Source organism: Halobacillus aidingensis, assembly GCF_900104185.1.
GTDB classification, from domain to species: domain Bacteria; phylum Bacillota; class Bacilli; order Bacillales; family Halobacillaceae; genus Halobacillus; species Halobacillus aidingensis.
The window spans coordinates 1-57,671 of record NZ_FNIZ01000010.1 but is presented as its reverse complement, the minus strand read 5'-3'; the positions used below and the strand labels follow the sequence as shown (position 1 = coordinate 57,671).

At 43.5% G+C, this 57,671-nt stretch carries 58 protein-coding genes, 1 other RNA gene and 2 other annotated features (1 of these 61 running past the window's edge); of the genes, 53 read left to right on the top strand and 6 right to left on the bottom strand.

Annotation, left to right across the window (positions count from 1 at the left end; translation table 11 throughout):
• The 24 genes from minC to yajC all read left to right on the top strand — a co-directional run.
• A protein-coding gene (gene minC / locus BLS23_RS11295; protein ID WP_089652662.1) for a septum site-determining protein MinC crosses the window boundary here: on the top strand, positions 1 to 178 show its 3' end. 509 nt of this gene lie to the left of the window's left edge; only the last 178 of its 687 coding nucleotides appear in the window; its start codon lies beyond the left edge, outside the window; it ends in the stop codon at positions 176 to 178.
• Positions 171 to 968, top strand: coding sequence for a septum site-determining protein MinD (minD, locus tag BLS23_RS11290; RefSeq protein ID WP_089652661.1), 798 nt, complete (start codon positions 171 to 173; stop codon positions 966 to 968). Before minC ends, minD begins: the two co-directional genes overlap by 8 nt.
• Before the next feature lie 108 nt (positions 969 to 1,076).
• Positions 1,077 to 1,844 carry a M23 family metallopeptidase gene (locus tag BLS23_RS11285; protein WP_089652660.1) on the top strand — a complete coding sequence of 256 codons (768 nt, stop codon included), beginning with the start codon at positions 1,077 to 1,079 and terminating at the stop codon, positions 1,842 to 1,844.
• Complete coding sequence (locus tag BLS23_RS11280) at positions 1,831 to 2,688, top strand: site-2 protease family protein (RefSeq protein WP_089652659.1); 858 nt, start codon at positions 1,831 to 1,833, stop codon at positions 2,686 to 2,688. Before BLS23_RS11285 ends, BLS23_RS11280 begins: the two co-directional genes overlap by 14 nt.
• Positions 2,689 to 2,699: 11 nt before the next feature.
• Positions 2,700 to 4,127 (top strand): ribonuclease E/G, encoded by a 1,428-nt coding sequence (locus tag BLS23_RS11275; protein ID WP_167356074.1) that lies wholly within the window; start codon positions 2,700 to 2,702, stop codon positions 4,125 to 4,127.
• A 36-nt stretch (positions 4,128 to 4,163) separates the two neighbouring features.
• Positions 4,164 to 4,236 (top strand) — a sequence feature (ribosomal protein L21 leader region).
• Between the two features lie 13 nt (positions 4,237 to 4,249).
• Positions 4,250 to 4,558, top strand: a complete 309-nt coding sequence (gene rplU / locus BLS23_RS11270) for a 50S ribosomal protein L21 (protein ID WP_089652657.1) — start codon at positions 4,250 to 4,252, stop codon at positions 4,556 to 4,558.
• Positions 4,559 to 4,570: 12 nt separating this feature from the next.
• Positions 4,571 to 4,900: a ribosomal-processing cysteine protease Prp gene (locus BLS23_RS11265; protein WP_089652656.1), complete on the top strand. Its 330-nt coding sequence runs from the start codon at positions 4,571 to 4,573 to the stop codon at positions 4,898 to 4,900.
• A 14-nt stretch (positions 4,901 to 4,914) separates the two neighbouring features.
• Positions 4,915 to 5,205 (top strand): 50S ribosomal protein L27, encoded by a 291-nt coding sequence (gene rpmA, locus BLS23_RS11260; RefSeq protein WP_035509352.1) that lies wholly within the window; start codon positions 4,915 to 4,917, stop codon positions 5,203 to 5,205.
• Positions 5,206 to 5,651: 446 nt separating this feature from the next.
• Positions 5,652 to 6,167 carry a Spo0B domain-containing protein gene (locus BLS23_RS11255; RefSeq protein ID WP_089652655.1) on the top strand — a complete coding sequence of 172 codons (516 nt, stop codon included), beginning with the start codon at positions 5,652 to 5,654 and terminating at the stop codon, positions 6,165 to 6,167.
• Between the two features lie 14 nt (positions 6,168 to 6,181).
• Positions 6,182 to 7,465 (top strand): GTPase ObgE, encoded by a 1,284-nt coding sequence (obgE, locus tag BLS23_RS11250; RefSeq protein ID WP_089652654.1) that lies wholly within the window; start codon positions 6,182 to 6,184, stop codon positions 7,463 to 7,465.
• A 14-nt stretch (positions 7,466 to 7,479) separates the two neighbouring features.
• A complete protein-coding gene (locus tag BLS23_RS11245; RefSeq protein WP_089652653.1) occupies positions 7,480 to 7,929 on the top strand; it encodes an ACT domain-containing protein in 450 nt (149 codons plus the stop codon).
• A 14-nt stretch (positions 7,930 to 7,943) separates the two neighbouring features.
• Positions 7,944 to 8,810: a prephenate dehydratase gene (gene pheA, locus BLS23_RS11240; RefSeq protein ID WP_089652652.1), complete on the top strand. Its 867-nt coding sequence runs from the start codon at positions 7,944 to 7,946 to the stop codon at positions 8,808 to 8,810.
• A 177-nt stretch (positions 8,811 to 8,987) separates the two neighbouring features.
• Complete coding sequence (safA, locus tag BLS23_RS22205) at positions 8,988 to 10,055, top strand: SafA/ExsA family spore coat assembly protein (RefSeq protein WP_089652651.1); 1,068 nt, start codon at positions 8,988 to 8,990, stop codon at positions 10,053 to 10,055.
• On the top strand, positions 10,045 to 11,004 hold the full coding sequence (locus BLS23_RS11230; protein WP_089652650.1) for an aminoglycoside phosphotransferase family protein: 960 nt from the start codon (positions 10,045 to 10,047) through the stop codon (positions 11,002 to 11,004). Before safA ends, BLS23_RS11230 begins: the two co-directional genes overlap by 11 nt.
• Positions 11,005 to 11,039: 35 nt before the next feature.
• Entirely contained in the window at positions 11,040 to 11,777 is a 738-nt protein-coding gene (gene nadE, locus BLS23_RS11225; RefSeq protein WP_089652649.1) for an NAD(+) synthase, read from the top strand.
• 70 nt (positions 11,778 to 11,847) lie between these two features.
• On the top strand, positions 11,848 to 12,399 hold the full coding sequence (locus tag BLS23_RS11220) for a YhcN/YlaJ family sporulation lipoprotein (RefSeq protein WP_089652648.1): 552 nt from the start codon (positions 11,848 to 11,850) through the stop codon (positions 12,397 to 12,399).
• Between the two features lie 881 nt (positions 12,400 to 13,280).
• Positions 13,281 to 14,033 (top strand): YebC/PmpR family DNA-binding transcriptional regulator, encoded by a 753-nt coding sequence (locus BLS23_RS11215; RefSeq protein WP_089652647.1) that lies wholly within the window; start codon positions 13,281 to 13,283, stop codon positions 14,031 to 14,033.
• 80 nt (positions 14,034 to 14,113) lie between these two features.
• The gene (locus tag BLS23_RS11210) at positions 14,114 to 14,683 is read left to right on the top strand and encodes a BofC C-terminal domain-containing protein (RefSeq protein ID WP_089652646.1); all 570 of its coding nucleotides are present in this window, start codon (positions 14,114 to 14,116) and stop codon (positions 14,681 to 14,683) included.
• Between the two features lie 140 nt (positions 14,684 to 14,823).
• Positions 14,824 to 15,441, top strand: coding sequence for a Holliday junction branch migration protein RuvA (gene ruvA / locus BLS23_RS11205; protein ID WP_089652645.1), 618 nt, complete (start codon positions 14,824 to 14,826; stop codon positions 15,439 to 15,441).
• A gap of 18 nt (positions 15,442 to 15,459) precedes the next feature.
• A complete protein-coding gene (gene ruvB, locus BLS23_RS11200) occupies positions 15,460 to 16,461 on the top strand; it encodes a Holliday junction branch migration DNA helicase RuvB (protein ID WP_089652719.1) in 1,002 nt (333 codons plus the stop codon).
• Complete coding sequence (locus BLS23_RS11195; RefSeq protein WP_089652644.1) at positions 16,458 to 16,655, top strand: DUF2905 domain-containing protein; 198 nt, start codon at positions 16,458 to 16,460, stop codon at positions 16,653 to 16,655. The genes ruvB and BLS23_RS11195 overlap by 4 nt, the downstream gene beginning before the upstream one ends.
• Positions 16,656 to 16,684: 29 nt before the next feature.
• Entirely contained in the window at positions 16,685 to 17,710 is a 1,026-nt protein-coding gene (gene queA, locus BLS23_RS11190) for a tRNA preQ1(34) S-adenosylmethionine ribosyltransferase-isomerase QueA (RefSeq protein WP_089652643.1), read from the top strand.
• Positions 17,711 to 17,741: 31 nt separating this feature from the next.
• The gene (gene tgt, locus BLS23_RS11185) at positions 17,742 to 18,881 is read left to right on the top strand and encodes a tRNA guanosine(34) transglycosylase Tgt (protein WP_089652642.1); all 1,140 of its coding nucleotides are present in this window, start codon (positions 17,742 to 17,744) and stop codon (positions 18,879 to 18,881) included.
• A 15-nt stretch (positions 18,882 to 18,896) separates the two neighbouring features.
• Positions 18,897 to 19,154 carry a preprotein translocase subunit YajC gene (yajC, locus tag BLS23_RS11180; RefSeq protein ID WP_089652641.1) on the top strand — a complete coding sequence of 86 codons (258 nt, stop codon included), beginning with the start codon at positions 18,897 to 18,899 and terminating at the stop codon, positions 19,152 to 19,154.
• 48 nt (positions 19,155 to 19,202) lie between these two features.
• Here yajC and BLS23_RS11175 read toward each other — a convergent pair whose 3' ends face one another.
• Positions 19,203 to 19,586: a TIGR04086 family membrane protein gene (locus tag BLS23_RS11175; RefSeq protein WP_089652640.1), complete on the bottom strand. Its 384-nt coding sequence runs from the start codon at positions 19,584 to 19,586 to the stop codon at positions 19,203 to 19,205.
• Between the two features lie 125 nt (positions 19,587 to 19,711).
• Between BLS23_RS11175 and BLS23_RS11170 the strand changes: the two genes are divergently transcribed.
• Complete coding sequence (locus BLS23_RS11170; protein WP_089652639.1) at positions 19,712 to 20,998, top strand: ArsB/NhaD family transporter; 1,287 nt, start codon at positions 19,712 to 19,714, stop codon at positions 20,996 to 20,998.
• A 20-nt stretch (positions 20,999 to 21,018) separates the two neighbouring features.
• Positions 21,019 to 21,711, top strand: coding sequence for a DUF421 domain-containing protein (locus tag BLS23_RS11165; protein WP_089652638.1), 693 nt, complete (start codon positions 21,019 to 21,021; stop codon positions 21,709 to 21,711).
• 646 nt (positions 21,712 to 22,357) lie between these two features.
• Here the strand turns inward: BLS23_RS11165 and spoVB are convergent.
• The gene (gene spoVB / locus BLS23_RS11160; RefSeq protein WP_089652637.1) at positions 22,358 to 23,914 is read right to left on the bottom strand and encodes a stage V sporulation protein B; all 1,557 of its coding nucleotides are present in this window, start codon (positions 23,912 to 23,914) and stop codon (positions 22,358 to 22,360) included.
• A 113-nt stretch (positions 23,915 to 24,027) separates the two neighbouring features.
• Between spoVB and BLS23_RS11155 the strand changes: the two genes are divergently transcribed.
• The 7 genes from BLS23_RS11155 to dtd all read left to right on the top strand — a co-directional run bounded on the left by BLS23_RS11155 (position 24,028) and on the right by dtd (position 32,927).
• Positions 24,028 to 24,324, top strand: coding sequence for a post-transcriptional regulator (locus tag BLS23_RS11155; protein ID WP_089652636.1), 297 nt, complete (start codon positions 24,028 to 24,030; stop codon positions 24,322 to 24,324).
• A gap of 171 nt (positions 24,325 to 24,495) precedes the next feature.
• Positions 24,496 to 26,775, top strand: a complete 2,280-nt coding sequence (secDF, locus tag BLS23_RS11150; RefSeq protein ID WP_089652635.1) for a protein translocase subunit SecDF — start codon at positions 24,496 to 24,498, stop codon at positions 26,773 to 26,775.
• A 124-nt stretch (positions 26,776 to 26,899) separates the two neighbouring features.
• On the top strand, positions 26,900 to 27,232 hold the full coding sequence (locus BLS23_RS11145) for a LapA family protein (RefSeq protein ID WP_089652634.1): 333 nt from the start codon (positions 26,900 to 26,902) through the stop codon (positions 27,230 to 27,232).
• Positions 27,233 to 27,288: 56 nt separating this feature from the next.
• Positions 27,289 to 29,616, top strand: a complete 2,328-nt coding sequence (recJ, locus tag BLS23_RS11140; protein WP_089652633.1) for a single-stranded-DNA-specific exonuclease RecJ — start codon at positions 27,289 to 27,291, stop codon at positions 29,614 to 29,616.
• On the top strand, positions 29,606 to 30,118 hold the full coding sequence (locus BLS23_RS11135) for an adenine phosphoribosyltransferase (protein ID WP_035509302.1): 513 nt from the start codon (positions 29,606 to 29,608) through the stop codon (positions 30,116 to 30,118). Before recJ ends, BLS23_RS11135 begins: the two co-directional genes overlap by 11 nt.
• A gap of 137 nt (positions 30,119 to 30,255) precedes the next feature.
• Positions 30,256 to 32,460 (top strand): RelA/SpoT family protein, encoded by a 2,205-nt coding sequence (locus BLS23_RS11130; RefSeq protein ID WP_089652632.1) that lies wholly within the window; start codon positions 30,256 to 30,258, stop codon positions 32,458 to 32,460.
• A gap of 20 nt (positions 32,461 to 32,480) precedes the next feature.
• On the top strand, positions 32,481 to 32,927 hold the full coding sequence (gene dtd / locus BLS23_RS11125; protein WP_089652631.1) for a D-aminoacyl-tRNA deacylase: 447 nt from the start codon (positions 32,481 to 32,483) through the stop codon (positions 32,925 to 32,927).
• 71 nt (positions 32,928 to 32,998) lie between these two features.
• Here the strand turns inward: dtd and BLS23_RS11120 are convergent, their stop codons facing one another.
• Complete coding sequence (locus tag BLS23_RS11120) at positions 32,999 to 34,507, bottom strand: N-acetylmuramoyl-L-alanine amidase family protein (protein ID WP_167356073.1); 1,509 nt, start codon at positions 34,505 to 34,507, stop codon at positions 32,999 to 33,001.
• A gap of 160 nt (positions 34,508 to 34,667) precedes the next feature.
• Positions 34,668 to 34,884, top strand: a binding site (T-box leader).
• Positions 34,885 to 34,954: 70 nt separating this feature from the next.
• Here BLS23_RS11120 and hisS point away from each other — a divergent pair.
• The 3 genes from hisS to ssrS all read left to right on the top strand — a co-directional run bounded on the left by hisS (position 34,955) and on the right by ssrS (position 38,277).
• Entirely contained in the window at positions 34,955 to 36,235 is a 1,281-nt protein-coding gene (gene hisS / locus BLS23_RS11115; RefSeq protein WP_089652629.1) for a histidine--tRNA ligase, read from the top strand.
• 1 nt (position 36,236) lies between these two features.
• A complete protein-coding gene (gene aspS / locus BLS23_RS11110) occupies positions 36,237 to 38,018 on the top strand; it encodes an aspartate--tRNA ligase (protein ID WP_089652628.1) in 1,782 nt (593 codons plus the stop codon).
• Between the two features lie 66 nt (positions 38,019 to 38,084).
• Positions 38,085 to 38,277: non-coding RNA, 6S RNA (gene ssrS / locus BLS23_RS11105), on the top strand.
• Positions 38,278 to 38,450: 173 nt separating this feature from the next.
• Here the strand turns inward: ssrS and BLS23_RS11100 are convergent.
• A complete protein-coding gene (locus tag BLS23_RS11100; RefSeq protein WP_089652627.1) occupies positions 38,451 to 39,107 on the bottom strand; it encodes an RsfA family transcriptional regulator in 657 nt (218 codons plus the stop codon).
• Between the two features lie 83 nt (positions 39,108 to 39,190).
• On the bottom strand, positions 39,191 to 40,468 hold the full coding sequence (locus BLS23_RS11095) for a replication-associated recombination protein A (protein ID WP_089652626.1): 1,278 nt from the start codon (positions 40,466 to 40,468) through the stop codon (positions 39,191 to 39,193).
• 118 nt (positions 40,469 to 40,586) lie between these two features.
• Here BLS23_RS11095 and BLS23_RS11090 point away from each other — a divergent pair, with 118 nt between their 5' ends.
• The 17 genes from BLS23_RS11090 (at position 40,587) to greA (ending at position 56,682) form a co-directional block, all read left to right on the top strand.
• The gene (locus BLS23_RS11090) at positions 40,587 to 41,270 is read left to right on the top strand and encodes a YczE/YyaS/YitT family protein (protein ID WP_089652625.1); all 684 of its coding nucleotides are present in this window, start codon (positions 40,587 to 40,589) and stop codon (positions 41,268 to 41,270) included.
• A complete protein-coding gene (gene cymR / locus BLS23_RS11085; protein WP_089652624.1) occupies positions 41,224 to 41,643 on the top strand; it encodes a cysteine metabolism transcriptional regulator CymR in 420 nt (139 codons plus the stop codon). The genes BLS23_RS11090 and cymR overlap by 47 nt, the downstream gene beginning before the upstream one ends.
• 17 nt (positions 41,644 to 41,660) lie before the next feature.
• Complete coding sequence (locus tag BLS23_RS11080; protein WP_089652623.1) at positions 41,661 to 42,800, top strand: cysteine desulfurase family protein; 1,140 nt, start codon at positions 41,661 to 41,663, stop codon at positions 42,798 to 42,800.
• Between the two features lie 18 nt (positions 42,801 to 42,818).
• Complete coding sequence (mnmA, locus tag BLS23_RS11075) at positions 42,819 to 43,931, top strand: tRNA 2-thiouridine(34) synthase MnmA (RefSeq protein WP_089652622.1); 1,113 nt, start codon at positions 42,819 to 42,821, stop codon at positions 43,929 to 43,931.
• 207 nt (positions 43,932 to 44,138) lie between these two features.
• Positions 44,139 to 44,798, top strand: coding sequence for a tetratricopeptide repeat protein (locus tag BLS23_RS11070; RefSeq protein WP_089652621.1), 660 nt, complete (start codon positions 44,139 to 44,141; stop codon positions 44,796 to 44,798).
• A 15-nt stretch (positions 44,799 to 44,813) separates the two neighbouring features.
• On the top strand, positions 44,814 to 47,138 hold the full coding sequence (recD2, locus tag BLS23_RS11065) for an SF1B family DNA helicase RecD2 (protein ID WP_089652620.1): 2,325 nt from the start codon (positions 44,814 to 44,816) through the stop codon (positions 47,136 to 47,138).
• 11 nt (positions 47,139 to 47,149) lie between these two features.
• Positions 47,150 to 47,962 carry a TIM barrel protein gene (locus BLS23_RS11060; RefSeq protein ID WP_089652619.1) on the top strand — a complete coding sequence of 271 codons (813 nt, stop codon included), beginning with the start codon at positions 47,150 to 47,152 and terminating at the stop codon, positions 47,960 to 47,962.
• A 54-nt stretch (positions 47,963 to 48,016) separates the two neighbouring features.
• On the top strand, positions 48,017 to 48,193 hold the full coding sequence (locus tag BLS23_RS21755; protein ID WP_089652618.1) for a hypothetical protein: 177 nt from the start codon (positions 48,017 to 48,019) through the stop codon (positions 48,191 to 48,193).
• A gap of 6 nt (positions 48,194 to 48,199) precedes the next feature.
• Positions 48,200 to 49,267 (top strand): AI-2E family transporter, encoded by a 1,068-nt coding sequence (locus BLS23_RS11050; protein ID WP_089652617.1) that lies wholly within the window; start codon positions 48,200 to 48,202, stop codon positions 49,265 to 49,267.
• A gap of 345 nt (positions 49,268 to 49,612) precedes the next feature.
• Entirely contained in the window at positions 49,613 to 52,249 is a 2,637-nt protein-coding gene (alaS, locus tag BLS23_RS11045) for an alanine--tRNA ligase (protein WP_089652616.1), read from the top strand.
• Positions 52,250 to 52,313: 64 nt separating this feature from the next.
• Positions 52,314 to 52,586, top strand: a complete 273-nt coding sequence (locus tag BLS23_RS11040) for an IreB family regulatory phosphoprotein (RefSeq protein ID WP_075034715.1) — start codon at positions 52,314 to 52,316, stop codon at positions 52,584 to 52,586.
• The gene (gene ruvX, locus BLS23_RS11035) at positions 52,583 to 52,999 is read left to right on the top strand and encodes a Holliday junction resolvase RuvX (protein WP_089652615.1); all 417 of its coding nucleotides are present in this window, start codon (positions 52,583 to 52,585) and stop codon (positions 52,997 to 52,999) included. The genes BLS23_RS11040 and ruvX overlap by 4 nt, the downstream gene beginning before the upstream one ends.
• Positions 53,000 to 53,013: 14 nt before the next feature.
• On the top strand, positions 53,014 to 53,298 hold the full coding sequence (locus BLS23_RS11030) for a DUF1292 domain-containing protein (protein WP_089652614.1): 285 nt from the start codon (positions 53,014 to 53,016) through the stop codon (positions 53,296 to 53,298).
• A 174-nt stretch (positions 53,299 to 53,472) separates the two neighbouring features.
• Positions 53,473 to 54,597 carry an endolytic transglycosylase MltG gene (gene mltG / locus BLS23_RS11025; protein ID WP_089652613.1) on the top strand — a complete coding sequence of 375 codons (1,125 nt, stop codon included), beginning with the start codon at positions 53,473 to 53,475 and terminating at the stop codon, positions 54,595 to 54,597.
• A gap of 108 nt (positions 54,598 to 54,705) precedes the next feature.
• Positions 54,706 to 55,341 (top strand): O-methyltransferase, encoded by a 636-nt coding sequence (locus BLS23_RS11020; RefSeq protein WP_089652612.1) that lies wholly within the window; start codon positions 54,706 to 54,708, stop codon positions 55,339 to 55,341.
• 48 nt (positions 55,342 to 55,389) lie between these two features.
• Positions 55,390 to 56,043: a uridine kinase gene (gene udk / locus BLS23_RS11015; RefSeq protein ID WP_089652611.1), complete on the top strand. Its 654-nt coding sequence runs from the start codon at positions 55,390 to 55,392 to the stop codon at positions 56,041 to 56,043.
• Positions 56,044 to 56,205: 162 nt separating this feature from the next.
• A complete protein-coding gene (gene greA, locus BLS23_RS11010; RefSeq protein ID WP_089652610.1) occupies positions 56,206 to 56,682 on the top strand; it encodes a transcription elongation factor GreA in 477 nt (158 codons plus the stop codon).
• 573 nt (positions 56,683 to 57,255) lie between these two features.
• Here greA and BLS23_RS11005 read toward each other — a convergent pair.
• Positions 57,256 to 57,671 (bottom strand): transposase (locus BLS23_RS11005; RefSeq protein ID WP_143015255.1); only part of this gene is annotated, 416 nt, incomplete at its 5' end.

Below are 57,671 nucleotides of genomic sequence, written 5' to 3'. Positions count from 1 at the left end.
CCAGCTTAGAATTGCCGATCAGTTAAGCCGCTCTCCGGATTATGAATCGGAGGGTGTGTATATGGAATGTGGATTCATTGATGAGTCCATGGAAAAAATTCGTATTGATCGCATACAAGAAGTTGTAAAAAAGAGACCGGATCTGGTTAGTTTTGAAAGGAGAATGATCAATGGGTGAAGCGATAGTCATTACCTCTGGAAAAGGAGGGGTCGGAAAGACGACAACTACTGCGAACCTGGGGACCGCTTTGGCCTTGCAGAAGAAAAAGGTGTGTCTCGTTGATACTGATATCGGTCTCAGAAATTTGGATGTCGTGATGGGACTTGAAAACCGCATCATCTATGACATTGTCGATGTCGTAAACGAGCGTTGCAAAACGAAACAGGCCTTAATTACGGATAAGCGTTTTGACTGCCTGCATTTGCTTCCGGCGGCCCAGACATCGGATAAATCTGAAGTGACCCCGGAAGCGGTCAAGGCCATTGTTCAGGAACTGAAGCAAGAGTATGATTATATCGTCATCGATTGTCCGGCAGGGATTGAACAAGGGTACAAAAATGCGGTAGCAGGTGCGGACAAGGCGATTGTCGTCACAACTCCTGAGAAATCAAGCGTCCGTGATGCAGACCGGATTATTGGCCTGTTGGAGCAGGAAGAGATGGAATCTCCGAAACTGGTGATCAACCGTATCCGGAATCATATGATGAAAAACGGGGACATGCTGGATGTTGATGAAATCGTCAATGTCCTGTCTATTGATCTATTGGGCATCGTCATTGATGATGATGCGGTCATCAAAGCATCCAATAGTGGGGAGCCTGTGGCCATGAAGCCGAATTCAAAAGCTTCTCTCGCTTATAGAAACATTGCAAGAAGAATTCTTGGGGAAACGGTACCTCTTATGAAACTCGATGAAGAGCGGGGCGTTCTCGCAAAAGTGAAGAAATTCTTCGGCATGCGCACATAACGATCGTTTCACCTGTCACAGTCTGTGGCAGGTTTTTTTATTTTGAATTAATAAACCACCTTCTTGTCCCATAGACTGATAGAAAAAGACGTAGAGAGGGGTTTGGTTGTGAAAAAGAACATTCGTGATGTGCGCAAGAATATAGCCGATCGTAAAAAGAGAAAAATGCATCGTAAAGGGACAAGCCCGCCTGGAGTTTTCTCTCCACCCCAAGATGAAGAGATGCATGGCTACCCCCCGCTTGTAAATGACTATGGTCATAAACCAGTAAAGAAGGAAGAGCCTTCAAGTGCTACGAGTCGCTTAGGCATGCAAGTGTTATTCGCTGTTTTATTGTTTGCCGTTGTAGCATTAGGAAAAAATACAGACCTGGCTATTGTTAAAGTACCCGGCGATTGGGCGGTCAGCCAAATGCAGGAAGAATTCCCTTTTGCCACAGTAACCGCGTGGTACAGCGACCGTTTTGGAGATCCCCTGCAGGTGATCCAGCCCGAAGATGAAACGGGGCAGGAAGCTCTCGCGATGCCTGTGAATGGAACCGTGACAACTTCATTTCAAAATGATGGCAAGGGAATTATTTTAACGACTGAAAATGGCTCTCAAGTAAAAGCAGTCCGGGAAGGAACTGTCATTTTTGCAGGCAATGACTCGGAGTCAGGGAAGACTGTTGTCTTACAGCATGAAGATGGAACGAAAACCACGTACGGATATTTATCATCCATCGATGTCCATTTATATGAACATGTCCAATCGCAAAAGGATTTGGGATCCGTGAAAGCAGAAGAGGGGCAGGCAGCGGAATTTTTCTTCGCCATTGAAAAAGACAATACATTTCTAGACCCAGTACAGGTGATTAAAGTGAATGAAGGTCCTTAAATTTCACGACTATATCCATATTCATCCCCTCTTCTTTTTGCTCGCTCTTTCTGCACTGTTAACTGGGGCGATCTATGAATTTATCGTATTGTTTTCTATTGTGTTTGTTCATGAACTGGGCCATTTCCTTATGGCCAAACGGTTTGAATGGCGTGTGGAAAAAATGGAAATCTGGCTGTTCGGCGGGGCTGTCGTGAGCGAAGAACACAACACAAGGCCCTTCCGAGAGCAGATGATGGTGGTCATGGCTGGTCCTTTTCAGCATCTGTGGATCTTTGTCCTACTCATGACTATTCAATCCATAATAGGCGTTAACCCTTTATTAGATGCCGCCTTCTTTTATAATGGGGTTATTTTTCTGTTTAATATGCTCCCGATTTGGCCGTTAGATGGGGGTAAATTGCTCTTTTATTTATTGAATCGCTTCTTTGCATTCAGGGTGAGTTTGGCTGTAGCTCTTAGTCTATCGCTCCTATTCATGGCAATCGCTGGATGCTGGATGTTCACGGAAGGGCGCTGGACGTTAGCTGCCATCCTTTTGACCGCCTTTTTAATCATTGAAAACTTCCTCGAATGGAAACGGAAGTCTTACACAATGATGCGTTATCTACTTTATTGCACGTATCAAGACAGGGAAACATTGAAAACCAAGTATGTAAACGTTCATAAGGAAACGCTCGTCCGTGATGTGCTGAAGAATATCCATTCCAATCGGCGCCACAAGTATGTATTGAAACATACGAATCCTTTCTATATAGTAGATGAACAAGAGTGTCTCCGGGCTTTTTTTGAACAAAAGAAGCCTCATTTAAAAGTACGGGACATTGCTGAAACCGCTATATAATGAGGGATGACATGAGGAAAATAGTATTACATACAAAGGCAGCTGAAAAATCGGGAGTGGTCATTGAAAATGGGGAAATCCATGAATATGTTATCGACCGGCCCGGTGCTGAAAAGCTTACGGGCTCTATTTTTTTAGGGAAAGTAGAGCGGGTGGATCAAGGTTTGGATGCAGCCTTTATTGACATCGGACAGGAGCGGTCAGGTTTTCTACGAAAGGAAATGGTCCCCTGGTGTGAAGGGAAATTATCTACAGCATTGAATATAGGGCAGAGGGTTATTGTACAAGCGATTAAGGAACCTGTGGGAAATAAAGGTGCTCCATTGACCGCTAACGTGAATTTACCTGGGTTGTATACGGTCTATCAGCCTTTTGCTCAAGGGAAACTATCTATTTCGCGAAAGCTGGAGGTCGAGAAAAAAGCTGAGCTGGAATCGTGGTTGGAGAAGGAATTCGAAAGTTCTGAAGGCTGTATCATACGGACGGCAGCTGGAGACGTCGCTCCCGACACCGTTAGAGAAGAGTTGAGAGGGCTTCGGGATGAATGGAAAACGATGGAACAGAAAGGAATCAATCAACCCTGCAGCTTATGGAGTGAACCGAGCATTCCAGATGCATTCATTCGTAAATTTCCAGCGACTACAATTCAAGAAGTGCTCATCGATGATGCGAACACGTCTAGGCGTTTAAAAGAAAAGTTTCCTTCTTTAGGAAAACGCATCCGCTGGGAAAGTGATGTAGAAGGAAAACTGCCTGTTTCCTTTTCCCGTCTTCAGGAACAAATCATCCAGCCTCTTGTTGAGATGAATAATGGTGTGAGCTTAGTCATTGAAGAAACGGAAGCGATGACAGTGATCGATGTTAACAGTCATAAAGTCAAAGGGAGGTCCTTTTCAAACTCCCAGGCCCTTGATGTCAATATGCTAGCTGCAAAAGAAATTCAAAAGCAGATTCGTTTAAGAAATTTATCTGGCATTATTCTAATTGATTTCATTTCAATGAAAAATGAGAACAAAGAGAAGCAGCTCGTCTCAGAAATGAGGAAGCTGGTGAAAGAGGATCCTACGAAGACAAACGTGTTCGGCATGACTAGGTTAGGGCTTTTAGAACTGACGAGGAAAAGGGAAAGTGCCAGCCTCCCTTCTTTATTAACCAACCCTAAGGAAGTGAATTTTACGGATGAGACGGCTGTTTATCGTTTAGAGAGAGAGCTTCTTCAAAGGAGAGAAGCGGAGGCCCTGATTATTGCTGTGCACCCGGCGTTTATGGATTGCAAAAAAAGATTGCTTTCTGAGCCTATTTCTAGTAAAATTCCACAGGAGCTGTTTGTTAGGCAGGATGCTGACATCTCTGGCTATCAAATAGAGCTTGAAGGGTCTTTAGACATGATCCGGGAAGCTGTTCAGCGTCGCGGATATCATGTTGACAACTTGTTTTGATCTGTGGTAACATTGTTTTGTTATTCTAGTAGCACTCCGTTGCTACAACCGCACAGAACAGGTTTTAAAACCGATTTCCGGTACCTGAATGGCGAGTCTGAGTATATTGAGGAGGTGCAAGTATGTACGCAATTATTGAAACTGGTGGTAAGCAGGTAAAAGTAGAAAAAGGCCAGGAGATCTATGTTGAAAAAATGGACGTAGAAGCTGGTGAGTCTATCACTTTTGACAAAGTTCTTTTCGTAGGTGGAGATAACACGAAAGTTGGTGCTCCATTCGTTGATGGTGCTTCTGTAACAGCTAAAGTTGAAAAACAAGGCCTTCAGAAGAAATTGACTGTCTTCAAATACAAGCCTAAAAAGAACTACAAGCGCAAACAAGGTCATCGTCAGCCATACACGAAACTTGTCGTTGAAGAAATCAACGCGTAAGGTTCGTATCGGATGATACAAGTATCGATGTTTCGCTCACAAGGAGAAATTACAGGTTTTGAAATATCCGGACATGCGGAGAGTGGCCCTTATGGTCATGATCTCGTCTGCGCAGCCGTATCGGCTGTTTCGTTCGGTGCTGTCAATGCTGTTATCAGTCTTTGTGGATTCGAACCTGATGTCGAACAAGGTGGTGAAGGTGGTTATTTGAAAATCACCCTTCCTGAAAATTTGGATGAATTCATTCATGCAAAAGCTCAAACCTTATTGGAAGGCATGCAGGTGTCCTTGGAAACGATTGAACAAGAATACGATCAATATATGAAAATATCCCAACGATAAGGAGGTGAAGACTCATGCTACGTCTTGATTTGCAGTTTTTCGCCCAGAAGAAGGGTGTAGGTAGTACAAAAAACGGTCGTGACTCTGAGTCCAAACGTCTTGGAGCTAAACGTGCAGACGGACAACAAGCAACTGCTGGTTCCATCCTTTACCGTCAACGCGGTACAAAGGTGTACCCTGGTGCGAACGTTGGCCGTGGTGGAGACGACACATTGTTCGCGAAAGTGGACGGTGTTGTTAAATTCGAACGTTACGGACGTAACCGTAAAAAAGTCAGCGTTTATCCTGTAGCACAGGAAGCGTAAGCGAATAGTCCATCAGCAAAAAAGCCGCGCTTTGCTAGTCGCATAAGCGCGGCTTTTTTATATCCTTTATTTAGTTCGGAGCAAAGAGTTGAGGATAATGAGTCGCTTTTCTGAGCGCGTCTAAGCAGCTCGTCCGAATCGTTTTGTATGAGAGTAACTGTTCCTAATAGGAGTGAAAAAACTTATAAAGGCAGTTTCGAGTATCTTTCTTTCGTATGGTGGTTGGGAAACGGCGAGACTCCCGCGGGAATGGATTGGCTGGCGAGACCCCGCAAGGCGTAAGCCTGAGGAGGCTTGCCGTCATCCCCGCAGGAAAGCGAGTCGTTTCCCAGCCACCATCTCATCATGCAAAATCCTCGAAACTTGTCTTATGTTTTAAATTTTTTGTTTCCTTGAATCTTTGCTATACTTTTTATTATTATGGGTTGAACGAGGGAGCTGAAAGGATGGAAGAAAAAGAAATCATTGCGCTGCTCAGGCATAAGCGTCATGACTGGATGAATCAAATTCAATTGCTTCAAGGATACGCTACCCTTGGAAAGCAGGATCGCTTGCTGTCACAAATGGAAGAAATAAAAGAAGAGGCAGAAGAAGAACGGAAATTATTGAACAGTGATGCTCTCCAATTTCCTTTATGGCTGCTATCTTTTAATTGGGTACATAAGACCTACCGACTGCGGTATTTCATAAGGGGAGAAGTTGATTTATCCCGTCATGATCATACATTGTTGGCTTATGGTAAACGGATGATTGAAATCATGGATGGACATATTGGAAATGAAGAACTTTATGAAGGTACATGTACCATCTATGTAGGTGGTCAGGATACGCTTGGGTTGAGCTGGGAATGGGAAGGTCTATTTCATGAGCCGGAACGTTTGAAAGAGCGGCTCAGTGAAGAAGGATTTATTTCAACGATTTTTGACAGTAAAGAACTTTCTATTGAAATGACAATAGAATGAAGAGGTGAATAGACATGTTTGTCGATCAGGTGAAAGTATTTGTAAAAGGTGGAGACGGTGGGAATGGCCTTGTGGCTTACCGTCGTGAAAAATTTGTACCAAGAGGTGGACCTGCTGGTGGTGATGGCGGAAATGGCGGAGATGTCATTTTCGAAGTCGATGAAGGTCTCAACACATTGATGGACTTCAGGTATCAACACCACTTTAAAGCGGCTAAAGGTGAAAATGGGATGAACCAGAAGCAGCATGGGAAGAACGCTGATCCACTGGTTATCAGTGTTCCTCCTGGGACGACAGTGAAAGAAGCGGGAACAGATAAAGTTATCGCTGATTTGACGGACCATAAACAAAGAGCGGTCATTGCTAAAGGTGGTCGTGGAGGACGTGGGAATGCTCGTTTTGCTACGGCTAGGAATCCCGCTCCTGAAATTGCTGAAAATGGGGAACCAGGGGAAGAACTTGACGTTGTGGTCGAGTTAAAACTGTTGGCAGATGTCGGATTAGTCGGTTTTCCAAGTGTCGGTAAATCGACATTCTTATCGGTCGTAACCGCTGCAAAGCCGAAGATTGCGGATTATCACTTCACCACTCTTTCTCCAAACCTTGGAGTGGTAGAAAGTCAGGACCATCGTAGTTTCGTAATGGCCGACCTTCCCGGGCTTATCGAAGGAGCACATGAAGGAGTCGGTCTCGGACATCAATTCCTACGACATGTCGAGCGGACGCGTTTGCTGCTTCATGTCATTGATATGTCTGGAATGGAAGGCCGCGATCCATATGAGGATTATGTAACGATTAATAATGAATTATCATCGTATGATCAACGGTTAGAAAATCGTCCTCAAATCATTGTAGCGAATAAAATGGATATTCCTGATTCAAAAGAAAATTTAGAACGGTTCAAGGAGCAGCTTGCCAATGAGGACATTCCAATCTATTCAATCTCTACAGTAACACGGGACGGGCTGGATGAATTGTTGTATGCCGTAGCAGATAAATTGGATCAAATTCCGAAACAGGAAGAACAGGTCGAAGAAGTGGATGAGCGAGTCATTTACAAATTTGAAAAAGAAGAAGCGCCATTTAAGATTACGCGTGATGACGACGGTGCCTACGTCTTATATGGGGAGAAGATTGAATCACTGTTCAAAAGAACGGACTTCTCCCATGACCAATCCATCAACCGTTTTGCTCGTCAGATGCGGAGTATGGGTGTGGATGAAGCGCTCAGAAAACGCGGAGCGAAAGATGGCGACACGGTGAGATTGATGGATTATGAATTTGAGTTTGTCGATTAAAGGGGAGTTTTTTCATGGCGGATTATAATGAAAAATTTTATTTAGTCCGTAGCGACATTCTTCCTGAAGCTATGATGAAGACCATCGAGGCGAAAGAATTATTGGAGCGGGGGAAAGTGGAGTCCATTTTTGAGGCTGTGCAGCAAGTGGGCTTATCCCGTAGTGCTTTTTATAAATATAGAGATGCTGTTTTTCCTTTTCAGGCAATGGTCAAAGAGCAAATGATTACATTGTTCTTCCACCTTGAAGACCGAAAAGGAACGTTGTCGAATTTGTTAATGACGGTTGCTCAATCGGGTTGTAATGTTTTGACCATTCATCAGACAATTCCTCTTCAGGGTAAAGCGAATGTGACGCTCTCTTTGAATACTTCCGGAATGGAAGACAGCATAGAAAAATTGTTGCAGCAACTGCACAAGTTAGATTTTGTAGATCGTGTAGAGATCTTAAGTACGGGAGCTTAATTGGAGGGGAAATCATGACGGAACAACGGATTGGATATTTAGGACCAAAGGGTACATTTACAAAAATGGCAGTGGATGCTTTGTTTGAAGGTGGAGAGTTCGTCGGATACGAGAATATTCCTGCCTGTCTGGATGCCGTGGAGGCAGGGGAAATCAGTACGGCCGTTGTCCCGATTGAAAATGCGATCGAAGGTTCTGTGCACTTGACGGTCGATTATCTCGTCCATCACGTTAACCAATCGATTATTGCAGAGCTTACGGTCCCAATCAAACAACACCTCCTCGTCCATCCGGATCATGAAGGGGAAATTAAAAAAGTTTATTCTCACAGCCATGCCATTGCTCAGTGTCACCAGTATTTGCACACCCAGTATCCAAATGCTGAAGTTGAAAACACAGCTTCGACAGGGAAAGCGGCTGAAGTTGTAGCAAGTGAAGGTCCAGGTGTCGCTGCGATTGCCAATCATTTAGCGGCAGAGCAAAATGGGCTAAGATTTATGGATACGGATATCCATGATTATGATAATAATCATACCCGGTTTGCGGTCGTCCAGAAGGTCCCGACCACTTTGAAAGTGAAAGATCATCCTGTAACGAAGCACAAAACGACGGTCATGGTTACATTGCCAAAGGATTATGTCGGAGCCTTGCATCAAGTGCTCGCAGCCTTTGCATGGAGAAAAATGAACTTATCGAAAATTGAATCAAGGCCACTGAAGACTGGTCTTGGTAACTACTTTTTCTTGATAGATGTCGATCAACCATATGATCACGTGCTTTTTCCTGGCGTGCAGGCAGAACTTGAAGCGTTGGGCTGTCAGTTGAAGGTGCTCGGAACGTATCCGAGTTACCAGGTTGATGTCCCGAGCCCTGTGAAATAAGCTTGATCCTCATAACCCCAGAATCCCTTTGTTAATAGGGATTCTGGGGTTTGTTTATATTTTTCATCAAATTATTATAGGCTTTTTCATCAATGTTTTGGCTTGTGTTGCATAGAGTGTTATGAAGCTATTATTGCCTTATTGTTTTTACAGAATTACAGGAAGGGAGTTGCAGATGTGAGAATTCACATTGTACAAAAAGGAGATACACTCTGGAACATTGCCAAGAAATATGGGGTCGACTTTGAACAGTTGAAATCCATGAATACCCAGCTTTCCAATCCTGATATGATTATGCCGGGTATGAAAATCAAAGTCCCTCAAGGTACAAAGCAAGTGAAAAAAGAGGCTCCTAAGAAAGAGGCCCCTAAACAACAAGCACCAGCACCTAAGAAGGAAATGCCTTCTCAACCACCATATAAAGATACAACACCAAAGCCAATTCCGAAGATTAAAGAAGATGAGAAGAAGCCTGCACCTAAAGGTGTGATGGAAAAACCGATGAAGCCGATGCAGCCTATCAACATGAATATGCCGATTACCATGCCGAGTATTGATCAGCAGATGCAAAATTATTATACAACTTTCCACCTTCCGCAAATGCCGATGCCACAGCCTAAAGAAGAATCGCCTAAAGAGGCTCTAAAAGAAGATGTAAAAGGTGAAAAGATGGAAGAAGTGAAGGGGATGAAATCTCCGGAACAAACTTCTATGCCCGAGCAATCTTATTATCAACCCATGCAGCCCATGCAGCAACCCATGCAACAGCCAATGCAACCGCAGGCGATGCAGCAACCAATGCAACCACAGTTGGTTCATACAGACTTTTATTGCTGCCCACCTTATCCTGTTATGATGCCGATGCACATGCCTATGCACCACCAGCCTATGCCGATGCAACAGCCCATGATGGGGGACGAATCAAGCGATGATATGGTCCAAGGCGTGCAAGCAGGTGGGGACTGTGGATGCGGAGGAGGACAGGGACCGCAACCATATGGACCGATGATGGGACCATGGGGGCAGCCTCCTTATGGTGCTCAGCAACCATGGGAGCAAGCACCTTATGGGGGCATGCAGCATCCGATGGGTTATGGACAACAGCAGCCTCCCCACATGGGGTGGGGTCAGCCACAGCAAGGTTGGGGTCAACCGAACCCACAACAAATGGGACAGTGGGATCCCCAGCAGATGGGCCAAGGATATCAGCAGCCTTGGAGGGAAGATGATGTAGATGAAAGCTGAACATCGAATGGGCGATTCATACACGGATCGCCTTTTTCAATGGATGCAAACGGAGGAAAAGCTTCCGATTGAATATGAACAGACCATCAAACCGAAGGTATATAAAGTAAAGTATGAAGGGCTGCCTTTTATTTTGAAGGGATATCGCAGATTTCATGTGATTGAAAAACAAGTAGAGTTTTTCGATCACTGGAATTATGCCTATAAAATAGCTGCAAGGCCGTATCCTTTCTATGACCGAGTATTTACCATCAGCAAACTTGGTTGTGATTGGGCATTATTTGAACGCGTGGAAGGAAGGCATGCAGACTTCAGCCGGCATAAGGATCGAAAACAAGCGGTCCGGATCCTCCATCATTTTCACCGAACCACCAAAGGAATCGGAGTGTTGTCGATTCCGAAGGATCCCTTATATGTAAAATGGGAAAGGCGTTTAGAACAATTTGAAGAAACGAAAGATTTATTCACGGAGTTACGGAAGCGGGAAATGTTTCAGGAACTGCATGCTTGCATGAGTAAGCGCCTGGAGGATTTTACAGATCATCCCTGGGGAGAAGTTGAGGAGAGGGCCTGGGACCGTCATGAATGGCTCCATGGAGATGTGGCTCATCATAATTTCATTGTCGATGCTGATAAGAATATAAAAATGATTGATTTTGACCTTTTGCATACCGGGCCTCGTTTATATGATCACATTCAACTAGCTCAGCGTTTTTTACCATATGTGGAGCTTAGAAAATCTACATTGCTGCCTTATTTTCCTCACGTTAATGACAAAGAGATCTGGTGGAAAGGCGTCCTCGTCCCCGCTGACCTTTTGAGGGAATGGCTATATGGATACCGGTTAAGTTTAAGGGAAGAAGCATCAGTGACCAGGCACATGAGAAAATTAGAAAAGGCATGGGAGAACCGGAAGAAGTTTGTCCGATATGCTGAGCATATGCTATGATTAGGTATCATATGTGTGAAAGGATGAACAATCCGGTGGAACAAAAAGTTGAAAAAATCGTGTCCTGGCTTCAGGAAAAAGTGAAAGAAGCAAAAGTGGAAGGGTTGGTCGTGGGCGTCAGTGGTGGAATCGATTCCGCTGTCGTTGCCAATCTAATTAAAAAAGCATTCCCTGACCGATCTCTGGGAGTCATTATGCCTTGTAAAAGTCAGTCCGATGATCAAATCCATGCGAAAAGTGTTGTGGAAGCATGCGAATTGCCGGTTATGACGGTTGATTTGACGGAGACACATAACGTCATGTTTTCAACGATCAAGCAGCAATTGAACGCTGCTGGCTCTCTGAATGAAGAACAAGAAAAGTTAGCCGATGCTAATTTAAGAGCCCGGTTACGAATGAGTACTCTGTATACAATAGCCACCAACCATAAATACTTAGTTGTCGGTACAGATAATGCAGCAGAATGGTATACAGGTTACTTCACGAAGTTCGGAGATGGAGGCGTTGATCTCGTCCCACTCGCAAACCTGACCAAAGGCGAAGTTCGAGAAATGGCTGAATATTTAGGTGTGCCTGACGAAGTCATCCATAAACAACCAAGCGCAGGACTGTGGGAAGGGCAGACAGATGAGAACGAAATGGGCACGAGTTATGACATGATCGATCGTCACTTGAAGGGTGAAGAAATTCCTGAAGAAGATCGTAACATAATCGAAGCGATGCACAAGCGTTCCGCACACAAGCGTCAACTGCCTCCTGCACCTCCAGAGTAAGCTTGGCGAATATTGACAGACTAAAACATTCTTCTTGGACCCATAGTAAGGGTAAAAGGAGAATGTTTTTATGTGGAAAATCGTTAGTATTCTTATGTTGACCTCGATAATCATGTTTGCTTGTCAGGCGGATGAAACCGCTGAACCGAAGGAAGAAGAATCTTCCCCTTATCAACCTCTTGGTTACGCTCAAGATGGAGCGATTGAACGCCGTGGGCAAATCCCTACAGGGAAAGACAGTTACTTTAAAAGGACAGCTGAAGAAGAGTTCAGAAATGCGAAGTATGGTGAAACCAATCGTTCTCATGACAATGACTTCAATAATGAAGATGCAATGGCTGTCGTGGAAAAGGTGAATGAATTGAAGGAGATTACGATGACTCAAGCTTATTCGACCGATGATAAAGTGTATGTAGCTGTCATGATTAACCCGTATGATATGAGAGATGAGACGATACCGGGAAAAATAGAAGCCAAGGTAAAGCAAGTGACAGATAAAGACTTGATCGTCTACACGAACAATAGTAGCTGGGACCAAATGAAAAACTTCAATTCACGCGAAGATACATCCGAAGCTCCTAAAAATATCAGAGAACGCATGCGCAATTTCTTCAATCAATAAGCTTTCTTTGTCTGTAAAGAGTGAAGTGGATGATTAGTTAGTAAAGTATATGACGGGATTCTTGAAGACTCAGTTTCGAGACTTTTGTTGAGTGGATGGGGGCTGCGGGGAATGGTTCGCTTTCCGCGGGAGCGCGGTGAGCCTCCTCGGACTGCGTCCTGTGGGGTCTCACCAAGCACTTTTTTCCCACAGGAGTCTCTCCATTCCCCTCCGCCCCTAGTCAAATAAGTGTCTCGAAACAGCTTCTGGAATCATTTGCTCCTACTCACAGCGAAAGTGGAAATATATATGTCCATGGCCTCTATTCTGGATGTGAAAGCTTGATATAGAGTGTTTTATAACTGCTTCTGATTGGAAGGGAGACAGCCTATCTTGGTATAGGGTTTCGTTTCACGCATACATCAAAATGGGGTGGTTGGGAAGCTGCGAGACTCCCGTGGGAGAAGGAGATAGGCGAGATCCCGCAGGACGCAGTCCGAGGAAGCTCGGCGCTCCCCCACAGGAAAGTGTTCAAATGCGGAATCGCCCTGTTAGACACGACTGGCATAAGCAGAACAGCAAAGGAATGTGTTTTTTCATTCCTTTGCTGTTCTGCTTATTACGCGAGTGTCTGGGCGATGGAGCTAGACGAGTAGCTTCCCAACCACCCCTGCCTCCAAATATGGTAGACGAACCCCGATTATCTCGAAACTAAGTCTTCCACTAAAGGGAGGTTATCTAATACTTACAATGAGTTGGAACAGTACCGGGGAATAAGAAAAGGTGTTGCTTTAAAGAAGAATGGGGGTTGTGATATATTTAAGGATAGAGTCATATGCGTAAGTATACTTACGAAAAATACAAAGAATGATAAAGATTTGTTTGGGAGAGGAGAATGTCCAATGGCTGGCCATTCAAAATGGAGTAATATCAAGCATCGAAAAGGTGCTCAAGATGCGAAACGCGGAAAACTCTTCATGAAGCTTGCTCGTGAGATTTTCATGGCGGCGAAACAAGGAGGCGGGGATCAAGAAACCAATCCTGCGCTTCGTATAGCTGTAGATAAAGCAAGATCAAACAATATGCCGAAAGATAACATCGATCGCGCTATTAAGAAAGCGACCGGCGATCTTGAGGGTGTCAATTATGAAGAATATACGTATGAAGGGTATGGTCCTGGCGGAGTAGCGGTCATGGTTAAAGTATTGACGGACAATAAAAACCGTACGGCTGCAGACGTCAGACACGCTTTCAATAAAAATGATGGCAATTTAGGAGAAAATGGTTGCGTTTCTTTCATGTTTAACCGCTCAGGTTATCTCGTCATCGACCGGCAAACAACAGAGGCCGATGAAGAAGAATTGATGCTTGAAGTCATTGAAGCCGGTGGAGAAGAAATGGAAACAACTGAAGAACAATTTGAGATTTATACAGATCCTGAATCTTTTTCTGATGTAAAACAGGCCCTGGAGTCTAGTGGATATGCGTTTACCACAAGCGAAGTGACGATGATCCCTGAAACCTATACGGAACTTGGTGAAGAAGGCGTAGAAAAAATGTTGAAGCTGATCGATATGCTCGAGGATAACGATGATGTGCAAGAAGTCTATCACAACCTCGATGCAGATGAAGCGATTCTAGAAAAATTATCGTGATCTCCCGTTGCTATGATAATAACTTCTGTTTCTGGACACAATAGAAACAGAAGTTATTTTTATTTAGGGGGGATCCTGTCATGAAACGATGGGCCTTGATTGTTGGGTTAACCATAGGCGTTGCCGTATTGAGTTGGTCGTTGATCGGCCAAACTCCACCGAAAACCTTTCAAGATAACACGCCTCAAAGAGTCATTCAGGGTAAGGAGAAGCAAACAGAATCAGTGGAAACATTGGTGAAGCCTGAACCTTTGAAACTGACGGTTATTTTGAAAGAGCATTATATAGATGGTGTGACAGAAACGACGAAGAAAGAAGAAACCATTTGGTCAATGATGGACTTTTGGGCCTCCTATGAGGGATGGATGGTGGAAGAACAGCATTTGGACAGAGTGGTTTTTCAAAGGGAAGTCGATGATATCTCTCCTTTGACAAAACAGACGGGGTATTTTGGGTTGACAGAGGGTGGGGAGTTAGCTGTCTTTCAAGGCCTTCCTAATCAAGGGAAGGTCATAGAGTCTTTTAAACCTGTACCCATTAAGCCGTTGGAGACAAAAAGAGAGAATGAGTTGAAACAGGGCATCAAAATCAAGGATCATCGTCACTTTGAGCAAGTCGTCCGTCAATTTTCCAAACAAGAAGAAATATAACAGACGTGAAACAGCCGCAAATTGTTGTGGCTGTTTTGTGCCGTTTCTAAGGGGAGCTACGGCTTTTAAGCATGGGCGAACATGTGCTTGTATGTTACAATAGGAAGGATAGCAATAAAGGGTAGAGAGGGAATTTTACAATGATTAGTTACGTGAAAGGGCAATTGACGACACTCGATGAAGGGTCGATCACTATAGAAACAGGCGGCATAGGATACGAAGTGCTATGCGCGAATCCATATCATTTTCAAGATGCGATGAACAATGAAGTGAAAGTACATACGTACCACTATATAAGAGAAGATAATCAATCGCTTTACGGTTTTAAGAAAAGAGAAGACAAACAACTATTCGCTCAATTACTAAACGTTTCCGGGATTGGACCAAAAGGAGCTCTTGCGATACTTGGAACAGTCAGCGTACCTGAATTCGTATCGGCCATTGAGCAAGAAGACGATAAATACTTAACGAAATTTCCAGGAGTCGGTAAGAAGACGGCTCGTCAGATGATCCTTGATTTGAAAGGGAAATTGATTGTCTGGCTTCCTGATGAAGATAATGAGGATACCCTTTTCTATAAGGAAGATTTGACCTCGAAAGAGAAAAGGGCAGTAGTGGACGACGCGATTGAAGCATTAAAAGCTTTAGGTTATACAGAAAAAGAAGTGAAGTTTGTCCGTACAGAACTTGAAAAAGCCAAACATGGCAGCGTGGATGATTATGTCAGACAAGGGCTGCAACTACTTATGAAATCTTAAGGTGAGGAGGGATGAATGTTGGAAGATCGTATGATATCTGGAGAACAACAGGATACCGATCAGGAGATTGAGCTTAGTTTACGACCAGAAACTCTGAAGCAGTATATTGGCCAGGATCAAGTGAAAAATAATCTAAGCATTTTCATTGAAGCGGCAAAAATGCGAAACGAGCCGCTTGATCATGCGCTGTTATATGGGCCTCCTGGTTTAGGTAAAACAACACTTGCCTCCATTATTGCTAATGAGATGGGCGTCCAGTTTCGAACGACGGCTGGTCCAGCAATTGAGAGAGCCGGGGATTTAGCAGCGATTCTGTCTTCATTGGAACCAGGGGATGTCCTGTTCATTGATGAAATCCATCGCCTCCCCCGTTCTGTAGAAGAAGTCCTCTATCCTGCAATGGAGGATTTCTGTCTTGATATTGTCGTAGGTACAGGGCCGAGCGCGCGCTCTGTAAGACTTGATCTTCCGCCTTTCACGCTGGTCGGTGCCACGACTCGAGCCGGGTTGCTTTCCGCACCTCTCAGGGATCGCTTCGGGGTGCACAGCCGCTTGGAATATTACGATACAAAAGCGCTTTGTTCGATTGTAGAACGGACAGCAGAAATCTTTTCTGTTGAAATCGATAGCGCGGCAGCTGTCGAAGTCGCACGTCGTTCTAGGGGTACACCAAGGATTGCCAACCGCTTGTTAAAGCGTGTCCGCGATATTGCTCAGGTAAAAGGGGAGACCGTCATTAGCAAGGAAACGACACAGGAAGCGCTGGAAATGCTTCAAGTAGATGCAGAAGGTCTTGATTTTATCGACCACAAATTGCTGAAAGGGATCATGGACAGCTTCCAGGGAGGACCCGTAGGCTTGGATACGATAGCCGCAACGATTGGAGAGGAGCCTCAGACCATCGAAGATGTTTATGAGCCTTTCTTATTGCAAATCGGCTATATCCAACGGACGCCAAGAGGCCGGGTGGTCACACCTAAAGCCTACGCTCACTTCAACAGGGAGGTGCCTGGCTCTTGACGGGCTTTGGTAAAATCTTTATTGTAATAGGGATTGTGTTCATATTGATCGGTATACTATGGAGTATATTTGGAAAATTACCAGGCGATCTCAGCTTTAAAAAAGGGAACGTCACGTTCTATTTTCCCATTATGACCTCCATTATCGTGAGCATTGTCCTTTCGTTGATTTTCTATTTCATAAGAAAATTTTGACCGATTAAACATAAGAATAGGGGATTCACATGGATATTAAGCAATACGATTTTGATTTACCGGAGGAGCTGATTGCTCAAGTTCCATTAGAAGATCGGACAGCTTCCCGGCTCATGGTTTGTGACCGTAATGAACAAACCATCGAACATCGACATTTTTCTCAAATCACCGATTACTTAGAAAAAGGCGACTGCCTTGTATTGAATGACACGAAGGTTTTACCTGCCCGGCTTTACGGTGCCAAAGAAGGGACCGGTGGGAAAGTGGAAGTCCTGCTTCTTCACCAGACCGAAGACGATGAATGGGACGTTCTTGTTAAGCCTGCAAAAAAGGTGAAAGTCGGGACGAAGATTGTTTTCGGAGAAGGAAAGCTTGTAGCCGAATGTACGGAATTGCAGGAGCATGGAGGGCGCAAGGTCAAATTTAGTTACGATGGAATTTTCCTTGAAGTATTGGAATCTCTAGGTGAGATGCCTTTGCCTCCGTATATTAAAGAACAGTTGTCGGATAGAGACCGGTATCAGACCGTTTATGCAAAAGAAGAAGGATCAGCAGCTGCTCCTACCGCTGGACTACACTTTACAGAAGAACTGTTAAAGGATTTGCAGTCAAATGGGATCGAACTCGCTTATTTGACGCTTCATGTAGGGCTAGGTACCTTCCGTCCCGTCAGTGTGGACCAAGTTGAGGAACATGATATGCATGCAGAGTTCTATCAGTTGAGTGAAGAAACAGCGGACCAGCTGAATGCTGTCAAAGAAAGAGGCGGTAGAATCATATCGGTTGGGACGACCTCCACCAGAACCCTCGAGACGATCATCCGTGATCACGGGACATTCAAAGAGGCGAGCGGTTGGACGGATATCTTCATTTATCCTCCTCAGAAGCTGAAAGCCATCGATGGTTTAATTACAAACTTCCATTTGCCGAAGTCCACACTAATTATGCTGGTAAGCGCATTTGCTGGACGCGATTTTATTTTGGAAGCCTATAGACAGGCGGTAGAGGAAAGGTATCGTTTCTTTAGTTTTGGAGATGCGATGTTCATAAAATGATCTCAAGGATCAAGAGTGAGAAAGGGTAGAAATCATGGCAATCACATATGAATTGATTAAAACATGTAAGCAGACAGGCGCACGTTTAGGTAAGGTCCATACGCCACACGGATCTTTCGAAACACCGATGTTTATGCCTGTCGGTACACTAGCAACCGTTAAGACAATGAGTCCGGAAGAATTGGAGCGGATGGGCGCACAAATCATTCTCTCGAATACGTACCACTTGTGGCTCCGTCCAGGAGAAGACATCATTGAAGAGGCGGGCGGTCTTCACAAGTTCATGAACTGGAACGGGTCTATTCTAACGGATTCCGGAGGTTTCCAAGTCTTCAGTTTGAGTGACCTTAGAAAAATTGAAGAAGAGGGTGTCCATTTCCGGAACCATATTAGTGGGGAGAAGCTTTTCTTATCTCCAGAAAAAGCAATGCACATCCAAAACTCTCTTGGACCAGATATTATGATGGCTTTTGATGAATGTCCACCATATCCAGCCGAGCATAAGTACATGAAAGACTCGGTAGAGCGTACGAGCCGCTGGGCTGAACGATGCTTGGAAGCACACCAACGTCCACATGATCAGGGTTTATTCGGAATCATTCAGGGCGGAGAGTACGAAGATTTACGTCGTCAGAGTGCTCGTGACCTGACATCTTTGGACTTTCCAGGTTATGCAATCGGGGGCCTTTCTGTTGGTGAACCGAAGGACGTCATGAATCGTGTTCTTGAATTCACAACGCCTCTAATGCCGGATCAAAAGCCTCGTTATCTGATGGGCGTCGGCTCACCGGATTCTTTAATTGACGGCAGTATTCGTGGCATTGATATGTTTGACTGTGTACTCCCAACACGAATTGCAAGAAACGGAACTCTGATGACTTCAGAGGGAAGACTTGTAGTGAGAAATGCGAAATATGCACGTGATTTCCGTCCGATTGACGAGAATTGTGATTGCCACACATGTAGAAATTACAGCCGTGCTTATATCCGCCATTTAGTCAAAGCTAACGAAACATTCGGTTTCAGACTTACGACTTATCATAATCTTTATTTTCTGTTAAACTTAATGAGGCAAGTGCGTGAAGCCATTAGAGAAGATCGACTCGGTGACTTTAGAGAAGAATTCTTTGAAATGTATGGTTTCAACAAACCAAACGCAAAGAACTTTTAGAAAGGGGGAAAATAAATGGATACATTAGTAGGTTTACTGCCAATTATTCTAATGTTTGTCATTTTCTATTTCCTATTGATTCGACCGCAGCAAAAGAAACAGAAGCAAGTACAACAAATGCAGTCGGACCTCCAAAAGGGCGATAGAGTTATAACAATCGGAGGACTTCACGGAACGATTCATGCGATTGATGAAGGTACTCTTGTGATTTCTGTACAAGATGGTACTCAACTGAAATTCGATCGTTCGTCCGTACGTGAAAAATTGAGCTAATCAAATGCAATCCCGCTACATATCCTTGTAGCGGGATTTTACGTACAGTCATCTCTTCACCGTTTTACGTGGCAGGTTGACCCCTATCATTCCTCCAAGCCAGGCCGCGAGGACCAATCCTCCGAAATAGCTCAACTGAGGCAGGGACACCCATGAGTTTTCAAAAATGACCTGAAATAAAATCATCGCACTGACGAAGATCAGTCCGGTCATCCCTCCAGAAAGCCATCCCTTTTGTTCTCCCTTATAAGCAGCAAGCATGCCACCAATGGCAAGTATGCTAATGCCGGCGACTAAAGCCAATTGATTGAGTGTCTCATATTCCATTCCAGTAAACCTTAGTAAAACTGCCAACACGCCAGCAAACACAATCATCAATATAAAAATTGAGCCGACTCCATACCCCAGGACCCCTGACAATAACTTTTTCATCCCATCCCCCCTTGATATGCTTGTCACTTTTATCTATATGCATGAAAACTCTATAGATAGAAGCAGATATTTTCCTATGGACTTGAATAAGTATTAGTAAAGTCCGTCCAAAAAGGGGAAGATCTATGTCAACTGTACTTGCAATACTTATTTTTGTAGCTAGCTATGTACTGATTATGACGGAGAAGTTAAACCGTGCACTGGTAGCTGTAGCAGGTGGCGTACTTCTATTAATGACAAAAATTTATGAGTGGGAACAAGCTTTTGGTTTTATAGACTGGGAAACCGTTGCCCTCCTTTTTTCTATGATGGTGTTGGTGTCTATCACGAAAAAAACAGGGATTTTCACTTTTTTAGCGATTTGGTTAGCGCAGCTTGTTAAAGGGAGACCTGTTCCACTTCTGCTTGTAACAGCGCTGTTTACAGCGGTAGGATCTGCTTTTTTAGATAATGTTACGACAGTCCTCTTGTTTGTACCTGTGCTATTAACCCTTGTAGATCGTCTGAAACTTCCGGCGTTTCCGTATTTAATCATGACGATTTTCAGCTCGAATATTGGTGGTACCGCTACGCTCATCGGTGATCCTCCGAACATTATGATCGGACAAGCGGTGGACCACTTCAGCTTTGTATCATTCCTTTATCATCTAGGACCAGTGGTATTGATTATTTTTGTCCTGGTGACGATAAGCGTCATCTTATTATTCCGAAAAGGACTTACGTATGATCACGCATTAGCTGAAGATTTAATGAGAGTAGATGCAAAGGAACATTTAAAAATGTCTCCTTTACTCTTTCAATCCATTTCCGTCATGCTCCTTACCATCATCGGTTTTATGATGCATCCGTTTATCCACATGGATATAACGACCATTGCGGTTAGTGGAGCCCTTTTATTGCTGTTTTTATCAGAAAAAGAGCTTGATGTTGAACATGTTTTTCAGGAAGTTGAATGGGTGACATTATTTTTCTTCATGGGATTGTTTATGCTTGTTGGAGGTTTAGAAACAGTAGGAGTGATCGATGAATTAGCAAGAGGAATGGTGTGGATCTCAGGTGGAGATATGCCGGTCACTTCAATGGTGATGCTATGGAGTGCAGGGATTCTTTCAGGTGTGGTCGATAATATTCCGTTTGTAGCTGCGATGATTCCTGTTGTGCAGGAGCTGCAAGGGTATGGAATGATGAACGTCGATCCAGTTTGGTGGTCTTTGGCTCTTGGGGCATGCCTTGGAGGAAACGGTACCCTTGTCGGAGCATCCGCCAATGTGGTAGTCGCCGGCTTAGCAGCCAGCCATAATAAACCTATTCCTTTTATTAAATTTTCACTGTACGGCTTCCCGGTTTTGATCCTTTCATTAATCGTATCATCCATTTACGTTTGGTTCCGCTATTTGCTTCCATTTCTCTAATAAAACAGCAGAAATAGGTGATGTTAACTAAAGGGAAACCTTTAGGAAAGGTTGTGCTCGGAGTGCTTGTATTCAGCATTATCATTCGCACACTAATTACCTATTTGATCATCCTTCTTGTTTTCCGCTTCATGGGAAAAAGAGAAATTGGTGAACTTAGTGTGATGGATCTGGTCGTATTTATCATGCTCGCTGAAATTGCTGTCTTTCTTATCGAAAATCCAGATGAGGCTATTTGGAAAGCCATCGTCCCCATGGCTGTCCTCCTTGCCATCCAAATCGGGAGTGCATGGATTTCGTTGAAAAATCAGCGGTTTAGAAATTGGTTCGACGGAAAACCCTCCATCATCATAAAACATGGGAAAGTAGATGAAAAAGAGATGAGGCGGCAGCGTTATAATTTCAACGATTTATTATTACAATTGCGAGAACATGGCATTCAACAAGTCGGAGATGTCGCTTACGCTATCCTGGAGCCATCAGGGAAGCTTTCGGTATTTGAAAGGAAAGATGACGGCAGCTCTGATTATGCTGTTGTTTTAATTGCTGATGGTGAAGTGCAATATAGTGGTCTGCAAACGATTCGAAAAAACAAACAATGGCTCGTAAATGAAGTACGAAAGCAAGGATTTCAATCCTTCCAAGAAATATCCTTATGTACCATTAATGACCAGGGTGAAGTTCAGATCGACCAAAACAACGAATTCAAGTAATCCTTCTCTTCAAAGAAAGAATAGGGTTCTTCAACTAACTGGCAGGATTATGGAAGATTCATTTTCGAGACTTTTGTTGAGTGGGCGGGGGCTGCGGTGAATAGCTCGCTTTCCGCGGGAGCGCGGTGAGCCTCCTCGGACTGCGTCCTGTGGGGTCTCACCATGCACTTTTTTCCCGCAGGAGTCTCGCCATTCCCCTTCGCCCCTTTGCCATGTAAGTGTCTCGAAACTATTCCTGGAAACGCGGCTTGTGTACTTAAGCTAAATGGATAATATCATACTCTCTACAGTAGTCATTCAAAGCCCGAAAGCCTGATATAAAGCTCCCTATGCCTACTTCTGAGTGGTGTGCCCCCTCATCTTGGCATAGAGGTTCGTTTCTGTTCCACATGGAATGGGGTGGTTGGGAAGCTGCGAGACTCCCGTGGGGGAAAGGAGATAGGCGAGATCCCGCAGGGCGATTAGCCCGAGGAAGCTCGCCACTCCCCCACAGGAAAGCGAGTTGCTTCCCAGCCACCCCTGACGCTCAAAAAAAGCAAACGAACCCCGGTTATCTCGAAACTGAGTCTTCCAGAAAAGGGAGCTTTAGTGAAGTAAGGGGTTATAAAAATAAAAAAGAGGATAAAAAAATAACCGCTTCAAGCGGTTATTTTTTGTGGAACAGGCGGTTCCAGGGGATCATTTTCAATTCTTCCATCCGGATTAAACGAAAAACGAACAATAACACAATGTACAAAACAGAAAGTCCCATTCCCATCGTCAACAATTGCGAAAGTGGTTTGCTCTCTAGAAGCCAGTTGTGTTTCCATTGAAATCCTACCATACCGATGACGCCGATGACGAGGCTGAATCGGAAGAACATCTGTAAAGGGAAGGAAATGACTTTATATTTCATAAGTACACCTAAATGCAGCAGTGTAACAACTACGACACCGACTACGATAGCAAGGGCAACTCCATGAATGCCGAATTCAGGACGAGAGCTTAACCCGACAAGGACAATAAACTTAATGATGGCTCCAATCAACGTGTTCCCCATGGCCGGACGGGCAAGGTCCAAAGCTTGCAAGGTTGCTTGGAGAGGCGTCTGGATATAATGAAGTAGAAAGAATGGTGCCATGAACTGAAGCATGAAAGAAGCCTGGCTCGTCCCATACACCGTCGTAAGGATGACAGCTGGGAAGATCATGAAGACGATAGTGATCAGTCCTCCAGAGGCAATGGATAATCGGATCGACTGCATGATTCGGTAAGCAATCGTCTCATTCTTTCCTTGGGCTGCAGCTTCACTGATCGACGGTACAAGAGCAATAGAAAGAGCGTGAGTCAAAAAAGTCGGTAAAAATAGCAAAGGCAGCACATAGCCTGTGAGCTCACCATATTGTTTGGTAGATTCTATAGCCGTGATTCCTGCAATAGCCAAACTTTGTGCGACAAGGATCGGCTCAAAGAAATACGTTAAGGAACCGATAAAGCGGCTTCCTGTCGTTGGAAGAGCGATCGTCATCAATTCGTTTAGGGTCTTCTTGCCCTCATGGATATGCTTTTTCCAGGACTTCCGAAGCCTAAAGCTTTTGTGGATATTGAATTGTCTCAACATGTACATTAAGGAAACGAATTCACCTATGACAGCAGAAACCATGGCTCCTGCGGCAGCATATTGAACGCCGTAGGGATAAAGCATTTTTGTAAGAACCACCACTGAACCAATCCGTACAATTTGTTCAATAACTTGAGAGATCGCCTGCGGTTTCATATTTTGTCTTCCCTGGAAATATCCTCGAATGACAGATGATATAGCGATGATAGGGATAATGGGAGTGACGGCTAGCAATGGATAGAGAGCTCTTGAATCAGTAAGAAAATAAGTAGCTACAACGGGGGCTAACAGAAAGAGTCCGATCGTAAACAAAATGCTTAATGATCCTGTAATCGCAAGAGAAACTAATAGAATGCGCTTGATTTTACTTTCGTTCCGAGTCGCTTCTGCTTCTGACACTCTCTTTGAAATGGCCACGGGAAGACCGAACTGGGTAATGGTAATGGCTAAGATCAAAGTAGGTAAAGCCATCATATAGAGCCCCACACCCTCAGGGCCCATTACGCGGGCAACGACGATCCTGTTAATGAAACCGAGTAAACGGGTGATTAGTCCAGCAGCAACCAGAATCAGTGCACCATGTAAAAAAGTTTGTTTTGACATATGATTGATCCGCCTTCTCAAAGAAATGAAATTCCGCTACAATGAATTATATGCGTAAGGATGGACAAGGCATGACACCCGTTTACGAAAACCTTAGAGTGAGGAGTAACCTAATGGATCAGAAAAAAGTGGTCACAAGCTGGAGAAATGAAATGAAAATAGTTTTGCAAAGCAAAGTAGAGGAGTTTCACTTATTAGGTTATAAACGTGCGACCGAAGAAGAAGTGTGGGATTGTTTGATAAAAAAAGTTTGGAATGGCGAACCTGAAAAGAGACTGTACCAAATGGTCCAGGATATCCTCCATTTACAGACCCATACATATACGAGTTATCTGACAACAGAGGCCTATCAGAATGATGATCTGCTAGCTTCCATCGAAGCACTGAAGGGAACTTCGGAATATGAATAAATAAAGCAAAATCTCTGTGCGGTGATCAGCGTAAAGTTTTTCCTATTGTTGCGAAAGTTTGAAAAAGTAGTAGAATAGGTACGGGGATTATCAAATATTGTCTATTAGCATTTATACATAGAGTCGATGGATCATCGCATGTGTTCGTACATAAAGGAGGAAAAGGACAGTATGGTGAAACGAGGGCGGATCGTCGCCTTTTTTATCGTAGTTTTATTACTTGCTGCTACGATAGGGACGACCATAACAGGAGTTACAAAAGATATTAAGTTAGGCTTGGATTTGCAAGGTGGCTTTGAAATCTTATATGATGTCGAGCCATTAGATGAGGATCAGGAAGTTAATGAACAGGTTCTCGAAGCTACGGCACGTTCATTGACGGAACGTGTGGATACACTTGGTATAAGTGAAACGAACATCACGATTGAAGATGGCGGAAGAATTCGAGTACAACTCGCTGGTGTGGAAGATCAACAAACAGCCAGGGAGCTGCTTTCGACAACCGCTGAACTTTCTTTCCGAGGCACGGATGGAAAGTTGTATATGGATGGTTCAGATTTGGTTGAAGGAAGTGCTCAACAGTCTTATCATCCGGATACGAACGAACCAATCGTTACGTTGAAGGTTAAAAGTGCTTCAAAATTTTATGATGTTTCAGAGGAAATCTATAATACTCCAAACGATCCAAATACGCCCTACCCGGATAATCTTTTAGTGATATGGCTGGATTATAATGAAGAGACTTCCTTTGCAGAAGAGTGGGGCAAAGAAGATCCAGCTTACATTTCAGCACCAGGATTTTCAGATGGGCCGGTAAGAAGTAATTCAGTCATGATCAGTGGAGATTTCACACAGGAATCCGCCAAACAATTGGCAGACATCCTGAATGCAGGATCATTACCGGTAAACCTTGAAGAAACGTACTCGACATCTGTCGGTGCTCAATTCGGTGAACAGGCCATGAACAAAACAATACTGGCAGGCTTCATCGGTATTGCGGCGATTTTCTTGTTCATGATTGCATATTATCGCTTCCCAGGAATTATTGCCACCCTCACTCTGAGTGTGTATGTCTACTTAATTCTCGTTGTATTTGAGTGGATGAATGGAGTTTTGACCTTACCAGGTATTGCTGCCTTGATTCTCGGTGTTGGTATGGCGGTCGATGCCAATATCATTACTTATGAACGGATTAAGGAAGAGCTCAAATCAGGGAAGTCACTACTGTCAGCCTATAAGGCGGGTAACAAACGCTCTTTAGCTACCATTCTTGATGCGAACATTACAACATTGATTGCTGCGACCGTCCTCTTCATATTCGGAACGAGTTCTGTCAAAGGTTTTGCAACGATGTTGATTGTTAGTATTCTCGTCAGTTTCATAACAGCTGTATATGGCACGCGTTTATTCATGAGTTTATGGGTGAAGAGCCGCTTCTTGAACAAGAAACCAAAGTGGTTTGGTGTGAAACCAGAGGATATACATGATATTGCTGAAGGTGATGAAGTAGAAGCCACCTTTATGAAGCGTAAATTCGACTTTGTAGGGCTTCGGAAACGATTCTTCACAATTTCCATCGTCCTCGTTTTGGCGGGAATTTTAGCCCTTGCTTTCTTCCGCTTGAACTTAGGGATCGACTTTACAAGTGGTTCTAGAGTGTCGATTTTGTCTGATGGGAACATCACATCAGAACAAGTGGAACAAACGATGCAGGAAGAATTTGATGTCAATCCGAAACAGGTCATCATATCCGGGGACAACAGTGAGATTGCCGTCGCTCGTTTCGATGATGAACTGAGTAAAGGTAAAATAGGTGAAATTCAAAGCTATTATGAAGAAGAATTCGGCAATACGCCTAACGTCAGTACCGTATCACCGATCGTTGGGCAAGAGCTTGCTAAAAATGCGGCCCTGGCTGTTTTATATGCATCGATTGGAATCATCATCTACGTGACGATTCGTTTTGAAATTTTCTTTGCTTTGACAGCCATTATTGCCTTGCTGCATGATGCCTTCTTTATCGTTGCGTTCTTCAGTTTAACAAGGTTGGAGTTTGACATTACGATCATCGCAGCTATTCTTACTATTGTTGGTTACTCGGTGAACGATACAATTGTCACGTTCGACCGAATACGAGAAAACTTGAGGATGAAGAAGAAAGTCAAATCTTTCAAAGAGCTTGCTAAAGTTGTAAATGACAGTTTGATGCAAACGCTCGCCCGTAGTTTCAACACGGTCATTACTGTAATTTTTGCGGCTGCCATGCTGTTATTCTTCGGAGCGTCATCCATCACGAACTTTTCATTCGCTCTAGTGATTGGACTATTAGCAGGAACGTATTCGTCCCTGTTCATTGCTTCTCAACTATGGCTCATATGGCGTGGACGCAACATTAAAGATAACCCGATCAACTATGTGAAAAAGAAAAGAACAGACGGACCTCAAGTGTAAAACAAGAGGGCCACATACAAGAGACCATCCTCCACGAGGGTGGTTTTCTTTGGTTATTACAGTCTGTTTCAGGGTATATCAAGAATATAAAGAAAACCTTTATCTATGAAGGAGTGTTTAAGTGATGAAAGGACAAAGCTATCTTATATTGACTTTCATTTTTGCGTTAGTAATTGCTGTTTTTGCCGTCATTAATGTAGATCCGGTTCAGGTCAACTACCTGTTTGGCACAGGTGAAGCACCACTAATTCTTGTCATTCTTATATCTGTTTTATTAGGTGGGTTAGCCACAGCATCCGTCGGTGCTTTGCGTTATTACAAGTTGAAACGAGAAAACAGCCGATTAAAGTCAGCGGCTGCTGCCTCTCCTGAACACGACACGGATAAAGATAGGAACGTTTCTGATGAAAAAGAAGCGGCATCTGAAGAGGAAAGTTCTTCATCAAAAGTCACATAATTGCGTTTGCTCCCCCTGGTCCGCTCTTGTATAATAGATGGGTCAGGGGTGAACATATGATACAAAGTAAGATGAAATGGAAATTTACATATAGAAATCCGGAAGAAAGTTCCGTTGGCCTTCCAGGGGTTACTCCGCTTACCCAGCAGCTTTTGGAAAAGAGAGGGATTTATGATGCGGAAACGGCTGACCGGTTTTTAAAGCCTTCGATTGATCAGCTTCATGATCCGATGCTCATGGAGGGAATGGATCGTGCCGTGGCTCGTGTGAAAGAAGCCATCGCATCCGATCAGTCTATTCTTGTGTTTGGTGATTATGATGCAGACGGAGTGACTTCTACGTCCGTGATGGTGGAAGCGCTCAGAAAAGCAGGGGCGGACTGTGACTTCTATATTCCGAACCGCTTCACGGAAGGATACGGACCCAATAAAGAAGCTTTCCAATTTGCCTTTGATTCCGGTTATGCTCTGATCATAACGGTAGATACAGGTATTGCCGCTATGGAAGAAGCAACTTTCGCGAAAGATTTGGGTATCGATTTGATTATTACAGACCACCACGAAGTCCAGGAGGTTCTTCCTGATGCCTATGCCATCATCCACCCGAAGACCTCAGCTGATTATCCATTCCAAGAATTAGCTGGTGTCGGTGTGGCTTTCAAATTCGCTCATGCTCTCTTAGGCCGGTTTCCAAAAGAGTTTCTTGACCTTGTCGTGATTGGTACCATTGCCGACCTTGTCCCTTTGAAAGGTGAAAACAGGGTGCTTGCTTCGGTTGGTCTGCAGGCGATCTCCCACTCGAACCGCCCTGGAATCCAGGCGTTGAGGAAAGTGTGCAGCATTGAGGGGGATATGAATGAAGAGACGATCGGTTTTACAATTGGACCTCGACTCAATGCTGTAGGGCGACTGCAAGATGCAACTCCTGCGGTAGACTTATTGCTTTCAGAGGATCGGGAAGAAGCTGAACAGAATGCAGCCTTCATTAACCAGTTGAACCAGGAAAGGCAGAAGATCGTTGCTGCTATCGCAAAGGAAGCCGAAGAAATGGTTTCCGTTGAAAATGGAGAAGCTGAGAATGTGATTGTGGTTGCTAAAGAGGGATGGAACCCAGGCGTGCTTGGAATCGTCGCATCCAAACTCGTCCGTCAATTTGACCGTCCGGCGATTGTCTTGGCCATTGATGAAGAAAAAGGGGAAGCCAAAGGTTCAGCACGAAGTATTGATGCTTTCGATTTATTCGCGAACTGTATGGAAATTCGCCATCGATTCATACACTTCGGTGGGCATGCTCAAGCTGCGGGTATGACACTTGCCCTGGACCAAATCGATGATTTACGAAGCGATTTAATTTCTTTAGCTGAGGAAAAGCTATCGGATGACGATTATCAACAAGTCCTTGATATTGAAACGACAGTTGAGTTGGAAGATATATCGCTGAAGCAGATCGAAGAAGTCAACCAGCTCCGTCCCTTTGGAATGGGAAATCCAAAGCCTTTGTTTCATCTCAAGCATACCCCGAAAGAAGTACGGTTAATTGGCAGTAAAAAAAATCATTTGAAATTTCAGTTTCAGAGTCAACAGTCTCGAGTGGACGGGATTGCATTTGGGTTGGGAGATCTCTATCAACAAATATCCCCCCAAGCTCCACTGGACGTTGTAGGAGAACTTGGAATCAATGAATGGAATGGCAGAAAAAACCTACAAGTGATGATTAAAGATCTCAGTGTGAAAGAATGGCAGTTATTTGATCACAGAGGTTCCAAGCATATAGAGAAAAATTTGATCATTCCACCGAACCAAACGTTCGCAGCGGTCAGCTTCCAAGGAGCAGAACAAGCGCCTTGTGATGTTCCTGTTATTCAGGCGGATACATTGGATCATGGGGAATCATTTGATGGCCTTCTGCTCATCGATTTACCTGAACGCATGTCGGACATGACCGAGCTTTTATCTAAACTTGAAACTCGTAAAGTTTTTGCCTGTTATCATATACAGGAAAGTACTTTTCTAAAAACATGGCCTTCAAGGGACCACTTCAAATGGTTTTATGGTATGCTATTGAAGCGTGGTCGGTTCAACCTTCACGAAGAAGCCGATTTACTTGCCAACCGTAAAGGATGGGACAAGTCCATGGTGGAATTTATTTCTGAGGTGTTTTTTGAACTCGACTTTGTTAGAATAAAAGACGGGATTATTACAGCGGAATCCGAACCTTCTCAAAAAGATTTGCGGGAATCTTCGCTTTATCTTCAACGGGAAGAACAGCTGCAAATTGAACGTACCTTGTATTATTCCACATATAAAGAATTGAAGAGTTGGTTTGACCAATATATGAACCAGCGTTTTAAGCAAGTCAAGGAGGAAGTAACGAATGGATTATAAAGAGCATATTGCGATCGTTGAAGATTGGCCGAAAGAAGGTGTCCAATTTAAGGACATCACTCCATTGATGGACAATGGGCCGGCATTCAAAGCAGCGGTTGATGAAATTGTAGAATACGCAAAAGATAAAGAAATCGATATCGTAGTAGGACCGGAGGCACGCGGGTTCATCGTCGGATGCCCAGTCTCTTATGCGTTGGAAATCGGCTTTGCACCTGTTCGTAAAGAAGGAAAGCTTCCACGCGAGACGATTAAAGTGGATTATGGCCTGGAATACGGAAAAGATGTATTGACGATTCATAAAGACGCGATTAAGCCTGGTCAACGAGTGTTGATTATCGATGACCTTCTTGCCACTGGTGGTACAATCGAAGCTACCATCGATCTTGTCGAGCAGTTGGGCGGAGAAGTAGCTGGATGTGCGTTCTTGATTGAACTCACATACTTAGATGGCCGCAGCAAATTGGATGGACATGACGTCCTTACTTTAATGCAATATTAATGGAAAGAGTGCCCTTTTCAGGGGCGCTCTTTGTTTTACAATTGATGATTGGGCTTTTCCCTTTACAAGAAGAGTCCTTTTTTTGATAATGTTAATCAAATATACTTTGAAAGTTCTAAAGAAACTAGGGTGATTGAATGGCGAAAGATACAGTTCTAACTGCGGAAGAAGTCATAGAACAAGCGAGTCAGTATTTGAATGAGTCAGATCTGGCGTTTATTCGTCGTGCTTATGAATTTGCTGAAAAGGCGCATAGCAACCAGTTCCGAAAGTCAGGAGAGCCTTACATCATCCATCCCATTCAAGTAGCAGGTATTCTTGTGAACTTAGAGATGGATCCGGAAACGATCGCAGGCGGTTTCCTTCATGATGTCGTAGAGGATACAGATGTGTCCCTAAAAGAAATTGAAGAAGCCTTCAATGAAGAAGTTTCGATGCTGGTTGATGGCGTAACGAAATTAGGTAAAATCAAGTATAAATCCAAAGAAGCTCAGCAGGCCGAAAACCACCGGAAAATGTTTGTCGCTATGGCGAAAGATATGCGCGTCATTTTAATTAAGCTTGCGGACAGGCTTCACAATATGCGCACTTTGAAGCATCTTCCAGCTGAAAAGCAACGTCGGATTTCAAATGAAACGCTTGAGATTTTTGCACCTCTGGCACATCGACTTGGTATTTCTACGATCAAATGGGAGCTTGAAGATACGGCCCTTCGGTATTTGAATCCTCAGCAATACTACAGGATTGTTCATTTGATGAAGCAGAAAAGGAATGAACGGGAGCATTATATCGAGGAAGTCATTGATGAAATCCGAGCTCAATTAAAGGAAGTCAACATTGATGCGGATTTATTTGGGCGTCCGAAACATCTTTACAGTATCTACCGGAAGATGGTTCTTCAGAATAAACAGTTCAACGAAATTTATGACTTGTTAGCCGTTAGAATTACAGTTAACAGCATCAAAGATTGTTATGCCGTACTCGGCATCATACACACGTGTTGGAAACCGATGCCGGGTCGCTTTAAAGATTATATAGCCATGCCGAAGCCTAATCTATATCAATCTCTGCATACGACCGTAATCGGACCAAAAGGAGATCCTCTTGAGGTCCAGATCCGTACACACGAAATGCATGAAATTGCTGAATATGGAATCGCTGCTCACTGGGCTTATAAAGAAGGAAAGCAGACGTCAGCTGAACAATCGTTTGAAGAGAAGCTTACATGGTTCCGTGAAATTCTAGAATGGCAAAGTGAAACACATGATGCCGAAGAGTTCATGGAATCTCTTAAAGTGGATTTATTTTCAGACATGGTCTATGTCTTCACACCAAAAGGAGACGTGATTGAACTTCCATCTGGATCCGTACCCGTAGATTTTGCCTACCGAATTCATACGGAAGTTGGAAATCAAACGATTGGTGCAAAAGTGAATGGCAAGATGGAACCTCTGGATTATGAATTGAAAACCGGGGACATTGTTGATATCATGACGTCTAAGCATGCGTACGGACCTTCCAAAGACTGGATAAAGCTTGCTCAGACATCACAGGCGAAAAATAAGATCAAACAATTTTTCAAGAAACAGCAAAAAGATGAGAATATTTCTAAAGGGAAAGAACTTGTCGAGCGCGAAATTCGCAATTTCGGTATTCAACCGAAAGATGTGTACACGACAGATAACTTGAATCGTGTGTCTGAAAAGTTCAATTTCGCAAACGAGGAAGACATGTTTGCTGCTGTTGGATATCAGGGAATTACAGCCGCTCAAATTGCTACTCGGTTAACTGAGAAAATCAGGAAGAAGAAGCAGCAGGAACAGGACCTGGAGCAGACACTTGCTGATGTGAATACAACTGAAATTAAAACACCGGCAAAAACCGGTAAAAAGGATTCAGGAGTACGAGTGGAAGGGGTGGACAATCTTCTTGTGCGTCTATCCAAATGCTGTAACCCAGTACCTGGCGATGAGATTGTCGGTTACATTACAAAAGGACGAGGAGTATCTGTCCACAGAAGCGACTGTCCTAACGTGCATACAGAAGAAGCGCAGACACGTCTATTACCTGTTAAATGGGAGACTTCAGTCACGGATTCCAAACAGTATCATGTGGATCTTGAGATTTGGGGGTATGATCGACGTGGTCTGCTTAATGAAGTCCTTCAAGCAGTCAATGAAACGAAAACGAATATTACCGCAGTCTCAGGAAAGTCAGACCGCAATAAAATGGCGACCATTCATATTACCATTTTAATACAGAATACAAACCATTTACGGAAGATTGTCGAGCGGATCAAACAAATTCAGGAAGTGTACACGGTTCGTCGTGTCATGCAATAGAAGTAAAAGGGGAATCTACGATGAAAGCAGTTATTCAAAGAGCTGTAAACGCCTCTGTCGCCGTTGAGGAACAAGCCGTAGGTACCATAGATCAGGGCCTTGTCGTTTTATTAGGTGTGACTCATGAGGATACAGAAGAAGATGCACGGTATTTAGCTAAAAAGATTCCATACTTGCGGATTTTTGAAGATAAAGATGGAAAAATGAATCATTCATTGGTTGATTTAGGCGGCCAGATGCTCTCAATTTCTCAATTCACTTTATACGGGGATTGCAGGAAAGGGCGTCGCCCCAACTTCATGCAGGCAGCGAAGCCGGACCAAGCTGAAGAGTTGTATGAATCTTTTAATAAGATGGTGGAACATGAAGGTGTTAAAGTGGAAACGGGACAATTTGGTGCAATGATGGACGTTCAACTGACCAATTCAGGTCCTGTGACATTAATCATCGACAGTAAAGAACGATAAGAAAAGCTGTACTCATATCGAGTACAGCTTTTTTAGTATGGCACAGTCAAATTTATAATGAACCTTACATACTAGTTGAAGTGATTGATTAAACCTTCGGTGATTCCTTGACTGGCTTTCATTTGATAAGAACGGGTATTGACGGTTTGTTCTTCTCTTGCATCAGATAGGAAGCCAAGTTCTAATAGAACAGAGGGCTTATTGTTTTCTCTGATGACATGGAAGTTACCTTTTTTCGTACCCCGATCCCTCAGACCTGTATGAGCAACCATGGATGTCTGCAAAGAAGCTGCAAGTGCTTTGTCTTTAGAAGAGTAATAGTAACTATTTAGTCCTCTGGCAATAACATTCAATGGTGCCGCATTGTAATGCAAACTAATGAAAGCATCGGCATTGGAACGGTTTGAATGGAACGTACGGATGGAAAGGGAGATGTACTGATCATTCGTCCTGGTCATCAGCACTTTGGCTCCTTTGCTTTCCAGCTGGCTTTTAAGAAGAAAAGCCGTATCCAGCGTTAATGTCTTTTCGTAACTTCCACTTCTTCCAACTGCCCCAGGGTCGCGTCCTCCGTGTCCTGCATCGATCATAATGGTTTTCCCTTTAAGGGAGTTTGAAGTTGCCGTTGGTGTGGCAACACTTTCTTTATTTACCTCTTCTACAATCCATCCAGCCACGTAAGCTGTTTTATTGTCATATGAGATCTTATACCATTGTCCTTCTTTGCTTAAGACTTCAAATCGGTCGCCTTTGTGGCCACGACCAACGATTTTGTAATTGGTAGATGGGCCTGATCTCAAATTCGTTCCGTTATAGTTCAAAGATACATAGGTGTTTTTTGAAGCAGGGGTGTTCGTTTGATCGGTGTCTGTTTCATTCACAAGCCAACCGGCTACCCACCCGGTCTTTCCGCTGCTGTACTTAATTTGATACCAGCGGTCTTTCTTCGCTATGTATGCATAAGTTTCACCTTTACGTATTTTTGTAAGGATTCGACCTCGCGTCGAGTTTTCACTTCTGACATTTAGAACGGCTGTTCCTACCTCCACTTTTCCTTTGACGGTAGATGATTGGTCCTCATCTGCTTTCTCGTCTTTTTGAGGTTCATGAGCTTCTCTATTTTCTTTCGTCAGATAGTCTCCATGCACCCAGCCACTCGTATTTCCTTTTTGTACATAGACCCATTTCCCGTCCGTCTTCTTTGGCTTTACAAGATCGCCCTTCATCAAGTAGCCTTTAATTTTCCCATCCAGATTCGGAGCGGATCGAATCCTTAGATAATCATACTTGGAATAATGGCGGTCGTTTGTGGCTTGCTCAGCTTTTACTTTTGTCAGCCATTTGGCGACCCAGCCGTCTTTCCCGCTTCGATTAATTTTGAGCCAATTGTCTTTCTCTTCTAAAATTGTGTACGTTTCCCCTGTATGTACCTTGCCAATACGGTCGTAATTCGTTCCAGGTCCTGTTCTTACATTCAAGTGATCGACCTGGATCACCGCTTTGTCTGCATACACGGGGGGAGTTTCAAAAATGGTAAGAACTCCTAGAATAAAAATGAAGAAAATTATGCCTTTTTTCAAAAAATATTCCACCTCCTCAACAGTCTCCTTTCACTATTCGACAAATACAGCAAATATCCTTCTCCATAGGAAAAAGATTGATCTTATTAATTTGTGGCCATAAACTTGACATAAGGTTGACGGAGATTATATGATTATAATCAATTCTAAAATGATTCGAACAAAACCATTGAGGAAAAAAGTAGTCAGATTCCATGCGGACAGAGAACGAATGCCTTAGGCTGAAAGCATTCGATCGTTATATTCTGATGAAAGACGTTTCTTAGGTTCTACATCGAAATGAGAGTAGGTGTAGACGTACACAGGCGTTAACTGTTTTGAGTGGAGGCTCTTAAGCCTCAAATCAGGGTGGCAACGCGGGTAATCCCGTCCCTTTTTCGCAAGTGCGGAAAAGGGACGGGATTTTTTGTGGTAAAAAATGGTTTATTTCGTTAGGAGGAGTTAGAAATGAGTATGAATGCCCCTCGTGGTACGCAGGATATTCTGCCTGGTACATCTGAAAAATGGCAGTATGTAGAAGAACAATTAGCAGACCTATGCCGTCGCTATCATTATAAAGAAATCAGAACGCCGATTTTTGAACATACCGAGCTTTTCCAACGAGGTGTCGGGGATAGTACAGACATCGTCCAAAAAGAAATGTACACGTTTGAAGATCGAGGAGGAAGAAGCATCACCTTGAGACCTGAGGGAACAGCTTCTGTCGTTCGTTCTTATGTACAGAATAAAGTTTATGGTTTACCGAACCAGCCGACCAAATACTTCTACATGGGTCCAATGTTCCGCTATGAACGACCTCAACAAGGAAGAATGAGGCAGTTTGTACAGTTTGGTATCGAAGCCCTAGGCAGTGATGATCCTGCTATTGATGCAGAAGTGCTTTCCCTAGCGCTGAACTCTTACAGAGAACTAGGTCTGCGATCCTTGAAACTAGTCGTGAACAGCCTTGGCGACCAAGAAAGCAGGGAGGCACACCGAGCAGCTTTGGTGCGTCACTTTGATCCACACCGGGAGGAACTTTGCGCGGATTGTCAAGTGCGGCTTGATCAAAATCCACTTAGAGTTCTGGATTGTAAGAAAGACCGTGAACATCCGGCAATGGAAACAGCTCCTTCCATTCTTGAATACTTGAATGATTATTCCAAAGGTTACTTTGAACAAGTGAAACAGTATTTGGATGTGATGGACATTGATTATGTCGTCGATCCAAACCTTGTCCGCGGGCTTGATTATTACAATCACACCGCTTTTGAAATAATGAGTGAAGCTGAAGGTTTCGGAGCCATTACGACACTGAGTGGCGGGGGTCGTTATACAGGTTTAGTTCAAGAAGTGGGTGGTCCTGAAACATCTGGAATCGGTTTTGCCATGAGTATTGAGCGCTTGTTGATGGCTTTGGAAGCAGAAAATGTTGAACTCCCTACGGATGAGGGGTTAGATGTATTCTTTGTTTCTCTGGGCGATGAGGCGAATCGTACAGCTGTAAAGTTAACGGATGAATTACGCCGTGCTGGCATTCAAGTGGACAAGGATTACTTAGGGAAGAAGATGAAAGCCCAGTTCAAAGCGGCTGATCGTCTTGGCAGTAAATTTGTACTTGTCCTTGGTGATCAGGAACTTGAGAATGGGGTCATTAATGTTAAAAACATGGCATCAGGCGAGCAACAAGAGGTGGCTCTTGATGGCATCATCGAACATATGAAGAAAGAACTGACAGGAGGCAAATAAGATGGTAAGAACAAAATGCGGATCTTTACGCAGAGAACATCTGGAACAAGAGGTCACACTTAAGGGATGGGTACAAAAACGCCGTGATCTAGGTGGTTTGATTTTCATCGATTTAAGAGACCGTTCAGGCTTAGTACAGGTCGTTTTCAATCCTGAGACTTCCGGTGAAGCTCTGGAGAAGGCTGAGAATGTCCGTAGCGAATATGTCCTTGAAGTTAAAGGGACTGTTGTTGCACGGGATGCTCAAACCGTCAATAGCAACCTAGGCACTGGGGAAATTGAAGTAGCTGCAAAGGAATTGACGATTCTTAACAAAGCGAAGACACCACCATTCATGATTGAAGATCAATCAGAGGTATCCGAAGATCTTCGTCTTAAATACCGCTACTTGGATTTGAGAAGAAAGGAAATGCAGGAGACGTTTAAAATGCGTCACCAAACGACCCAGTCGATTCGTAATTTCTTAAATGAGGAAGAATTTTTAGATATGGAAACGCCGATGCTTACGAAGAGCACACCAGAAGGAGCGCGTGACTACCTTGTTCCGAGCCGGGTTCATGAAGGTGAATTCTATGCATTGCCTCAATCACCTCAGCTTTTCAAACAGCTGCTGATGATGTCAGGGTTCGAGAGGTATTACCAGATTGTCCGCTGTTTCCGTGATGAAGACTTGCGCGCTGACCGTCAGCCTGAATTCACACAAGTCGATATTGAGACTTCATTCATGACGACAGAAGATATCATGGCCATGACAGAGCGTATGATGAAGCGGGTTATGAAAGAAGTGAAAGGCCAGGAAATCGAAACACCGTTCCTTCGTATGCCTTATGATGAGGCGATGGAACGGTATGGTTCTGATAAGCCTGATACCCGCTTCGGCCTTGAATTAGTGAATCTTTCTGAAGATGTAAAGAACTCCGGTTTTAAAGTCTTTAGCGGAGCCGTTGCTTCCGGCGGCCAAGTAAGCGCCATTAACGTGGAAGGGAAAGCCGATGAGTTTTCCCGAAAAGATATTGATAAAATGACAGAAGATGTCAAAGTTTATGGAGCCAAAGGATTGGCATGGTTGAAAGTGAAAGACGGGGAGTTCAATGGACCGATTGCGAAATTCTTCTCTGAAGAAGAGGTGGCATCAATCAAAGAAAAGATGGCTGCAAAAGATGGGGACCTTCTTCTCTTTGTAGCGGATCAAACCTCCGTTGTTCATGACAGTCTAGGAGCATTACGGCAAAAGCTTGCGCGTCGCTTAGACTTAATTGATGAGACCAAGTTCAACTTCCTTTGGGTTACGGACTGGCCACTATTTGAGTATGATGAAGATGAAGGCCGTTATCATGCGGCGCACCACCCGTTTACGATGCCTGCGGGCGGCCGTATGGATGAACTGAAGAAAAATCCAAAACACGTCCGTGCAGAAGCCTACGATATTGTTCTTAATGGTTATGAACTTGGTGGAGGTTCCTTGCGTATCTTTGAAAAAGACATGCAGCAGGAGATGTTCGAAGTGCTTGGTTTCAGCCAGGAAGAAGCGAATGAACAATTTGGATTCCTTCTTGAAGCATTAGAATATGGTACGCCGCCACACGGTGGGATTGCCTTTGGACTGGACAGGCTTGTCATGCTTTTAGCCGGCCGTACCAACTTGCGTGACACCATCTTGTTCCCGAAAACGGCGTCAGCCCAAGATCCTATGACAAACGCTCCGGGACCTGTCAGTGAAGCACAGCTTGATGAACTTCACCTGCAGTTGAAGCCATCTAGTCAGTCTGACTCAGATGAATAAATGTGTTGGTTAATTGTTGATTCTGTTTTTGTTATATGCTAAGATTACATTACAAAATTAAAGAGACCAATCCTGATGTGTACGTTGTTCGAATGTACGTTTTGACCGAACATTTTTGAAACGGGAGCCTGGTGTTTCCACATGGAATGCATGCCTCATAACCATCATTGATGGGAGGACGCAAGAAATGTGGAACAGGGCACCCACCTGCCTAGAGCGGGTTCAAAACTCATGATACGACGGCACAATTGGGATTGGTCTTTTTAATTGCTCTTTACTAAAAATCAATGTGATTAAATAACAAAAGCGTTTCCCTATCAGGGAAACGCTTTTTTAATGGTCAATGCAATGATAAAACAATTAACTGTGTGAAAATTGACTTATGGAGCGACGTCCCGCTCCATTGCTCAGACACACGCGACCTTTATCTGATTAGCGTGCAAGGTTTTCGAGATTCCCGTTTTTCTCCATGCGGAATTGAGGTTTGTAAGCATGATCAGAATCATCAAACATGACCATTTTTCTAGCACGGTCCATAATTTGAATCAAAGCCTGGTAATCTTCGGTCATGGCTTCAAGCTGTCCACTTAATTGCTGGTTTTGTTCTGCTAACTCTTTGTTTTGACGTTCTAGTTTAGATAGTCGGATTTGAAGAGATCCGGAATTTGTACTCTCTTGTTTAAGGTCCGTCAAATAAGCAATGATGTCTTCTAAACCAAGTTCTTGATGAGTTCGCTTCTCCTCATGGATTTCTGAGGTAGCCGGCTCAGGAAGTAAATAGTCTTCTTCCTCTATTTCTGCTTGATACACAACAGGAGCCTGAGGTCTTTGATAGACAGGTTGCTGCTTCGCTTCTTTCCGCTTTTTCTCTTTTCGTTGTTTCTTCGCAAGCTCAACGGCCTGTTCATACTTTTGTCGGACTTCTGCATTCCATCTAAACCCGCAGGCAGCGGAAGTACGGTTTAAAATATCACCGACTTCATCAAAAGCTTTCAATTGTGTGCTTCCTTCCCGTATATGTCTCAGAACGGTTTCAGCTAATAATAGATCATCTTCATGAGACCAGGCATCTTGTCTTACTTTAGGCATATTCACCACTCCTAATTTTATCTTTAAAGATAATAGTTTGTCAGATTTAGTAGTAGTGTAGCCAAGAAGAAGTGGAAATATACTCAAGTAGATTTTTGCTTTTTGATTTTGCTATAAACCTGCTCAAGAGCTTGTTCGAATTTACCCGTCCGTTTCGGTTCATAGTATTGACGTGTTTTTATGAGACCAGGAAGGTATTGCTGGTCTACCCACGCATTCTCATAATTATGGGGATACTTGTACTCGATCCCTCTTCCTAGCTTTTCGGCTCCTTTGTAATGAGAGTCTTTTAAATGTTGAGGAACTTCTCCGCTTTTCCCATTCCTAATATCTGAAAGTGCCGCATCAAGTGCTTTGTACGCACTGTTGGATTTCGGTGAGAGAGCTAGTTCTGTCACAGCCACCGCTAATGGGATGCGGGCCTCAGGAAATCCGATTCTCTCAGCTGCTTCCACGGCAGACAGGGCTCTAGGACCTGCTTGGGGATTGGCGAGGCCAATGTCTTCATATGCAATGACTACTAATCTTCTAGCGATACTATCCAGGTCCCCAGCCTCAATCAAACGACCTAAATAATGAAGGGAAGCGTCAACATCACTGCCGCGAATCGATTTTTGAAACGCTGAGAGGACATCATAATGAGCATCTCCATCCTTATCATGTGTGAAGCTTTTCTTCTGCATACATTCTTCGGCAACCTCTAAGGTGATCTTCACAAGCCCATTTTCCTCAGCAGGTGTAGAGAAAGCGGCGAGTTCCAACCCGTTCAAAGCTGAGCGCAGATCTCCATTGGAAGATTGAGCAAAGTGGTCAAGAGCATCGTCAGTGATTTGGATGTTCATGTGACCAAGGCCCTTTTCGCGATCGTCCAGTGCTCTGTGAATCGCCTGTTTGATGTGATCACTATCCAATCGGAACAGCTCAAATAAATGACAACGGCTTCGAATCGCGGGATTTATGGAATGGTATGGGTTGCTTGTCGTACAACCGATCATGGTTAAACGGTTGCTTTCCAGGTGTGGGAGAAGGAAATCCTGCTTTGCTTTATCCAGCCGGTGGACTTCATCAAGGATCAATACGAGTTGCCCGTGCATCTTCGCTTCTTCAACGGCAATTTCCATGTCTTTCTTCTTATCTGTTACCGCGTTCAACGTTTTATGAGGGATATTCAAGCTTTTGGCAAGTGCGGTCGCCATCGAAGTTTTTCCCGTCCCGGGTGGTCCGAATAAAATCATCGATGCCAGGCGTTCAGCCTTAATCATACGATTGATGGTTTTTCCTTCGGCAACGAGGTGGGACTGTCCGATAATTTCATCTATATTGGCTGGTCGCAATCGAAAAGCGAGGGGTTGCTGACTCATAGAACATTCTCCTTTTGACAGTTATAAATGTAAGCGTAGAATGATTCCAAGGAAAATGCAAGGGACTTGCCATTCATGCTATAATAGCGTTTGGTATAATAGAGAGAGGAAGATGACCATGACTTATGTGAAGGAGAAAAAGCGCGAAAACTTCATTCGCTGGAACTTTTTCTTTATCGGTTTAGTCATCCTGGGCCTCGGCATTTCAATGACAATGCAGGTGAAAGAGTTTGGAATTGGACCATGGGATGTTTTTCATTATGGTCTGTTTCTTAAATTAGGTCTTACCGTAGGAACCTGGTCGATTATTGCCGGATTGCTGATCGTTCTGACGAGTTCAGTTTTACAAAAAATGTGGCCGCAAGTAGGAACGATATTGAATATGATTCTCATCGGTGTTTTTATTGATTTCTTTAATTGGCTTTTGCCAGAACCTGAAACATTGATCATGCAATTATTGATTTTTATATCAGGAACGTTTGTCATTGCTCTTGGGATTGGTGTTTATGTTGCACCTGACATCGGGGCAGGGCCACGTGATAGTCTGATGTTATTGATTACGAAGGCTACTGGATGGAAAGTGTCGACAGTAAGAAATGGAATTGAAATTATCGTAGCCGTGGCAGGTTTTGCTCTTGGTGGGCCTGTTGGGGCAGGGACGGTATTCATCGCCCTGTTTCTGGGTACATTTGTAGGATACACCTTACCACAGGCAAAAACATGGCTACAGTTTTTAATAATGAAGGGTGACATGTATGAAGATATCTACCAAAGGCCGGTACGGGCTAACCATCATGATTGAACTGGCAAGGAAATATGGAGACGGTCCAATTTCCTTGAAACAGATTGCAAGAGACAATAATCTATCCGAACATTACCTGGAGCAACTGATTGCTCCATTGCGAAACGCAAGTCTCGTAAAAAGTGTTCGTGGTGCCTATGGAGGCTATATGCTCACGAAGGCTCCCCACGAAATTACAGCAGGAGATGTGATCCGTGTTTTAGAAGGTCCGATCACACCTGTTGAAGGTATTGAAAATGAAGAGCCTGCGAAGCAGGCGTTGTGGAAGAGGGTCAGAGATGCAGTGAAAGATGTCCTTGATACCACGACGCTTGAAGACTTAAAGGATCATGTCGATGACCAGACTCAAGATGCTTATATGTTTTATATTTAATGGTTGGAGGTGAAAAGATGAAGTCAATTTATTTGGACCATGCAGCGACTTCACCCGTCCATCCCAAAGTGATCGAAGAAATGATGCCTGTTTACAAAGATGTATTTGGCAATCCGTCAAGTGTTCATCAGTTTGGAAGGAAAGCCCGGCGGATTTTGGATGAAGGGCGAAGAAGAATTGCTCATGGCCTCGGTGCGAATGAGAAAGAAATTGTTTTTACGAGCGGAGGAACCGAAGCGGACAATTTAGCGATTATTGGTACGGCGAGAGCTAATCGTTCCAAGGGTAAGCATATCATTACCACTTCGATCGAACATCATGCTACATTACATGCAGTCGAATACTTGGAGTCTCAAGACTTTGAAGTCACCTATTTGCCTGTAGATGAGGATGGAATAGTAAAAGTGGATGACTTAAAAGGTGCTCTTCGTGAGGATACTATTCTTGTCTCTATCATGATGGTTAATAATGAAACAGGAGCGATTCAGCCGATTGAAGAAATAGCCGCTGTTTTAAAGGATCATCAGGGTTATTTTCATTCTGATATTGTTCAGGCATACGGTCTGATGGATATCGATGTTTCACACCTTGGAGTCGATTTGATGGCGGTTTCCGGTCATAAGATCAATGGCCCGAAAGGCATCGGCTTTTTGTATATCCGTGAAGGCACGGTAATTGAATCTCTTCAATATGGTGGAGAACAGGAACGGAAAAGACGAGCAGGGACAGAAAACATTCCGGCCGTTCAAGGGCTGAAGACAGCTGTTGAGATTATGGAGGCTGAGCGTTTGACGTATAAAGAAAAATACCTTCATTATAAGCAGCTCTTTCTTCAAACACTGGAGGAGGAGAACATTTCATGTGAAGTGAATGGGTCCCATGAAAAAACAATAGAATCAATCGTAAACATCAGTTTTCCTGGGATGAACGTGGAAACGCTGCTCACGAATTTTGATTTATCAGGCATCGCTGCTTCGAGCGGAAGTGCCTGTACGGCAGGGTCTGTAGAGCCATCTCATGTTCTTTCCGCGATGTTTGGTTCCGACCACCCGAAAACCACCAATTCGATACGGTTCAGTTTTGGACTTGCAAATAATGAAGAAGATATAACAGAAGCAGCAAGGAGAGTCAGCCAAATTATTAAACGGCTGTCTTGATAAAGGAAGGTGAAAGAAATGAAAGATCCTAAAGATACACGGGTAGTCGTTGGAATGAGTGGCGGGGTGGATTCATCCGTTGCAGCTCTCCTATTGAAAGAACAAGGCTATGATGTCGTGGGTATTTTTATGAAGAACTGGGACGATACCGATGAAAATGGTGTCTGTACAGCTACGGAAGATTATGAAGATGTTATCCGCGTCTGTAACCAGTTGGATATTCCGTATTTTGCAGTGAATTTTGAGAAGCAGTATTGGGATAAAGTGTTCACTTATTTCCTTGATGAGTACAAAAAAGGCCGAACACCGAATCCTGATGTAATGTGTAACAAAGAGATCAAGTTCAAGGCGTTCATGGACCACGCGATGTCTCTCGGAGCTGACTATTTGGCGACGGGCCACTATGCGCAAGTCCGTGAAAACGACGGCACATATGAAATGCTTCGGGGAGTCGATCACAATAAAGACCAAACGTACTTCTTGAACCAGCTATCACAGGAAGTGCTTTCTAAGGTGATGTTCCCGCTAGGTCATCTTGAGAAAAAAGAAGTGCGTAGGATTGCGGAAGAGCATGATCTTGCTACTGCGAAGAAGAAAGATTCTACAGGAATCTGCTTTATCGGAGAGCGTAACTTCAAGGAATTCTTAAGTGAATATTTACCTGCACAACCAGGCAATATGGAAACTCTTGATGGTGAAGTGAAAGGCAAGCATGACGGATTGATGTACTACACATTAGGTCAGCGTCAAGGACTGGGTATTGGAGGCGCTGGAGACCCATGGTTCGTCGTAGGTAAGAATGTGACGGATAATATTCTCTACGTTGGACAAGGGTTTCATCATGATGCGCTGTACTCTGACGGTCTCATCGCTTCCGAAGCAAGCTGGACAAAAGGGTCCGTACCGACCGAGTCATTCAAATGCACGGCTAAATTCCGTTATCGCCAAGAAGACAGCGGAGTGACGGTATACCCGATGGAAGATGGAACGTGGAAAGTCATGTTTGACGAACCAGAACGTGCGATCACTCCAGGGCAGGCGGTCGTCTTTTACGATGGAGAAGTCTGCCTCGGTGGGGCGACAATCGATGTTGTTCTCAAACAAGATCAAGCCATCACTTATGTAGGATAGAATGAAAAAGTCATGTCCGTATTTTTTGGACATGACTTTTTTATGAGTGTCGATTTCCCTTAGTAGCAGGGCATTGAAACAACTTACTTTCCATGTGAGTTTAGTGAGCCTTGCTCTGGAAACTTTCACATGAGCTTCATAGAAAATATGGTTTGTGATACGAAAGTGTCGTTATTATAGGAGACATATTGTAAGGAGAGGTTTGAAATGGATAAGTTAAAGCAAGGAATCGAACAGATGCAAAACCATAATTATGAGGAAGCAGCAAAACTATTTACGGAGGCCATTGACGAGAATCCCAAAGAGCCTGTAGGGTACATCAATTTCGGTAATTTGCTGACACACATGAATGAGCATGAAAGAGCCGAGCGCTTCTTTCATCGTGCCATCGAATTGGATGATACGGCAGCAACCGCCTATTATGGCCTGGGAAATGTGTATTATGAACAGGAAAAGTATACGAAAGCACAGGAACAGTTTATCCAGGCGATTCAGCAAGGATTAGATGAAGCAGATGTTCACTTTATGTTAGGAATGACATTCATTCATCAAGAATACGTGAAGCTTGCTCTCCCTTATCTTCTGAGAGCATCAGAACTGGCACCGGAGGACGTGGATGTCCAATTCCAATATGGTCTATGCCTGGCTCAAAATGGACAGATTGATCAAGCTGAACAAGTCATGAACCATGTGCTACAATTAGAAGAACAACACAGTGATGCGCATTACAACCTTGGTGTCGTTGCTCTTCATCAGGAGAACGCCGGAAAAGCGCTGGAGCATTTTTCTAAAGCATTGGAAATCAATCCTGAGCATATGCTGGCAGCTCATGCCAAAGGGCAAGTGGAACAAGCGTTAAACGAGTAGAGGAGTTCGATGGTTATGACTCAACAATCGCTCTTTCAAGAATCGAATGAAGAACGTCCTTATGTCAAAGGGGAATTGAGCCGGATGATCTTTCACAATGAATCCGAGCACTTTTCGATTGCTTCCATTCATGTGAAGGAAACGAATGAAGCGTTCGAAGAGAAGTCCCTTGTGATCAAAGGGCATTTTTCTCCTTTGGAGGAAGGCGAAACCTATATGTTTTATGGAGAATTCAAAAACCATAAAAAATTCGGGCTGCAATATGAAGTAGACATGTACAATCGTGTGTTGCCGGAAACGAAAGATGGAATCGTCCTCTACTTGTCCAGTGATCTTTTCCACGGCATTGGAAAAAAAACAGCCGAACGGATCGTGGATGAGTTAGGAGAACAAGCGATATCAAGAATATTGGAAAACCGTGATGTGTTAGATGCTGTTCCAAAGTTGCCTAAAGATAAAGCGGATCAACTATATGAGGCCTTGAAAGAGCATCAAGGGTTCGAACACGTCATGATTCATTTGTCTCAATATGGATTTGGTTTGAAGCTTGCTCAAAAAATCTATGAAGCCTTTAAGGATCAAACGATGGCGATCATTGAAGAAGACCCTTACCAGCTCGTCTTTCATGTGGATGGCTTCGGTTTTCATCGAGCGGATGAAATGGCAAAGATGCAGAATCTTTCCCATGATCATCCAACAAGGATTCGAGCGGCGTGCTTGTATATGATGCAAAAAAGCATGAGTGCGGGACATGTCTATCTCCCGACAGAAGAGTGCCTCGTCCAGGTTGAACAACTGTTAAATCAGGGCTCAGAGCCTGCCATTACTTTCGAACAGCTATCTGAGCAAATGATCCATCTTGGTGAAGAACGTTTTGTATATATTGAAGAGGAACGCATCTATCTTCCGACTCTATACTTTGCTGAAAATGGTTTTTGCAGTCATGTGGACCGCATTCAAGAAAAAGAGGTTGATGTAGCGCACACACAAGCAGATTTGATGAAAATCATTGGGGACTTGGAAGAAGAGGAAGCGATGAGTTATGGCGAAGACCAGTTCAACGCCATTGAAAAAGCCCTTCATTCCAAATTGATGATTTTAACCGGTGGACCGGGAACGGGTAAAACGACCGTCATTAAAGGAATCATCCATACGTATGCAGAATTGAACGATTTTTCTATCCATCCCGAAGATTATGATAGTGACAAACCTTTTCCATTCGTCCTTGCAGCACCGACAGGAAGAGCTGCAAAAAGGATGACAGAATCGACAGGACTGCCTGCAAGCACCATCCACCGTTTGTTAGGGTGGGATGGACATGACTCCTTTGAACGCAATCAGAACAACCCGCTGGAAGGGAGTCTGTTGATCATCGATGAATTTTCGATGGTCGATATTTGGCTTGCAAATCAATTGTTCCGCGCCATCCCTGATGATATGCAAGTCTTACTTGTTGGAGATGAAGACCAACTGCCTTCGGTAGGTCCCGGTCAAGTGCTTGCTGATCTCTTAGCTTCTAACACACTTCCATCCGTAAAGTTAACAGAAGTCTATCGTCAAAAGGAAGGTTCGAAAATCATCCAGCTTGCCCATGAGATAAAGAAGGATGCTTGTACGACAGCCTCCCTTGAAAAGGACCATGACTTCAACTTCATCCCGGCAAGAGAACACCAGTTAAGTGATCTCGTGACTAACATTGTCCAAAAAGCGTTGGACAAGGGGAATGAATTGAAAGACATTCAAGTACTTGCTCCGATGTATCGAACAGACGTAGGGATCCATAAGTTGAATGAAAGCATCCAGCAAACGGTTAATCCGAAAAGTAAACAAAAACGCGATTTAAGGCACTTTGAGGTTACTTATCGAAAAGGGGATAAGGTCATCCAATTGGTGAATCAGCCTGAAGATGGTGTTTATAATGGAGATATCGGCGAAATCGTAGCCATTTTCCGTGCGGAAGAAAACGTGGATGGCGTTGAGCAGGTGGTAGTCGATTTTGAAGGAAAAGAAGTCGTCTATCCGAAAAAAGACTTGAACAGCATCATGCATGCCTATTGTACCTCCATTCATAAATCCCAGGGCAGTGAATTTTCCATAGTTATACTGCCAATCGTAAGAAGCTATCGCCGAATGTTAAGAAAGAATCTAATCTATACGGCCATTACAAGATCCAAACAGTCTCTCATTATTTGCGGTGACCAGGAAGCTTTCCTTGACGGTGTGGGTACAACAGATACGAATACAAGATACACAAGGTTAAAAGAGAAACTGCAAGAAGAATCCGTACCTGAAGTGGATACAGAAGAAGGAGAACAGTTGTCACCATATGATTTTATGTAGGAGGGAACGTTTTGGCACATTCTATTGGGATGTCTGGAAGTACCATCATGTCTGATCGTGACCGTCTTCCGGAGCTATTTGATAAAGGATTGCCTCATGTGGAAATAGGAGAGTTTGGGGACAGGGATTCCTATCTCTCCTTTTTGAATTTAGCCAGAGAGAACAAGGTTAGTTTTGGTATTCATGTTCCTCACTTCAGAGAAAACAGCAAGTATGATCTTCTAGAAGAAGTGAAAATGCATCCCTCCCTCGCCAGGAAATTGTTTGTAGAGGAAGTGCAGGAAGCGGCACGATCAGGGGCATCCTATGTCCTTGTTCACTTTCCTTATTTCAAAGGTGAGGCGGAGTCTACTCTTGAAAAGATAGAGGAAGGCTTGCAGTTTTTACAACACTTACAGGAATCGTATGGGGTTCCAATCGTATGTGAACCAAAGCTTGGTCATAATAAATCTTCTGCAGGCATTCAATACCTGTATGATTTTCCTATGAATCTCTGGGAAAAATATGGTCTGAGTATTTGTATTGATATCGGTGATTATAGGATTGCGGTGGGAAACAATTGGAGAGAGTATATAGAGCCACTTCTTCCATTTACCAAAGTCGTACATATGCATAATGTTCGGTTCACTAATAAAGGATATATTTGGACACCGATTCACCCGGACTTTGAAAAGCAGGACACAGCTTTTGACATGACTCCTTGCATAGTACTGCTTGCAAAAGGCAGGGACAAATATTTTATCCTTGAGCACACGCCGCACACCAACCCTTCTGAGGAAGAGGTGGATGAGGGGATTGAATGGGTGATGGAACAACTCAAGTAATGTATGAATCTCATTTTCGTGGACATACTATTTGGTAAAAAAGGAGTATGTCCGATGAGATGTCCGAACTGCAATAATAAGAACCTTGGGAAAATCGGTAACGAACAATACTATTGTTGGAATTGTTGCCTTGAGTTAACGATTGAAGATGGAAAAATGAATATCAACCAAATTGAGGAAGATGGCAGCTTAAGTTCTTTGAATGATATTTTTTATCAGCAGGGATCTTGATGATTCATGAGTGATCGCTCCTCTAAATGGTTGCGGAGATTCACCATCTTTTTTATCATCCTACTTTCTCTCTTATTGCTAGCTTGGTTGTTCCCTTATTATGACGGTGTCCTCATCGTCATGGGGAAAGTGCTGTTGCCGTTTTTACTGGCTCTTGTGTTATCTCTTTTGCTGCATCCACTCGTGCACGTAATCGAGGATCTCGGCCTGTCTCGTACGATTAGCATACTTGTGATTTTTGTGCTCTTCTTTTCGCTGACGGCCTTTGGATTATATAAAGGTATTCCACGATTGCTTGATCAATTGAAGCTTTTAAACGAGCATTTGCCTTATTTGGTTGAGTCCTATCAGGATTGGACAAAGCAGCTTTATGCCCAAACAGAGAAATTGCCGGACGGTCTTCACCATGAAGTCGATGCGCGTTTTGCCAGCTTTGAAGAATGGGTGAGTGGAAGAGTACTGGCTCTACTAGCTGGTCTTAGCGGAATATTTAACATGATTGTGCTTCTAGCTGTTGTGCCTGTCATGACGTTTTATTTTCTTAAAGACTATAAGAGCATAGGGAAAGCTCTAGTTTTCCTACTCCCTTCTCAATGGCATGAGGAGTCCAACAGGTTGGTCAGAGAGTTGAATCACTCTCTGGGAGGCTATATTCGAGGGCAGCTATTGATCAGTTTATTTGTAGGCGTATTAGCTACCGCAGGGTTTTGGTTGATTGACCTTCCCTACCCTTTAGTCTTAGGGTTAATTGCAGGGTTGACCAATATTATCCCCTACTTCGGCCCTCTTCTTGGAGCAGGTCCTGCGGTCATTGTGGCTCTTACCGTGAGTGTGAATACACTCCTTTTCACATTAGCTGTTATTCTGATCATTCAACTGGTCGAAGGAAATCTCCTTTCCCCGTATATCATGGGGAAGAGTATTCATATCCACCCCTTGTTCATCATCTTAGCCTTACTGGTCGGCGGAGAAGTGGCTGGAATTCCTGGACTGATTTTGGCCGTTCCTGTATTGACATGCTTAAAAGTAGTGGCCTCGGAGATCCGTACAGGAAGGTTAAACGTTGACAGATGAACGACAGTTATCTATAATAACGCTTAGCAAAGACTATAAGGACGAAAGAAAACGATGAAGGAAAAAAGTAGGCGATTCGTTCATGATCAGAGAGGTGCGTTCCAGGCTGAAAAACGCATTGCATGGAGGTTGTTGAAAGCTATTCCGGAGTGCGGTTAATTCCCGCCGGGGTCATGCCACGTTAAAGGCATACAAGCTGATAGACGTGTATGTCTATAACCAGGGTGGTACCGCGGAAACAAAACCCCGTCCCTGCCGATTTAAAGGCAGGGACGGGGTTTTTTTGTTCCTCCTTCGTCCGGAACGGTCTCTATACTATTGATGAAACTGAGGAGGTTGTTGAAAATGAAATCATTAACATCAGCGGAAGTCCGTCAAATGTTCCTTGACTTCTTTAAAGAAAAAGGGCATAGCGTAGAACCTAGCGCATCACTCGTCCCTCACGAAGATCCTACACTTCTATGGATCAATAGTGGTGTGGCAACATTGAAAAAATATTTCGATGGCCGCGTCATTCCTGAAAACCCACGAATTGTAAATGCTCAAAAATCGATTCGTACGAACGATATCGAAAATGTAGGATTCACGGCCAGACACCACACCTTCTTTGAGATGCTGGGTAATTTTTCTATTGGAGATTACTTCAAGGAAGAAGCCATGGAATGGGCCTGGGAGTTCCTTACGAGTGATCAATGGATTGGGTTCGACCAAGAAAGGCTTTCTGTAACTGTACACCCGGAAGATGATGAAGCTTACCAAATCTGGAAAGATAAAATCGGACTAGATGAAGAGCGCATCATCCGCATCGAAGAGAATTTCTGGGATATCGGAGAAGGACCTAGTGGCCCGAATACAGAAATCTTTTATGACCGTGGAGAAAAATACGGAAGTGACTCGAGTGATCCAGAACTTTACCCTGGCGGAGAAAATGAACGCTATTTGGAAATCTGGAATCTTGTTTTCTCCCAATTCAACCACAACCCTGATGATACTTATACACCACTTCCTAAGAAAAACATTGATACAGGGATGGGTCTTGAGCGTATTGTTTGTGTCATTCAAGAAACAGAAACGAACTTCGAGACAGATTTATTCCTTCCTATTATTGAAGCAACAGAAAAAATGGCTGATAAAAACTATGGAGACAGCTTCGATACAGATGCATCCTTCAAAGTGATTGCAGACCATATGAGAACCGTGACATTCGCAGTTAGTGATGGGGCCCTGCCTTCGAATGAAGGACGTGGTTACGTCCTGCGTCGTCTGTTGCGAAGAGCTGTACGTTTTGCAAAGCAGATCGGGATTGACAAACCATTCATGTATAAACTAGTTCCTGAAGTCTCTAAAATCATGGTCGACTTCTATCCTGAAGTGAAGGAGAAAGAATCCTTCATTCAAAACGTCATTCAAACAGAAGAAGCACGTTTCCATGAAACCTTGAATGATGGGTTGCAAATTCTTTCCACCATCATCAAACAGGAGACCGAGAAAGGAAGCAACGTCTTCCCTGGAACGGAAGTCTTCCGTTTATATGACACGTATGGCTTCCCGAAAGAACTGACAGAAGAGTACGTAGCAGAAGCTGGCTTCACCATTGATGAAGAAGGTTTCCAAAACGAAATGCAAAAGCAACGGGAGCGCGCACGGAGTGCTCGTCAAAAGACCGATTCCATGCAAGTCCAAGATGGAGTACTAGGTGACGTTCACGTAGAAAGTGAATTCATTGGCTATGACACACTTCAAGTTGAAACGGAAATTGTAGAACTGATTAAAGGAAAAGAGTTCAGTGGATATGCAGAAGAGGGCGACACCATTTACCTGTTCCTATCCCAAACACCTTTTTACGCCGAGAGTGGTGGTCAGATCGCCGATCGCGGTTTCCTGAGAACAGAATCTGCTGTAGTTGAAGTCACCAATGTTCAAAAAGCGCCGAATGGTCAGCACATGCATGAAGCGATCGTTAAACAAGGTTCTATAGAAAAAGGAGCCACAGTGAAGGCAGAAGTCGATCAAAGTGGACGTTCCTTTATTGTTAAAAACCATACAGCGACACACCTTCTGCATCAAGCTTTGAAAGATGTCCTTGGCGAACATGTCAATCAAGCCGGCTCTCTTGTAGCTCCAGATCGCCTGCGCTTTGACTTTTCCCACTTCGGTTCTGTAACGAACGAAGAAATGGAGAAAATTGAGAGCATCGTGAATGAAAAAGTATGGCAGTCTATTCCGGTCTCCATCGAACTCAATTCTATTGAAGAAGCAAAAGCTAAGGGCGCGATGGCCTTATTTGGTGAAAAATATGGGGACACGGTTAGAGTCGTTCAGGTTGGCGATTACAGCCTTGAGCTTTGTGGAGGTTGTCATGTCATGAACACGGCCGAAATCGGCTTATTCAAGATTATTTCAGAGTCTGGAATTGGTGCTGGCACCAGAAGAATCGAGGCTGTCACAGCTAAGGATGCTTATTTGTATATGAATGGCAAAGAAGCGTTGCTGAAAAAAGCTGGGGAGCAGTTGAAGACCAAGCCTGAGCAGGTTCCAGAGCGAATTGAAGTCCTTCATAAAGAAATGAAAGATCTTCAAAAAGAAAATGAATCACTAAGTGCAAAATTATCAAACATGGAAGCCTCCAATATTTTGGATGAAGTGGAGGAAGTCAATGGAGTGAAGATTCTTGCCAAGCAAGTAGATGTGAAAGATATGAATGCTCTCAGGACAATGGTTGATGATCTGAAGCAGAAACTTGACTCCGGAATGATCCTTCTTGCAGCTCCGAATGGAGATAAAGTTCAATTAATTGCAGGAGTATCGAAGGACTTAGTAGAAAAAGGATATCATGCAGGTCAATTAATCAAAGAAGCAGCGACCCGATGCGGTGGTGGCGGTGGTGGCCGTCCAGACATGGCACAAGCGGGTGGTAAGGATGCTTCTAAAATTCCAGAAGCACTTGAATATGCCAAGGAATATGCAAGTCAAAACGCCTAGTTTTTCCTATAGAAGAATTAGGTATATAATAGAGTAAATACTACAAAAGTGCGAGGTGACTGTAATGAGTTCAATGGATAAAACGATGAGGTTCAACTTCTCTGAAGAACCGTTTGATCAAGATGTCCAATCCGTACTTCTATCTGTTTACGGAGCATTACAAGAGAAAGGGTACAATCCGATCAACCAGATTGTCGGATATTTGCTTTCAGGCGACCCTGCGTACATTCCTCGTCATCAGGATGCCAGAAACTTAATCCGCAAAATTGAACGCGACGAGTTGATTGAAGAACTGGTTAAATTTTACATCAAAGAGAATAAAGAGGGCATTGAATGAAAAAAATAGGACTGGATGTGGGCGAAAAAACGATAGGCATCGCCATATCGGACGCCTTTGGCTGGACGGCCCAGGGCCTCACCACACTCCGTTGGGACGAGCAGGACTTCAATACGGCTAAGGAGCCGTTAAGAAAAGTCATCCGTGACCATGATGTGACGGAAGCGGTTGTAGGATTTCCGAAGAATATGAATGGTACGGTCGGCCCACGTGGAGAAGCAAGTCAGGTTTTCGCCTCATGGCTGGAAGAAGAATTTCATCTCCAAACACATCTTTGGGATGAACGCTTAACCACTATGGCAGCCGAACGCGTGCTGCTGGATGCAGATGTCAGCAGGAAAAAACGGAAAAAAGTCATTGATAAAATGGCTGCTGTCATGATTTTGCAAAGTTACTTGGATTCGAAACAATAAGGAGGACGTTTGATATGGCACTAGAAAAAGAAGAACGCATCATCATTCCTGATGAAAATGGGGAAGAGCATTTATTTGAAGTTTTGTTCACCTTTGATGTTGAACAAACAGGACATTCTTACATCGCAGTCGTCCCTGCTGAACAAAAGGATGGGGAAGAAGTAGAAGTCTTTGCCTTCCGTTATGAAGAAAAAGGGAATGAAGAAGATGACCTTGCTCTATTCCAGATCGAATCCGACGATGAATGGGAAATGGTTGAAGAAATGTTGAATACGTTGACAGATGAAGATTTGACGTAATTCCTACCGCCTGCAGCGACCAGCTGCAGGCTTTTATTATTCTCTGAGGTGGCACACTTATTTCATGCTATATAAAACCGAAGAGTCTCTTCTCCTTGTAGAAAATTAAGGGAATATGTAGAAAGATTCTTTCATTTTATAGTATAATGAACCGGATGAAAGGGGGAAGTCCGTTTGTCTAATTCTGACTTTAAAAATCAATATAAAAAAAGATTGAAAACGAGAATAGAGGAAGCAAGTAAAGTGAGAAAAATTGTCTCAATCATTCTTACAGTTTTGGTTCTTGCCCTTGTGATCGGAGGACTTACTGGTTATTTTTACGTGAAGTCTGCTTTAGAGCCTGTAGAGCCAGGGAATGATAAACAGATCAATGTGGATATACCTTTGGGATCTTCTACATCTTCAATAGCAAGTATTCTTGAAGAGAATGATATCATCAAAAACGATTTGATCTTCCGTTTTTATACAAAGTTTAAGAACGAATCTGGATTCCAAGCGGGAAATTATCAATTTACATCTTCCATGACTTTAAATGAAATTATTGAAACGTTAAAAACAGGTAAGCTCGTGAAAGAACCTGTTTACAAAGTGACTGTTCCTGAAGGGCGTAACCTGGAGCAGATTGCAGAGGTGTACGCAGAAGACTTACCATTTACTAAAGAAGAATTCATGGAAAAAGTGGATGATGAAACCTATGTAAAAGAACTGATGTCTGAATATCCTCAACTATTAACAGAAGATATATTGAAAGAAGAAATACGCCATCCCCTCGAAGGGTATTTGTTTGCTGCGACCTATGACGTTTATGTCGAGGATCCAACCATCGATCAGCTTGTGAAGAAAATGCTGGATAAAACCCAGGCGGTGGTCCTTCCTTATGTCAATCAAATGGGGAACCTTGAAGGGATTGAAAATGTTCACGATCTCGTCACGATGGCATCCCTTCTGGAAAACGAAGCTCGAACAGCAGAAAGTCGTCAAATGATTTCCGGCGTGTTTCAAAACCGTATAGATAAAGATATGAAACTTCAAACAGACCCGACCGTGCTTTACGCCCACGGAGAGCATAAAGACCGAGTCCTGTATGAAGATCTGGAAATCGAATCCCCATACAACACCTATTATATAACCGGGCTCCCGGTTGGACCGATTTCAAACTTTAATGAGAACTCTTTACAGGCAGCTGCTAAACCGAAGGATCATGAGTATTTCTATTTCCTGGCTGATAGTAGTGGAGAGATTCATTACGCAAGTTCACTAGAAGAACATAACCAACTGAAAAATGAGTATATCAATTAACATGTTTTTAGAAGGAATGCAAAAAGATACTCGCATTCCTTCTTTTTTTTATGTTAAAATAATGGGGTTGTAAATCGGATGTAAAATTGATGGGAAGGGTGAAACAGGATGAATCAAGAAGAATATTTACAGTCATTGCTTTCAAAGCCTTCCACAGCTGTTAAGAAAATGGAATCCGAAGCAGAAGAACAACGAGTACCAATCATGGAACCGTTGGGGATAGATTTTCTCATGCAGCTTCTCAGGATCCAACAACCAAAAAGAATCCTGGAGATCGGTACAGCCATTGGTTATTCAGCCCTTCGGATGCTGGAAGCTTGTCCAGGTGGTCAAATAATAACGGTCGAACGTGATGAACAGCGGTATAAGGATGCTTTGAAAAATATTAAGGATATGAACGCCGAGGAACAGATCCATGTCATCCAGGGAGATGCCCTAGAGGTAGCATCTACCATTGAAAAAGAAGGCCCGTTTGATTTATTATTTATCGATGCAGCCAAAGGAAAGTATGAAGAATTTTTCCATATGTATTCCCCTATGGTATCCGATACAGGCGTCATTATTTCTGATAACGTACTATTTAAAGGTTTTGTTGCTGACGATTCAGAAGCAAGTCCAAGAATGGCGAAAATCGCTGGTAAAATCAGGAGTTTTAATGAATGGCTTGTTCAACATCCTGATTACTACACAACCATTGTCCCGATCGGGGACGGGGTTGCTATTACGAAAAAGAAGGAAACATAAGAGCTATTATAGATAAGAATGGAATGGATGAAAGGAGCACCCAGGAGCATGAGTGATAAACCAGTAGTGATTGGAGTAGCGGGAGGATCAGGATCAGGGAAAACGAGTGTGACTCGTTCGATTATCCAGCGCTTTACAGATAAGACGTTATTAATGCTAGAACAAGATTATTATTATAAGGATCAAAGTGATGTTCCGTTTGAGGAAAGGTTACAAACAAACTATGATCACCCTCTAGCTTTTGATAATGATCTTCTCATTGAGCACTTGGAACAATTGCTTGATCAAAAGCCTGTAGAAAAACCGGTCTATGATTATAAGATGCATACCCGCTCAGATGAAACCATTCATGTCGAACCGAAAGAAGTGATTATCGTTGAAGGGATTCTAGTCCTGGAAGATGAACGCCTCAGAGATCTCATGGATATTAAAGTTTTTGTAGATACAGATGCAGATGTAAGAATTATCCGTAGATTAATGAGAGATATTGATGAGAGAGGCCGTTCACTCGACTCTGTGATTGAACAATATATCAATGTCGTTCGTCCCATGCACTTGCAATTCGTAGAACCGACCAAACGATACTCGGATATTATCATCCCAGAAGGTGGGCAAAACCACGTGGCCATTGATCTTATGGCAACGAAGATTCAAACGGTTCTTTACGAAAAAGGACAAACAGTGACGAAAGAAAATAGTTGAAATACTACCAAAAATCTGGCATAGTTTTCACTAGTAGTTCTAAATCATAATGTCCTCGGGTAAAGTATAGTAAATCATCTTTAATGAGCGTACAGTCGTACTGCTCATTTCCTATATTAAGGACATCATTTTTTCTTGTATTTAAAGGAGTGTATTTGGACCATGGCAGAAGACAAAAGTTATTATATGACGGAAGAAGGTAAACAAAAATTAGAAGAAGAATTGCATCATTTAAAAACAGAGCGACGCAAAGAAGTAGTCGAACGGATTAAAATCGCTCGCGGTTTCGGAGATCTATCAGAGAACTCTGAGTACGATGCAGCTAAAGATGAACAAGCATTTGTAGAAGCACGAATCACACAAGTAGAAAACATGATTCGAAATGCAGTCATCATCGAAAATGATAATGAAAACCCTGACACAGTGACGATGGGTAAATCTGTAACGTTCCAAGAGCTTCCGGATGGAGACGAAGAGACGTACACGATTGTCGGAAGTGCTGAAGCCGACCCATTTGAAGGCAAAATTTCCAATGACTCTCCAATGGCTCAAAGCTTAATTGGACATGTTGTTGGTGACAAGGTCAAAGTCGCGACACCAGGCGGAGAAATCGACGTAAAAATCATCACAGTCGAATAATAAAAAAGACAGGGTCCTGCCCTGTCTTTTTTTATGCCTACATACGGATCTTCTTAAAGAGTATGGCAGGATTGTGGAAGACTTAGTTTCGAGACTTTTGTTGAGTGGATGGGGGCTGCGGGGAATGGATCGCTTTCCGCGGGAGCGCGGTGAGCCTCCTCGAGCTTCGCTCTGTGGGGTCTCACCAAGCACTTTTTCCCCGCAGGAGTCTCCCCATTCCCCTCCGCCCCTTTGCCTAATTAGTGTCTCGAAACCTCCTTCTCGAATAAGCAACAATCTAGCGATGAGAGTATAAGGAACAAATTCCCGTGCAGAGGTGTTTGAATCCTGAAAGCTTGATACTGAGCGCTTTATACTCCTAACAGTGGGATAGTGGAAGACAATCCAGCTTGGTAAAGGGTTCGTTTCTCAAATAAATCGAATGGGGTGGTTGGGAAGCTGCGCATAGCCGTCAAGCTAGTGAATGATTGTAATTTAGCTTAAGTGATAATCATTTACTATTCCTTTATTTTCCAGTTGGTGCCCTACCAAAAGCTGAAAGTGTCAAGGTTCTAAAAATCAGTCGTTCATCTTTTACTTGTAAGCTATACCTAAAATGTCAAATGGGCTGAGATGGTTCTTTCTGTGCTCTTTTCCTCCGTGAATCCTGGCATTCTCGTAGACAAGCCTTATCATGGCCCTCACGTTTTCGACTCCTGTTTCGGCAGCCGTTATCAGGTGAGGCAAAGACTCGCGCGCTGTGTCGATGCATTTGTATTCACTAGCTTCAGCTTGATGAATCTTGTGTAAATACAATCGACATTGGAACGCCAACATTGATGAGAGAAGTATTTCAATCAACGTTCCATATAAATGACATTCAAAGCGTTCTTGTTTCATCTTTTGAACCTCATCAATCTCAAATAAGGACTTCCACGTTTTAAATAAGATTTCGATTTGCCATCTCAGGGAATACAGAGGGTATAGGTCTTGAGCCTTCAAATTCTCAT

Excerpts from the sequence above, each read along its gene's own strand:
- greA (WP_089652610.1), top strand. The coding sequence starts at position 56,206 with ATGGCAGAAGACAAAAGTTATTATATGACGGAAGAAGGTAAACAAAAA.
- BLS23_RS11210 (WP_089652646.1), top strand. The coding sequence starts at position 14,114 with ATGAAACGATGGGCCTTGATTGTTGGGTTAACCATAGGCGTTGCCGTA.
- obgE (WP_089652654.1), top strand. The coding sequence starts at position 6,182 with ATGTTTGTCGATCAGGTGAAAGTATTTGTAAAAGGTGGAGACGGTGGG.
- BLS23_RS11175 (WP_089652640.1), bottom strand. The coding sequence starts at position 19,586 with ATGAAAAAGTTATTGTCAGGGGTCCTGGGGTATGGAGTCGGCTCAATT.
- minD (WP_089652661.1), top strand. The coding sequence starts at position 171 with ATGGGTGAAGCGATAGTCATTACCTCTGGAAAAGGAGGGGTCGGAAAG.
- BLS23_RS11070 (WP_089652621.1), top strand. The coding sequence starts at position 44,139 with ATGGATAAGTTAAAGCAAGGAATCGAACAGATGCAAAACCATAATTAT.
- recD2 (WP_089652620.1), top strand. The coding sequence starts at position 44,814 with ATGACTCAACAATCGCTCTTTCAAGAATCGAATGAAGAACGTCCTTAT.
- BLS23_RS11215 (WP_089652647.1), top strand. The coding sequence starts at position 13,281 with ATGGCTGGCCATTCAAAATGGAGTAATATCAAGCATCGAAAAGGTGCT.
- BLS23_RS11220 (WP_089652648.1), top strand. The coding sequence starts at position 11,848 with ATGTGGAAAATCGTTAGTATTCTTATGTTGACCTCGATAATCATGTTT.
- BLS23_RS11050 (WP_089652617.1), top strand. The coding sequence starts at position 48,200 with ATGAGTGATCGCTCCTCTAAATGGTTGCGGAGATTCACCATCTTTTTT.
- BLS23_RS11265 (WP_089652656.1), top strand. The coding sequence starts at position 4,571 with ATGATACAAGTATCGATGTTTCGCTCACAAGGAGAAATTACAGGTTTT.
- pheA (WP_089652652.1), top strand. The coding sequence starts at position 7,944 with ATGACGGAACAACGGATTGGATATTTAGGACCAAAGGGTACATTTACA.
- BLS23_RS11080 (WP_089652623.1), top strand. The coding sequence starts at position 41,661 with ATGAAGTCAATTTATTTGGACCATGCAGCGACTTCACCCGTCCATCCC.
- BLS23_RS21755 (WP_089652618.1), top strand. The coding sequence starts at position 48,017 with ATGAGATGTCCGAACTGCAATAATAAGAACCTTGGGAAAATCGGTAAC.
- alaS (WP_089652616.1), top strand. The coding sequence starts at position 49,613 with ATGAAATCATTAACATCAGCGGAAGTCCGTCAAATGTTCCTTGACTTC.
- mnmA (WP_089652622.1), top strand. The coding sequence starts at position 42,819 with ATGAAAGATCCTAAAGATACACGGGTAGTCGTTGGAATGAGTGGCGGG.
- BLS23_RS11165 (WP_089652638.1), top strand. The coding sequence starts at position 21,019 with ATGTTAACTAAAGGGAAACCTTTAGGAAAGGTTGTGCTCGGAGTGCTT.
- dtd (WP_089652631.1), top strand. The coding sequence starts at position 32,481 with ATGAAAGCAGTTATTCAAAGAGCTGTAAACGCCTCTGTCGCCGTTGAG.
- recJ (WP_089652633.1), top strand. The coding sequence starts at position 27,289 with ATGATACAAAGTAAGATGAAATGGAAATTTACATATAGAAATCCGGAA.
- udk (WP_089652611.1), top strand. The coding sequence starts at position 55,390 with ATGAGTGATAAACCAGTAGTGATTGGAGTAGCGGGAGGATCAGGATCA.
- rplU (WP_089652657.1), top strand. The coding sequence starts at position 4,250 with ATGTACGCAATTATTGAAACTGGTGGTAAGCAGGTAAAAGTAGAAAAA.
- BLS23_RS11130 (WP_089652632.1), top strand. The coding sequence starts at position 30,256 with ATGGCGAAAGATACAGTTCTAACTGCGGAAGAAGTCATAGAACAAGCG.
- yajC (WP_089652641.1), top strand. The coding sequence starts at position 18,897 with ATGGATACATTAGTAGGTTTACTGCCAATTATTCTAATGTTTGTCATT.
- ruvA (WP_089652645.1), top strand. The coding sequence starts at position 14,824 with ATGATTAGTTACGTGAAAGGGCAATTGACGACACTCGATGAAGGGTCG.
- BLS23_RS11275 (WP_167356074.1), top strand. The coding sequence starts at position 2,700 with ATGAGGAAAATAGTATTACATACAAAGGCAGCTGAAAAATCGGGAGTG.
- BLS23_RS11280 (WP_089652659.1), top strand. The coding sequence starts at position 1,831 with ATGAAGGTCCTTAAATTTCACGACTATATCCATATTCATCCCCTCTTC.
- BLS23_RS11095 (WP_089652626.1), bottom strand. The coding sequence starts at position 40,468 with ATGAGTCAGCAACCCCTCGCTTTTCGATTGCGACCAGCCAATATAGAT.
- BLS23_RS11040 (WP_075034715.1), top strand. The coding sequence starts at position 52,314 with ATGAGTTCAATGGATAAAACGATGAGGTTCAACTTCTCTGAAGAACCG.
- BLS23_RS11145 (WP_089652634.1), top strand. The coding sequence starts at position 26,900 with ATGAAAGGACAAAGCTATCTTATATTGACTTTCATTTTTGCGTTAGTA.
- spoVB (WP_089652637.1), bottom strand. The coding sequence starts at position 23,914 with ATGTCAAAACAAACTTTTTTACATGGTGCACTGATTCTGGTTGCTGCT.
- cymR (WP_089652624.1), top strand. The coding sequence starts at position 41,224 with ATGAAGATATCTACCAAAGGCCGGTACGGGCTAACCATCATGATTGAA.
- BLS23_RS11245 (WP_089652653.1), top strand. The coding sequence starts at position 7,480 with ATGGCGGATTATAATGAAAAATTTTATTTAGTCCGTAGCGACATTCTT.
- hisS (WP_089652629.1), top strand. The coding sequence starts at position 34,955 with ATGAGTATGAATGCCCCTCGTGGTACGCAGGATATTCTGCCTGGTACA.
- BLS23_RS11155 (WP_089652636.1), top strand. The coding sequence starts at position 24,028 with ATGGATCAGAAAAAAGTGGTCACAAGCTGGAGAAATGAAATGAAAATA.
- ruvX (WP_089652615.1), top strand. The coding sequence starts at position 52,583 with ATGAAAAAAATAGGACTGGATGTGGGCGAAAAAACGATAGGCATCGCC.
- rpmA (WP_035509352.1), top strand. The coding sequence starts at position 4,915 with ATGCTACGTCTTGATTTGCAGTTTTTCGCCCAGAAGAAGGGTGTAGGT.
- queA (WP_089652643.1), top strand. The coding sequence starts at position 16,685 with ATGGATATTAAGCAATACGATTTTGATTTACCGGAGGAGCTGATTGCT.
- secDF (WP_089652635.1), top strand. The coding sequence starts at position 24,496 with ATGGTGAAACGAGGGCGGATCGTCGCCTTTTTTATCGTAGTTTTATTA.
- BLS23_RS11230 (WP_089652650.1), top strand. The coding sequence starts at position 10,045 with ATGAAAGCTGAACATCGAATGGGCGATTCATACACGGATCGCCTTTTT.
- BLS23_RS11020 (WP_089652612.1), top strand. The coding sequence starts at position 54,706 with ATGAATCAAGAAGAATATTTACAGTCATTGCTTTCAAAGCCTTCCACA.
- aspS (WP_089652628.1), top strand. The coding sequence starts at position 36,237 with ATGGTAAGAACAAAATGCGGATCTTTACGCAGAGAACATCTGGAACAA.
- BLS23_RS11030 (WP_089652614.1), top strand. The coding sequence starts at position 53,014 with ATGGCACTAGAAAAAGAAGAACGCATCATCATTCCTGATGAAAATGGG.
- BLS23_RS11100 (WP_089652627.1), bottom strand. The coding sequence starts at position 39,107 with ATGCCTAAAGTAAGACAAGATGCCTGGTCTCATGAAGATGATCTATTA.
- BLS23_RS11135 (WP_035509302.1), top strand. The coding sequence starts at position 29,606 with ATGGATTATAAAGAGCATATTGCGATCGTTGAAGATTGGCCGAAAGAA.
- BLS23_RS11170 (WP_089652639.1), top strand. The coding sequence starts at position 19,712 with ATGTCAACTGTACTTGCAATACTTATTTTTGTAGCTAGCTATGTACTG.
- BLS23_RS11255 (WP_089652655.1), top strand. The coding sequence starts at position 5,652 with ATGGAAGAAAAAGAAATCATTGCGCTGCTCAGGCATAAGCGTCATGAC.
- BLS23_RS11090 (WP_089652625.1), top strand. The coding sequence starts at position 40,587 with ATGACTTATGTGAAGGAGAAAAAGCGCGAAAACTTCATTCGCTGGAAC.